General features: G+C 71.1%; 56 protein-coding genes and 1 pseudogene (2 of these 57 only partly in view). 28 read left to right on the top strand and 29 right to left on the bottom strand.

What is annotated here, in order from left to right:
* A protein-coding gene (locus OHT57_RS15795; RefSeq protein WP_328747048.1) for an ANTAR domain-containing response regulator crosses the window boundary here: on the bottom strand, positions 1-392 show its 5' portion. 280 nt of this gene lie to the left of the window's left edge; 392 of the gene's 672 nt are visible here — the first part of the coding sequence; its start codon is at positions 390-392; its stop codon lies off the left edge, out of view.
* 332 nt (positions 393-724) lie between these two features.
* On the opposite strand from OHT57_RS15795, the gene OHT57_RS15790 reads away from it, so the two are divergent.
* Together OHT57_RS15790 and OHT57_RS15785 are read left to right on the top strand one after the other, a co-directional pair.
* Positions 725-1663 (top strand): anti-sigma factor RsbA family regulatory protein, encoded by a 939-nt coding sequence (locus tag OHT57_RS15790; RefSeq protein WP_443053449.1) that lies wholly within the window; start codon positions 725-727, stop codon positions 1661-1663.
* A 180-nt stretch (positions 1664-1843) separates the two neighbouring features.
* Positions 1844-2467, top strand: coding sequence for a ScbR family autoregulator-binding transcription factor (locus tag OHT57_RS15785; RefSeq protein ID WP_328747047.1), 624 nt, complete (start codon positions 1844-1846; stop codon positions 2465-2467).
* A 7-nt stretch (positions 2468-2474) separates the two neighbouring features.
* Here OHT57_RS15785 and OHT57_RS15780 read toward each other — a convergent pair whose 3' ends face one another.
* From OHT57_RS15780 to OHT57_RS15760, 5 genes are all read right to left on the bottom strand, one after another.
* Positions 2475-3893: a sensor histidine kinase gene (locus OHT57_RS15780; RefSeq protein WP_328747046.1), complete on the bottom strand. Its 1419-nt coding sequence runs from the start codon at positions 3891-3893 to the stop codon at positions 2475-2477.
* Between the two features lie 10 nt (positions 3894-3903).
* Positions 3904-4941 carry a rod shape-determining protein gene (locus OHT57_RS15775; RefSeq protein ID WP_328747044.1) on the bottom strand — a complete coding sequence of 346 codons (1038 nt, stop codon included), beginning with the start codon at positions 4939-4941 and terminating at the stop codon, positions 3904-3906.
* A gap of 175 nt (positions 4942-5116) precedes the next feature.
* Positions 5117-6460 carry a carboxyl transferase domain-containing protein gene (locus OHT57_RS15770; protein WP_328747043.1) on the bottom strand — a complete coding sequence of 448 codons (1344 nt, stop codon included), beginning with the start codon at positions 6458-6460 and terminating at the stop codon, positions 5117-5119.
* Positions 6453-7901, bottom strand: a complete 1449-nt coding sequence (locus tag OHT57_RS15765) for an acyl-CoA synthetase (RefSeq protein WP_328747042.1) — start codon at positions 7899-7901, stop codon at positions 6453-6455. The genes OHT57_RS15770 and OHT57_RS15765 overlap by 8 nt, the downstream gene beginning before the upstream one ends.
* A gap of 63 nt (positions 7902-7964) precedes the next feature.
* Entirely contained in the window at positions 7965-8843 is an 879-nt protein-coding gene (locus tag OHT57_RS15760) for an ATP-grasp domain-containing protein (protein WP_328747041.1), read from the bottom strand.
* 124 nt (positions 8844-8967) lie between these two features.
* Here OHT57_RS15760 and OHT57_RS15755 point away from each other — a divergent pair, with 124 nt between their 5' ends.
* Positions 8968-10020, top strand: a complete 1053-nt coding sequence (locus OHT57_RS15755) for a MerR family transcriptional regulator (RefSeq protein ID WP_328747040.1) — start codon at positions 8968-8970, stop codon at positions 10018-10020.
* 29 nt (positions 10021-10049) lie between these two features.
* Positions 10050-10679 (top strand): O-methyltransferase, encoded by a 630-nt coding sequence (locus OHT57_RS15750; protein WP_328747039.1) that lies wholly within the window; start codon positions 10050-10052, stop codon positions 10677-10679.
* Positions 10680-10683: 4 nt separating this feature from the next.
* On the opposite strand, the gene OHT57_RS15745 is transcribed toward OHT57_RS15750, so the two are convergent.
* From OHT57_RS15745 to OHT57_RS15700, 10 genes are all read right to left on the bottom strand, one after another.
* Complete coding sequence (locus tag OHT57_RS15745; protein ID WP_328747037.1) at positions 10684-11280, bottom strand: hypothetical protein; 597 nt, start codon at positions 11278-11280, stop codon at positions 10684-10686.
* Positions 11246-12070, bottom strand: coding sequence for an FkbM family methyltransferase (locus OHT57_RS15740; protein WP_328747036.1), 825 nt, complete (start codon positions 12068-12070; stop codon positions 11246-11248). The genes OHT57_RS15745 and OHT57_RS15740 overlap by 35 nt, the downstream gene beginning before the upstream one ends.
* Positions 12071-12103: 33 nt before the next feature.
* Entirely contained in the window at positions 12104-12331 is a 228-nt protein-coding gene (locus tag OHT57_RS15735) for a Trm112 family protein (protein WP_328747035.1), read from the bottom strand.
* Positions 12328-13233: a hypothetical protein gene (locus OHT57_RS15730; protein ID WP_328753212.1), complete on the bottom strand. Its 906-nt coding sequence runs from the start codon at positions 13231-13233 to the stop codon at positions 12328-12330. The genes OHT57_RS15735 and OHT57_RS15730 overlap by 4 nt, the downstream gene beginning before the upstream one ends.
* Before the next feature lie 24 nt (positions 13234-13257).
* Entirely contained in the window at positions 13258-13995 is a 738-nt protein-coding gene (locus tag OHT57_RS15725; protein WP_328747034.1) for a class I SAM-dependent methyltransferase, read from the bottom strand.
* A complete protein-coding gene (locus tag OHT57_RS15720) occupies positions 13992-15383 on the bottom strand; it encodes a condensation protein (protein WP_328747032.1) in 1392 nt (463 codons plus the stop codon). Before OHT57_RS15720 ends, OHT57_RS15725 begins: the two co-directional genes overlap by 4 nt.
* A complete protein-coding gene (locus OHT57_RS15715) occupies positions 15380-19576 on the bottom strand; it encodes a DUF3367 domain-containing protein (protein WP_328753211.1) in 4197 nt (1398 codons plus the stop codon). Before OHT57_RS15715 ends, OHT57_RS15720 begins: the two co-directional genes overlap by 4 nt.
* Positions 19573-20313, bottom strand: a complete 741-nt coding sequence (locus tag OHT57_RS15710; protein WP_328747031.1) for a class I SAM-dependent methyltransferase — start codon at positions 20311-20313, stop codon at positions 19573-19575. The genes OHT57_RS15715 and OHT57_RS15710 overlap by 4 nt, the downstream gene beginning before the upstream one ends.
* The gene (locus tag OHT57_RS15705) at positions 20310-21494 is read right to left on the bottom strand and encodes a glycosyltransferase family 4 protein (protein ID WP_328747030.1); all 1185 of its coding nucleotides are present in this window, start codon (positions 21492-21494) and stop codon (positions 20310-20312) included. The genes OHT57_RS15710 and OHT57_RS15705 overlap by 4 nt, the downstream gene beginning before the upstream one ends.
* 193 nt (positions 21495-21687) lie before the next feature.
* Positions 21688-22677: a DUF3068 domain-containing protein gene (locus OHT57_RS15700; RefSeq protein WP_328747029.1), complete on the bottom strand. Its 990-nt coding sequence runs from the start codon at positions 22675-22677 to the stop codon at positions 21688-21690.
* A gap of 216 nt (positions 22678-22893) precedes the next feature.
* On the opposite strand from OHT57_RS15700, the gene OHT57_RS15695 reads away from it, so the two are divergent.
* Together OHT57_RS15695 and OHT57_RS15690 are read left to right on the top strand one after the other, a co-directional pair.
* Complete coding sequence (locus tag OHT57_RS15695) at positions 22894-23046, top strand: hypothetical protein (protein WP_020136392.1); 153 nt, start codon at positions 22894-22896, stop codon at positions 23044-23046.
* Between the two features lie 3 nt (positions 23047-23049).
* Complete coding sequence (locus OHT57_RS15690; RefSeq protein WP_328747028.1) at positions 23050-24273, top strand: PucR family transcriptional regulator; 1224 nt, start codon at positions 23050-23052, stop codon at positions 24271-24273.
* A 21-nt stretch (positions 24274-24294) separates the two neighbouring features.
* On the opposite strand, the gene OHT57_RS15685 is transcribed toward OHT57_RS15690, so the two are convergent.
* Positions 24295-26346, bottom strand: a complete 2052-nt coding sequence (locus OHT57_RS15685) for a TerD family protein (protein ID WP_328747027.1) — start codon at positions 26344-26346, stop codon at positions 24295-24297.
* 262 nt (positions 26347-26608) lie between these two features.
* Between OHT57_RS15685 and OHT57_RS15680 the strand changes: the two genes are divergently transcribed.
* Positions 26609-27382 (top strand): IclR family transcriptional regulator, encoded by a 774-nt coding sequence (locus OHT57_RS15680; protein WP_328747026.1) that lies wholly within the window; start codon positions 26609-26611, stop codon positions 27380-27382.
* The gene (locus tag OHT57_RS15675; RefSeq protein ID WP_328747025.1) at positions 27379-28221 is read left to right on the top strand and encodes an SMP-30/gluconolactonase/LRE family protein; all 843 of its coding nucleotides are present in this window, start codon (positions 27379-27381) and stop codon (positions 28219-28221) included. The genes OHT57_RS15680 and OHT57_RS15675 overlap by 4 nt, the downstream gene beginning before the upstream one ends.
* Here the strand turns inward: OHT57_RS15675 and OHT57_RS15670 are convergent, their stop codons facing one another.
* Genes OHT57_RS15670 through OHT57_RS15660 form a run of 3 tightly spaced genes read right to left on the bottom strand, consistent with a single transcriptional unit; the run spans position 28222 to position 31437 of the window.
* A complete protein-coding gene (locus OHT57_RS15670; RefSeq protein WP_328747024.1) occupies positions 28222-29625 on the bottom strand; it encodes an NAD(P)/FAD-dependent oxidoreductase in 1404 nt (467 codons plus the stop codon). It lies immediately after the preceding gene.
* On the bottom strand, positions 29618-30850 hold the full coding sequence (locus OHT57_RS15665) for an MAB_1171c family putative transporter (RefSeq protein ID WP_328747023.1): 1233 nt from the start codon (positions 30848-30850) through the stop codon (positions 29618-29620). Before OHT57_RS15665 ends, OHT57_RS15670 begins: the two co-directional genes overlap by 8 nt.
* Positions 30847-31437 (bottom strand): toxin-antitoxin system, toxin component family protein, encoded by a 591-nt coding sequence (locus tag OHT57_RS15660; RefSeq protein ID WP_328747022.1) that lies wholly within the window; start codon positions 31435-31437, stop codon positions 30847-30849. Before OHT57_RS15660 ends, OHT57_RS15665 begins: the two co-directional genes overlap by 4 nt.
* A gap of 179 nt (positions 31438-31616) precedes the next feature.
* Here OHT57_RS15660 and OHT57_RS15655 point away from each other — a divergent pair, with 179 nt between their 5' ends.
* The 5 genes from OHT57_RS15655 to arfA all read left to right on the top strand — a co-directional run bounded on the left by OHT57_RS15655 (position 31617) and on the right by arfA (position 37364).
* A complete protein-coding gene (locus OHT57_RS15655) occupies positions 31617-32966 on the top strand; it encodes an extracellular solute-binding protein (RefSeq protein WP_328747021.1) in 1350 nt (449 codons plus the stop codon).
* The gene (locus OHT57_RS15650; RefSeq protein WP_328747020.1) at positions 32963-33913 is read left to right on the top strand and encodes a carbohydrate ABC transporter permease; all 951 of its coding nucleotides are present in this window, start codon (positions 32963-32965) and stop codon (positions 33911-33913) included. Before OHT57_RS15655 ends, OHT57_RS15650 begins: the two co-directional genes overlap by 4 nt.
* Positions 33910-34767 (top strand): carbohydrate ABC transporter permease, encoded by an 858-nt coding sequence (locus OHT57_RS15645; RefSeq protein ID WP_328747019.1) that lies wholly within the window; start codon positions 33910-33912, stop codon positions 34765-34767. Before OHT57_RS15650 ends, OHT57_RS15645 begins: the two co-directional genes overlap by 4 nt.
* A gap of 11 nt (positions 34768-34778) precedes the next feature.
* A complete protein-coding gene (locus OHT57_RS15640) occupies positions 34779-35747 on the top strand; it encodes an arabinan endo-1,5-alpha-L-arabinosidase (RefSeq protein ID WP_328747018.1) in 969 nt (322 codons plus the stop codon).
* A 105-nt stretch (positions 35748-35852) separates the two neighbouring features.
* Positions 35853-37364, top strand: a complete 1512-nt coding sequence (gene arfA, locus OHT57_RS15635) for an arabinosylfuranosidase ArfA (RefSeq protein WP_328747017.1) — start codon at positions 35853-35855, stop codon at positions 37362-37364.
* On the opposite strand, the gene OHT57_RS15630 is transcribed toward arfA, so the two are convergent.
* Positions 37361-40354, bottom strand: a complete 2994-nt coding sequence (locus OHT57_RS15630) for a glycoside hydrolase family 35 protein (RefSeq protein WP_328747016.1) — start codon at positions 40352-40354, stop codon at positions 37361-37363. The genes arfA and OHT57_RS15630 overlap by 4 nt on opposite strands.
* 134 nt (positions 40355-40488) lie before the next feature.
* Between OHT57_RS15630 and OHT57_RS15625 the strand changes: the two genes are divergently transcribed.
* Positions 40489-40947, top strand: a complete 459-nt coding sequence (locus tag OHT57_RS15625; RefSeq protein WP_328747015.1) for an RrF2 family transcriptional regulator — start codon at positions 40489-40491, stop codon at positions 40945-40947.
* Between the two features lie 10 nt (positions 40948-40957).
* Here the strand turns inward: OHT57_RS15625 and OHT57_RS47455 are convergent, their stop codons facing one another.
* Positions 40958-41176: an alpha/beta fold hydrolase gene (locus OHT57_RS47455; RefSeq protein WP_443053657.1), complete on the bottom strand. Its 219-nt coding sequence runs from the start codon at positions 41174-41176 to the stop codon at positions 40958-40960.
* On the opposite strand from OHT57_RS47455, the pseudogene OHT57_RS15615 reads away from it, so the two are divergent.
* Positions 41079-41387 (top strand): annotated as a pseudogene (locus tag OHT57_RS15615) (MarR family winged helix-turn-helix transcriptional regulator); the annotation flags it as partial. The gene OHT57_RS47455 and the pseudogene OHT57_RS15615 overlap by 98 nt on opposite strands.
* 67 nt (positions 41388-41454) lie before the next feature.
* Here OHT57_RS15615 and OHT57_RS15610 read toward each other — a convergent pair.
* Entirely contained in the window at positions 41455-42315 is an 861-nt protein-coding gene (locus tag OHT57_RS15610) for an intradiol ring-cleavage dioxygenase (RefSeq protein WP_328747014.1), read from the bottom strand.
* A gap of 274 nt (positions 42316-42589) precedes the next feature.
* Here OHT57_RS15610 and OHT57_RS15605 point away from each other — a divergent pair, with 274 nt between their 5' ends.
* Complete coding sequence (locus OHT57_RS15605; protein WP_328747013.1) at positions 42590-43240, top strand: DUF4360 domain-containing protein; 651 nt, start codon at positions 42590-42592, stop codon at positions 43238-43240.
* A 125-nt stretch (positions 43241-43365) separates the two neighbouring features.
* Here OHT57_RS15605 and OHT57_RS15600 read toward each other — a convergent pair whose 3' ends face one another.
* On the bottom strand, positions 43366-44853 hold the full coding sequence (locus OHT57_RS15600; protein ID WP_328747012.1) for an MDR family MFS transporter: 1488 nt from the start codon (positions 44851-44853) through the stop codon (positions 43366-43368).
* Between the two features lie 96 nt (positions 44854-44949).
* On the opposite strand from OHT57_RS15600, the gene OHT57_RS15595 reads away from it, so the two are divergent.
* Positions 44950-45519 carry a TetR/AcrR family transcriptional regulator gene (locus OHT57_RS15595; protein WP_328747011.1) on the top strand — a complete coding sequence of 190 codons (570 nt, stop codon included), beginning with the start codon at positions 44950-44952 and terminating at the stop codon, positions 45517-45519.
* Between the two features lie 206 nt (positions 45520-45725).
* Here the strand turns inward: OHT57_RS15595 and OHT57_RS15590 are convergent, their stop codons facing one another.
* Positions 45726-46538: an intradiol ring-cleavage dioxygenase gene (locus OHT57_RS15590; RefSeq protein WP_443053614.1), complete on the bottom strand. Its 813-nt coding sequence runs from the start codon at positions 46536-46538 to the stop codon at positions 45726-45728.
* 161 nt (positions 46539-46699) lie between these two features.
* Here OHT57_RS15590 and OHT57_RS15585 point away from each other — a divergent pair, with 161 nt between their 5' ends.
* A complete protein-coding gene (locus OHT57_RS15585) occupies positions 46700-47005 on the top strand; it encodes a hypothetical protein (protein WP_328747009.1) in 306 nt (101 codons plus the stop codon).
* 82 nt (positions 47006-47087) lie between these two features.
* Here the strand turns inward: OHT57_RS15585 and OHT57_RS15580 are convergent, their stop codons facing one another.
* On the bottom strand, positions 47088-47516 hold the full coding sequence (locus tag OHT57_RS15580) for a hypothetical protein (protein WP_443053448.1): 429 nt from the start codon (positions 47514-47516) through the stop codon (positions 47088-47090).
* Between the two features lie 90 nt (positions 47517-47606).
* Between OHT57_RS15580 and OHT57_RS15575 the strand changes: the two genes are divergently transcribed.
* Entirely contained in the window at positions 47607-47951 is a 345-nt protein-coding gene (locus tag OHT57_RS15575) for a DUF1330 domain-containing protein (RefSeq protein WP_328747008.1), read from the top strand.
* Here the strand turns inward: OHT57_RS15575 and OHT57_RS15570 are convergent.
* Together OHT57_RS15570 and OHT57_RS15565 are read right to left on the bottom strand one after the other, a co-directional pair.
* Positions 47941-48183, bottom strand: a complete 243-nt coding sequence (locus tag OHT57_RS15570; RefSeq protein WP_328747007.1) for a DUF397 domain-containing protein — start codon at positions 48181-48183, stop codon at positions 47941-47943. The genes OHT57_RS15575 and OHT57_RS15570 overlap by 11 nt on opposite strands.
* Positions 48180-48965, bottom strand: coding sequence for a helix-turn-helix domain-containing protein (locus OHT57_RS15565; RefSeq protein ID WP_328747006.1), 786 nt, complete (start codon positions 48963-48965; stop codon positions 48180-48182). Before OHT57_RS15565 ends, OHT57_RS15570 begins: the two co-directional genes overlap by 4 nt.
* 168 nt (positions 48966-49133) lie before the next feature.
* Here OHT57_RS15565 and OHT57_RS15560 point away from each other — a divergent pair, with 168 nt between their 5' ends.
* The 7 genes from OHT57_RS15560 to OHT57_RS15530 all read left to right on the top strand — a co-directional run bounded on the left by OHT57_RS15560 (position 49134) and on the right by OHT57_RS15530 (position 53975).
* On the top strand, positions 49134-49586 hold the full coding sequence (locus tag OHT57_RS15560) for an ATP-binding protein (RefSeq protein ID WP_328747005.1): 453 nt from the start codon (positions 49134-49136) through the stop codon (positions 49584-49586).
* A 42-nt stretch (positions 49587-49628) separates the two neighbouring features.
* A complete protein-coding gene (locus OHT57_RS15555; RefSeq protein WP_328747004.1) occupies positions 49629-50117 on the top strand; it encodes a hypothetical protein in 489 nt (162 codons plus the stop codon).
* A 128-nt stretch (positions 50118-50245) separates the two neighbouring features.
* Positions 50246-50944, top strand: coding sequence for a WXG100-like domain-containing protein (locus OHT57_RS15550; RefSeq protein WP_328747003.1), 699 nt, complete (start codon positions 50246-50248; stop codon positions 50942-50944).
* A complete protein-coding gene (locus OHT57_RS15545; RefSeq protein ID WP_328747002.1) occupies positions 50941-51750 on the top strand; it encodes a hypothetical protein in 810 nt (269 codons plus the stop codon). The genes OHT57_RS15550 and OHT57_RS15545 overlap by 4 nt, the downstream gene beginning before the upstream one ends.
* The gene (locus tag OHT57_RS15540) at positions 51743-52297 is read left to right on the top strand and encodes a hypothetical protein (RefSeq protein WP_328747001.1); all 555 of its coding nucleotides are present in this window, start codon (positions 51743-51745) and stop codon (positions 52295-52297) included. Before OHT57_RS15545 ends, OHT57_RS15540 begins: the two co-directional genes overlap by 8 nt.
* A 32-nt stretch (positions 52298-52329) precedes the next feature.
* Positions 52330-52860, top strand: coding sequence for an SUKH-4 family immunity protein (locus tag OHT57_RS15535; protein WP_328747000.1), 531 nt, complete (start codon positions 52330-52332; stop codon positions 52858-52860).
* A gap of 158 nt (positions 52861-53018) precedes the next feature.
* Positions 53019-53975 carry an arabinan endo-1,5-alpha-L-arabinosidase gene (locus OHT57_RS15530; RefSeq protein WP_328746999.1) on the top strand — a complete coding sequence of 319 codons (957 nt, stop codon included), beginning with the start codon at positions 53019-53021 and terminating at the stop codon, positions 53973-53975.
* 92 nt (positions 53976-54067) lie between these two features.
* On the opposite strand, the gene OHT57_RS15525 is transcribed toward OHT57_RS15530, so the two are convergent.
* Complete coding sequence (locus OHT57_RS15525; protein WP_328746998.1) at positions 54068-54556, bottom strand: MarR family winged helix-turn-helix transcriptional regulator; 489 nt, start codon at positions 54554-54556, stop codon at positions 54068-54070.
* Positions 54557-54672: 116 nt separating this feature from the next.
* Between OHT57_RS15525 and OHT57_RS15520 the strand changes: the two genes are divergently transcribed.
* Positions 54673-55329, top strand: coding sequence for a nitroreductase family protein (locus OHT57_RS15520; protein ID WP_328746997.1), 657 nt, complete (start codon positions 54673-54675; stop codon positions 55327-55329).
* A 54-nt stretch (positions 55330-55383) separates the two neighbouring features.
* On the top strand, positions 55384-55389 hold the start of the coding sequence (locus tag OHT57_RS15515) for a phosphoribosylanthranilate isomerase (RefSeq protein ID WP_328746996.1). It continues 678 nt past the right edge of the window; 6 of the gene's 684 nt are visible here — the first part of the coding sequence; its start codon is at positions 55384-55386; its stop codon lies off the right edge, out of view.

Below are 55389 nucleotides of genomic sequence, written 5' to 3'. Positions count from 1 at the left end.
CGCTCCGCGACCACCACGGACGGCACGGGCTCCCGGTGTGTCCCGGGGCCGTGCAGCGGATCCCCGGGATCCAGGCCGGCCATCTCCAGGGCGCTGCGCGGCTGGCCGGTCCAGCCGGTCGCCGACACCGGCACGCCGTGGCGGCGGGCGTAGGTGTCGAGCACCTCCAGGAACCGGAGTCCCCCCGTGTCCATGAAGAAGACGCCGCCCATGTCCAGGTCGATCCGGCGGGTGCCGTCCGGAAGCTCCTTCAAGGCTGCGGCCAGGATGTCCGCGCAGCCGTGGACCAGCTCACCGCGTAGGACGAGCACGGCCCGGTCGTCGTCCGGGCGGCTCTCGACGGTCACGGTGTTCCGTCGCCCTGCGAGCGAAGTGTGTGCCGCTGAGCTCATGTCCGCCTCGCTGCTCCCCACAGTCGTCACGAAGTCGAGTCACCGATCGCCGCCGGAACCCGGCCCTGACCGTGGATGTGGCCGCGCGGGGTCCGACGGTGTCGGGGTTCGCCTGCCCGGAGCCCGGAAGACTACACCCGGCCCGGCGGGGCATGGCGGACGCCCGCCGGGGGTAGACGCGCTCTCGTCCAGGGTTACGGGCAGAGACGTTTCCGGAGGGGAGACGTATCGGAGGAGAGGCAGTCCGGCCAGCAGTGAGGAGTCGGTGTGGACATCCGGCACGAAGCGCCACAACACCGCCTTCCGGTGAGCGGGAGCGCGGTGACGCCCCGGTGAACGCAGTGACAGGGGCCGCGGATCAGTTTGTGCATCCCGCGCTCTTCTACCGCGACCAGCGCGAGTACCTCGCCGGGGTCGTGCCCTTCGTGCGCACGGCGCTCGCCGCCGGGGAGGCGGTGGCCGTGGCCGTGCCCACCGAGAACCTCCGGCTGCTGAAGGAGGAGATCGGCGCCGGGGCCGCCGTGCGGTTCCTCGACATGCGGGAGGCCGGGCGCAACCCGGGCCGGATCATCCCCAACGTGCTGCGCGCCTTCGCCGACGCCCAGCCGCCCGGCACCCGGGTGTCGATCGTCGGCGAACCCATCTGGGCGGGACGTACGGCCACCGAATACCCCGCCTGCGTCCAGCACGAGGCGCTGATCAACGCCGCCTTCCGGGGCCGTGACGCCACCATCCTGTGCCCGTACGACACCCGGCGGCTCGATCCGCAGGTCGTCGCCGACGCCTACGCCACCCACCCCGTGGTCGTCGACGCGGACTCCGGCCGGGAACGGCCGAGCGCACGGTACGACTTCGAGGCCGTGCACTCCCGCTACAACGAACCGCTGCCGCCGGCACCGGACGTGCCGGCCCACGCCTTCGTCGCCGATGTGCTCGGCGAGGCCCGGCACCTCGCCAAGGACGCGGGCGCGCGGCTCGGGCTCGTGCGGCCACGGCTCGACGACCTTGCGCTGGCCGTCGCCGAGCTGACGACCAACAGCGTGCTGCACGGCGGGGGTGCGGGCGTGCTCCGGGTGTGGGCCGAGGACGGGTACGTGGTGTGCGAGGTCCGCGACAAGGGGCAGCTCACCGACCTGCTGGCCGGGCGCCGGCCGCCCTCCCGGGACCAGCGCGGCGGCCGCGGGCTGCTCATCGTCAACCTCGTCGCCGACCTCGTCCGCGTCCACGCCGGACCCGACGGCACCACGGTCCGCTGCTGGTTCGCCTGCTGACGGGGACCCGGAGCTGTTGAGACGTGCGCGTTCGCCCCAGCCGCACGCCCGCCCGCCCGGGCGGCTTCCCCGGTCCCTTCTCCGAACCACCGTGAAAAGTACCAGTCGGTTGGTTTTTGCGGGTGTGGGGAAGGCAGACTGATCACGAGAGTCGTCGCGACACAGGCAGGGGTTGGTCGCATGGTCAGGCAGGAACGCGCGGAGGCCACCCGGTCGGCCATTCTCGACGGGGCGGCCCGCGCTTTCGACGCCGAGGGCTTCCACGGCACGTCACTCGCCGACATCGTCAAGGAGGCCGGGGTGACCAAGGGCGCGCTCTACTTCCACTTCGGTTCGAAGGAGGAGCTCGCCCAGGCCCTCATCGCCGAGCAGTTCAACGCACTGGAGCCGGTCGCGGAGGCCGGGAAGCCCGGCGTGCAGACCGTCATCGACACCGTGCACTCCATGGCCCGGCGGCTGGTGGCGGACGTCCGGGTGCGGGCCGGCATCCGACTGGTCGTCGACCGGAGCTCCAGGACGGGCATCGTCCACGAGCCCTACACACGGTGGATCGAACTCTTCCGGGAGTGCCTGGTGCAGGCACAGCGGCGCGGGGACGTGAAGGCGGACCTCGACCCCGGCCGGGTGGCCCGGCTCATCGTCGGTTCCTGGACCGGGCTGCAGCTCAGTTCCCAGGTCCTCAGCGGTCGGGCCGACCTGTCCGAGGAGACCACCCTGATGTGGGAGATGCTGCTGCCGAGCATCGTGCCGCCGCGGCGGCTGGAGCGGTTCCGCCCGGAGGGCAGCGCACTGGAGATGGCCTGAGCCGCCTTCACAGGGGCGACTGCCAGGTGACGGTCGTACCGGAGCCGGGCGAGGCGGCGGCCGTACCGGAGCGGGGTGCGGTGCCGTCGTCATGCACGGTCAGGCGTACGCCGCCGCGTCCGTCGGGCAGTCTCACCGTCGCGTCTACGCCGACGTCGACACGGGAGACGCCGGGGCGGCGGGAGGCTTCCGCGAGGGCCCGGCGCAGGGTGGCGAGGAGACGGGCGGCGACCTGCTCGGGGACGAGGGCCTCCACGGCGCCGGTGAAGACGGCGGACGGCTTGAACCCGAGCAGGGCGGCCGCTCCCGCCGTCTCCCTGAGCACCTTGCCCCGGAAGCTGGTCGGGGCGTCGGCGGGTGGCTGCTGGAGCGTGAAGATCGCCGTGCGGACCTCCTGGATCGTCGACTGGAGCTCGTCCACCGCTAGGCCGAGGCCGTCCTGGACGTCGGCGGCGGGGCAGCGCCGCTGGGTCGACTCCAGCATCATGCCGGTGGCGAACAGCCGTTGGACGACCAGGTCGTGCAGATCGCGGGCGATGCGGTCGCGGTCCTCGTACACCGCGAGCCGCTCGCGCTGGTGCCTGGCGTCGGCGAGGACCAGGGCGAGGGCGGCCTGGGAGGCGAACTGCACGGCCAGCAGCCGCTCGACGGGCGTGTACGGCCGGTCGCCGCGCCGCCGGGGGAGCGCGAGGGTGCCGATCAGTGTGCCGTCGGCCTGCAGCGGCAGCATCATGCTGGGCCCGAACCGGTGCCGTACGTGCGTGGTCATGCGGGGGTCGGTCGCCGAGTCCTCGATGAACACCGGTTCCCCGCCGAGCAGTTGCTCCAGTACCGCGCTGCCGGGCTCGATGGTCGTGCCGACGACGCCGCCGGGATCGTCGTACGTCGACGCCGTCACGATCTCCATGCCGCCCTCGGGGGTGCGCTGGAGGATGACGCCCGCGGCGGCGTCGGCGAGGATGCGGGCCTGCTCGGCGACCGTCATGAGGGCGTCGGCGGCGCTCTCCCCGGTGAGCAGCGCGGTGGTGACGGCTGCCGCGCCCTCGATCCAGCGCTCACGCCGGCAGGCGGCCTCGTAGAGCCGGGCGTTGCCGATCGCGCTGCCGGCCCGGTCGGCCAGGACGTGCAGGAGCTGTTCGTCCTCCGCCGTGAAGGCGTCCTCGCCGGCGAGGTGCAGGGTGCCGAAGACGCCGTCGTGGACCCGGATCGGCACGCTGATCCCGGCCGGCGGCGGTGGCACGGGCACCGGAGTGCGGATCGCGCTGAGCCCGTCCTGCCCGGGATCCGTCGTGTCCAGTGCCGCGCACCGGGCGCCGGTCAGCTCGGCGGCGCTGTCCACGATGTGCTGGAGGGTGGTGCGCAGGTCGAGGTCGGTACCGACGCCGAGGATCGCTTCGAGCAGGGGTGGGAGGGGGGTGTCGGGCACCGGGGGTGTCTCAGGTGGCCAGCGGGTCGAGCGACAGCGGCTCGATCCGGCCCTCCAGCATGTATCCGAGTCCCTGTACGGCGCAGACGTCGGGCCGTTCGGCGATGTGCACCGGCATCCCGGTGGCGTGCCGCAGCATCTGGTCGAGCCCGGGGAGCAGCGCGGAACCGCCGACCATCATGATCCCGCGGTCGGCGAGGTCGGCCACCAGGTCGGGCGGGCAGTTGCGCAGCACCCGGCCGATGCCGTCCAGGACGGCGGTCAGAGGGGTCTCGATCGCGTCCCGTACGGCCGCGGTGTCGACCTGCACGGAACGGGCGAGGCCGGTGGCCACGTCCCTGCCGTGGATCTCGGTGGAGGCGGGGCCCTGCGAGGTGAGACCGTTGCCGGACAGGGCGAGCTGCAGCGGTCGTACGGACTGGCTGGGCAGCATCAGCTCGTGCTCGTGACGCAGGTGCTGGACGATCGCGTGATCGACGGCCTCACCGCCGACGGGGATGCGCTCGGCGGTCACGATGGAGCCGAGCGAGAGCACGGCGACCTGGGTGGCGGCGGCCCCGCACACCATGATCATGGTGGCCTCGGGCCGCTCCACGGGCAGCCCGCAGCCGACGGCGGCGGCGATGAGGGTGTCCACGAGCTCCACGCGCCGTGCCCCGAGCCCGACGAGGGTCTCGATCGCCGCGCGCTGGGCCAGCGGGTCGGCGTCGTGCGGGGTGCAGGCGGCCGCCCGCAGGCGGGGCTTGCGGCGCAGGGCGCGGCGGACCTTGTCGCCGAGCAGGTGGCGCAGCATGCGCTGGGCCATCTCGATGTCGACGACGGTCCCGCCGGAGACGGGCCGTACGACGCGGATGTAGTCGGGGGTGCGGCCCGTCATCTTCTCGGCGAACTCACCGACCGCGATCAGCGCGCCGGTACGGGTGTTCACGGCGGCGGCCGACGGCTGGTCGACGACGAGCCCGGCCCCCTTCACGTACACCCGGGTCCTCGCCGCGCCCAGGTCGACAGCGAAATGGCAGCGGCGCAGCTGCTCCAGACTGGCGGTCATGGAGGTCCTCCCGAGAGCACAGACCGTGGGCCGCGCCGGGTGGCGGGGCTTAGTGGCATCGTGCGGGGACGGGGAAGGGGGCGCCTTTTCTGGGGGGCCGGGCGGGGTGCCGCTGAATGGGGGTTTTTGTCCTTTATGTCGGAAATAAGGCTGGCGTAAAGGTCGTGATGAAGGGTCAGCCACCCGTCTCCGACGGTCCGCTTCCCCCGCGGATCACCCCCAGCTCCGCCAGATCCTGCGGCCGGACCCGGAGTTGATCCGCCGTCGCCTCCGTCTCCTGCGGCGGCCGCTTCAGGATCGCGGCGGCGAGCTCCGGGGCGATGACGGAGAAGTAGCTGTCCGCGGTGGCGTACGTGTTCCCGGGCGCGGCCAGGGCGAGCGCGCCGCCGGAACCGCCCTCGCCGATGAGGAGGGTGGTGATCGGAGTGCGGGCGGCGGCCACCGCGGTGAACAGGTCGGCGATCGCGGCGCCCGCGCACTGCCGTTCGGCCTCGGCGTCGTTGGCGGCACCCGGGGTGTCCACCAGGGTGAGCACAGGGATGCCGAGGCGGTCCGCGAGCCGGATCAGGCGGGTGGCGGTGCGGTAGCCGGCCGGCCGGGTCGCCGTGCCGGCCTGCGCGGCGTACGCCACCGTACGGCCCTCGTGCTCGCCGAACCCGCACAGCATGCCCGGATCGGTGCCGCCGCAGCGGTCGCCGGACAGTGCCGTGCGGCGGGTGAAATAGGCGTCCAGATACGCCCCCGCGCGCGGACGCTCCGGGGAACGCGCCCGCAGCACCGCGGCCCAGCCGGTGGCCGGGAGCCCGGTGGCGCCGAGGGACGGGGGCACGGGGGCCGCCTCGGACGACGAGGACGTCAGCAGCCGCAGCCACACCCCGAGAGTCCCCCGCAGATCCTCCTGCCGTACGACCGCGTCCGCCGCCCCCGCCGCGACCTGCGCCTCCGCCGTGTACGCCGACGGGTCCGCGTCCGCAGGGCGGACCCGGGAACCGGCGAAACCGACCTGCGCGCCGGGCAGGGCCAGGATCACGTCGGCACCGGCCCCCAGGGTGGCCCAGCCGCCGCCCGTGGTGGGGTCGCGGAGCACCGCGACCTGAGGGAGCCCGGCCTCCCGGGTCAGCGCCGACTGGCGTGCCACCCGCTGGAGTTGGGTCAGCGCGAGCATGCCCTCCTGCATACGGCTGCCGCCGGTGGCCACCAACGGGACGACCGGGAGGCGGTGTTCACGGGCGAAGACGTACGCCGCCTCCAGCCGGTCACCGGTGCCCTCGCCCAGCGAACCGCCGAGGAAGCCGAACTCGAAGGCGATCAGGACGGCCCGGGTGCCCTCGATGTGCGCGGTACCGCACACGACCGACTCGGACTCGCCGGTGCGCTCGGCGGCGCGGGCGCGCGAGACGTCGTAGCCCTGCCAGGCGAGGGGGCCGTCGGGCTTCGACTGCCGTGCGGGGTAAGGGATTTCGGAGAAGTCGTCGGCGACCAGGGCGATCACCTCGCGGGCGGACAGCCGCTCAGACATGCAGCGCCCGCTTCATGATCTTCCCCATGTCGTTGCGGGGGAGGGCGGTCAGCAGGTGGACGACCCGGGGGCGCTTGTGCGGGGCGAGACGGCCCGCCACATGCTCCGCCAACTCCCGCAGGGACGGCGGCGATCGGTGATCCGCCGGGACGATCCACGCCACGATCCGCTCACCCAGGTCCGGATCCGGCTCCCCGGTCACGGCCGCCTCCCGCACCCCCGGGTGCTCAAGGAGCGCGTTCTCGATCTCGCCCGCCCCGATCTTGTACCCCCCGCTCTTGATCAGGTCGGTGGCCTTCCGGCCGACGATACGCACGTACCCGTCCGGATCCCGCACGGCCATGTCCCCGGTACGGAACCAGCCGTCCGCCGTGAACGCCCCCGCCGTCGCGTCCGGCCGGTTGAGGTACCCGGTGAACAGGTTCGCGCCGCGCACCTGGATCTCGCCCACCGTCTCGCCGTCGTACGACGTGATCGGCGCCCCGTCCTCCTCCACGAGCCGCAGCTCCACCCCCGGCAGCGGCAGGCCCACGGTCCCGGCACGCGGTTCACCGTCCACGCGCACACTTGTGTTCATCAGAGTCTCTGTCATGCCGTAGCGCTCCACGACCCGGCGGCCGGTCGCGGCCGCGATGCGCTCGTGGTCGTGCACGGGGAGCGCCGCCGAGCCGGAGACCAGCAGCCGGGCCGCGCTCAGCGCTTTCACCAACTCCCGGTCCTCCGCCAGGGTTTCGGCGATCCGGTGGTACATCGTCGGCACGCCGAACAGCATGGTCGCGCCGTCGTTCAGCTCCCGGGCCACACCCTCCGTGCTGAACCGGCCGAGGTGACGGACCGAGCCGCCGCGGCGGAGCGGGCCGAGGATGCCGAGGACCAGACCGTGCACATGGAACAGCGGGAGCCCGTGCACCAGGACGTCGTCCGACGTCCACTGCCAGGCGTCCGCGAGCGCGTCCAGGGTGGCGGCGACGGCCCGGCGGGGGAGCACGGCGCCCTTCGGCGGGCCGGTGGTGCCGGAGGTGTAGACGACCAGGGCGGGGTCCTCGCCGTCCTGCGCGCGGGGCTCGGAGGCCGTGCCGCCGGTGCCGTGCACGTCGATGTCGATGCGCTCCAACCCCCTTGCGGCTGAAGGGAGTTCGGCGCCAGGTGCGGCGAGCAGCAGACCGGGCGCGCTGTCGCTCAGGATGTGCCCGAGCTCCTTCTCCCCCGACTTCGGGTTGAGCGGCACGGCGGCGACACCGGCCTCCAGCGCCGCCACCACGGCGACCGCGGTCTCCAGCTCCGGTGTCGCCCAGACGGCCACCCGGTCGTACCGCGCGAGACGGGCCGCCAGCGCGCCGCTCGCCGTGGCGAGTTCCGCGTACGTCAGGGAACGGTCGCCGAACCGCAGGGCTACCCGCCCCGCCGAGTCGCCGGTCAGGGCCGGGAAGAGAGAGGGCACGCGTCGTACTCCTTCAACTGTCGTTGCTCCACTGCCTACCACGCATGCCGCGCCGGACGGGCCCTACCGCCTCGCAGCCGCCAGGAGGATGTCCACCACCGGCCCCACCGACTCCGGGTGCAGGAACAGGAAAAGGTTCGGCTCGACCAACTCCAGTTCCATCACCCGCGGCTGCCCGTCGTCCCCGTCGACGAGGTCCACGCGCGCGTACAGCAACTCCGACGCGTTCGGCACGGCGGCCAGGGCGCGCTCGGCGACCTCGCGTTCGGCCGGGGTCGGCGTCCACGGCTCAAGGCCCGGGTGGGCGACCTTGTCCGCGTCGAAGGCCGTGTCAGGACTGAGGACGGCCCGCTTACGGCTGGCGTGCAGGAGCCGGCCCCCGAAGAACTGGAGCGCCCGCTCACCGCCCGCGTCGATGCCCCGCATGTACGGCTGCACCATCGCCGTGAGCCCCTCCGCGTGCATCCGCTCCAGATGCCGTACGGCGGTCTTGTGCTGTCCGGGTCCGGGCGCGTACCGCGCGGCATACCGCGCCCCCGCCCCCGAGGTGGGCTTGACGACGTACTCCTGCCCCTCGGGCAGCGACACCGGATCGCCGGGCGCGAGATAGCGCGTCGGCACCACCGGCACCCCCGCCTCCGCGAGCTCTCCGAGGTACCGCTTGTCGGTGTTCCAGCGCACGACCTCCGCCGGGTTGGCGAGCCGTGTCACCTTGCCGCACCGCCGCGCCCACGCCACGAACTCGTCCGCCCGCCAGCTGTAGTCCCAGGTGGACCGGATGACGGCAAGGTCGTACCCGCCCCAGTCGACGTCGCCGTCGTCCCAGAACACGGCGTCCGCCTCGGCGCCGGCCTCGCGCAGGGCGGCCACCAGCACCGGCAGGTCGGCGTCCTTGCTGGGCTGCGGTCGGGGGTCGTAGGTGACCAGGGCGACTCGGGGCACGGCGGATTCCTTTCCCATACGGCTGGACCTGCAGGCTAACCGCCGCGGAGGAAACCACGGGCCTCCCTTTACCTTCCCCCTCGGTGAACCCCCACCATCGAGGACGAGGAACGGAGGAGACCGTATGGAGTGGCTGACGATCGGGGTCTTCGCGCGGGCGTGCCGCCTGTCACCGAAGGCGTTGCGGCTCTACGACGAGCTGGAGCTGCTGCGTCCGGCCCGCGTCGACCCGGAGACGGGCTACCGCTACTACACCCCGGCCCAGCTGGAGCAGGCCCGCCTGGTGGCGTGGCTGCGGCGACTCGGCATGCCGCTGGCCCGGATCCGCACGGTGTGCGCCCTCCCGCCCGCTGCCGCCGCCGTCGAGATCCGCGCGTACTGGGCGCAGGTGGAGACGGACACGGCCGTACGCCGGGACCTCGCCGCGTTCCTCGTCGAAGAGCTGACGGCGGCACCGAGGAAGGACACCACCGTGCTCGAACTGCGTTACTCCGCCCACTCGGACCCCGGCCTGGTCCGGCCCGCCAACCAGGACACCGCCTACGCGGGTGCCCGCCTCCTCGCGGTCGCCGACGGATACGGCCCGGCCGGCGCCCCCGCCAGCAGTGCGGCGGTGGCGGCACTGCGGTTCCTGGACACCGGCGAGCTCCCCGGCGGCAACGTCCTCAACCTCCTGGCCGACGCCGTGCACGGGGCGACCGAGGCGGTACGGGACGTGGCCGCGGGCAACGACGAGAACGGCACCACCCTGACCGCCCTGCTGTGGACCGGCTCCCGCCTCGCCCTGGTCCACATCGGCGACTCCCGGGCCTACCTGCTGCGCGGCGGTGCCCTCTTCCGCATCACCCACGACCACACGGTGGTCCAGTCACTGATCGACGAGGGCCGTCTGACCGCGGAGGAGGCCGTCACCCATCCCCGGCGGGCGCTGCTCCTCAAGGCCCTCACCACCGGCACCCCGGACCTGCGACTGCACGACGCCGAACCCGGCGACCGCTACCTCCTGTGCTCCGACGGCCTCTGCGCCGTCGTCCCCGACGCCACCATCCGCGACCTCCTCACCGCCTCGCCCGCCCCCGAAGCGGCTGTCCACTCCCTGGTCGCCGGCGCGAACGCCGCCGGCGGCCCGGACAACGTCAGTTGCGTGGTGGCGGACGTGGTGGAGACAGCGCCCTGACGCCCTCGCCGCGAGGCACAATCACGGCCATGTCGATCTCCGGAACGGACGCGTACGACAACGAACCCCACCTGCCCCCGCTGGTCGGCCGAGCCCTCGCTGCGGCCCGCGCCCACGGCTTCCCCTACTCCTGCCGTCCCGAACAGGGCCGCCTGCTGCACGCGTTGGCGGGCGGGGCCCGGGGCCGGGTGGGGGAGACGGGCACCGGCTGCGGGGTGGGCCTCGCGTGGCTGGCCTCGGGAGCGCGTGCGGGCGTACGGCTGATCGGTGTCGAGCGGGACCCGGGCCGGGCGCGGGTGGCCGCGGAGGTCTTCGCCGACCGTCCCGACGTGCGGATCCTCCACGACGACTGGCGCCGCATCGAGGACCACGGCCCCTACGACGTCCTGGTCCTCGACGGCGGCGGCACCGGCAAGACCCCCGACGACCCCCCGGCCGACCCGGCCCGTCTCCTCACCCCCGGCGGCAGGATCGTGATCGACGACTTCACCCCGGCGACGGACTGGCCGCCCAGACACGAAGGTTCGGTGGACCGGCCCCGCATGGAGTGGCTGCGGCACCCCGCCCTGGACACGATCGAGATCCCCCTGGCCGCCGACCTGGCCACCCTCGTGGGCACCCGACACCGAACCACCGGGCCGGCCCGGGACGACCGGTAGGCGCTCAGCGCACCGTCAGTCGTTGCAGCAGGCCCCAGGTGAACTCGGCCACCACCTCGTGCCGTACGCCCTCCGCGTCCGGTGCCGTGAACGTCAGGCCCCAGCGGGTCGGGGCCGTGCCCTCCAGGGGTCGGGCCGGGGCGAAGGCGCGGGCCGCCTCGTCGACCGTGCAGGACCAGGGGGTGAGGTCGGCGAGGGTGCGCAGGTCGGGGCCCTCGGCTCCCGGCGCGCGGATCAGCCACTCGTTCCAGACTGCGCCGGTCGGCGAGAGGAGCACCTCGAAGCGGAGGTCGGCCCAGAGCGGAACGGGCCAGAGCCATGCCTCGCACTCCAGGTCGCCGATCTTCCGGGTCAGGACGGTCTCGGGGGTGCCGAGGACCGAGCGGTACCGGGAGGTGGCGGCGCGGGACCGCGGAGAGCGGACCATGGCCTGCCATCGCCTGTTGGCCTCCCGCATGTCCGCGACCGAGACGCCCAGGAGGTGCCGGGCGTCCTCCACCGGGCCCGGGTTGTGGTCGGCCATGCGGCGCAGCAGGACCAGCTGGAAGTCGTGGACGGTGAAGGGACTAGCCGGGGGCTTTCCGGAGGGCATGCTCCCCATCGTCCCCCACGGCACTGACACCGGGGCGGCGGCCGTCGGGCAGGAAGAGGACCGAGTTGACGTACCGAGGGCGGTGCAGGAAGGGCAGGACCCGGCGCAGGAGGCCCTGGGCGACCACGTACGAGGCTGTCTCCTGGTGCGCCTCCAGCGGGAAGCCGGCCAGCGGCACCCAGGTGGCGCGGGGCAGCACCCAGCCGTCGTAGCCGAGCAGGGACAGATAGGTCACCACCGGGCCGATCGGCTGGATGCGGGACTCCAGCTCGACGAAGAGCGCGGGCCGGTCACGCGCGAGGATGCCGGTCGCCCCGCGCAGCACCGCCAGCTCGCTGCCGTCCACGTCGATCTTGATGAAGCCGACGTCCTTCAGGACCAGTTCGTCCAGCGTGACGCAGCGGACGTCCAGTGCCCGGCCGTGGATGTCGCGCCGGACCAGGGAGGACACCCCGCGGTCGCCCGCGTCGTCCGGCGGCAGCCACAGCCGGGCGGTGCCGGGCCGGTCCGTGGCGGCGGCCTGGACGACCCGGACGTTCGCCGGGGCCGCCGAGGTCAGCAGCCGGGCCAGATGGGGCACCGGCTCGACCGTCACCACCTGCCGCGCCCGGCCGGCCAGCCGGCGTGTCCACGGCCCGTACCAGCCGCCCACGTCGACCGCCGTCCCGCAGTCCGCCGGGCACAGCTCGTCGAGCCGCGCGAGCTCCGGCTCGAAGCGCGGGTAGACGGCCCGGGCGGCCGCCGCGACCAGACGGGTGGGCAGGAAGGGCGCTAACCGTGCCGCCAGCGTGGTCGTCATGTAGTCGTCCCTCTCACGGGGTTCCTCCGGGGCTCACGGAGCCATCCTCTTCAGGAGCTCTTCGTGTTCGTCGTCCGAGACCTGCTCCCCGGAGGACGGCAGCAGCTGCGGGATGCCGTCGACGACCGGGTAGCGGCGGTGCAGCCGCGGGTTGTACAGGGCTTCCTCGGCGGACGCCGACCCGTTCGGCGGTACGAGGTGCAGGGGGCCCTTGTCGAGCGGGCAGGCCAGGATCTCCAGCAGCGGGTCGTCGGGATTCATGGGGGTGTCAACTCCTTGGCACCTACGGGAGGTTTGGGCGCCGGATCGTGCTTGGGCATGGCCAGCAGTACGGCGACGGCGAGTACCGTCCCCGCGAGGCGCAGCGCGAGCCGCACCGGGTCGTGGGGCAGGGACTCGCCGAACGAGAGCGTGCCGAGCACCGCTGTGTACAGGCAGGTCACCGTCGTGCACACCGGCACGATCAGCGAGGCCCGGCAGCGCTGCAGCGCCGCCTGTGACATCACCAGACCGAACGCTCCGGTGAACAACAGGAGATACGGATACGGGGACCTCAAAAGTTCAAGTACCGCTCCACCCAATCCAGTTGACGACAGATAACTCGACACGCCCTTGATCGCGAGCGAGCTGACCCCGTACAGCAGGCCCACCGCCACGCCGTACTCGACGCCGGTCGTCGGCATCCGGTGCCGGTGCCGGGTACGCCGCTCGGCGGACCCGTACAGCCACACGCCCGCCGCCAGCGACGGCACGCACACCAGCAGGATCAGCGGATACGGGGCGTCCCGGCTGACGTGGTCCGAACCCTCCTTCAGGGAGAGGACGACCATGAGCAGCGCGGCGAGGATGGCACCCAGCGCGTACCGCTCCCGCCCACTCGTCTCCTCGCCCAGCAGCCGCGACGACAGCAGGACCAGCAGCACCAGACCGGAGACGAAGATGCCCTGCGCGGCCGCGATCGGCAGCGTCCGGTAGACCGCGAGCTGCGCCCCGAACCCGGCGGCCAGCGACAGCGAACCGCCGATCCAGAGCGGGCTCCTGAGGACGAGCCCCAGCAGCTTGGCGGGGTGCCGGATCGACACCTCGGGCAGGGCGGTGAGAGCCCTTTTCTCCAGGACGAAGCCGACGCTGTACAGGGTGTTCGCCAACAGGGCCGCCGCCACTCCCCACCACATGGCCCGGGCCCCCTAGGTCTTCCGTGCGTGCAGCAGCAGGATCGACGCGAGCGACGGTCTGGCACACGCCAGCCGGTCCAGGCCCCGCAGCACCCGCGGCACACCGTGGAAGGGCGCCCCTTCCAGCCGTACGACGTCGAAGCCGGCCGCGGCCACGAACTCCCGCAGCGCGCGTGCCGTGTAGAGCCGCAGATGCCCCACGACCTCCCGTCCCGGCCTGCCGTGGATCGCCCGCAGGCTGACCTCCGAGAACACCGGCTGGACACCGGCCAGCAGGAGTCCGCGGTTGTACCAGGCCGCCAAGTTCGGGGTGGACAGCATGAGATGGCCTCCGGGGCGCAGGATGCGGCGGATCTCGTCCAGCGCGGCGTCCGGGTCGACGAGATGCTCGACGACCTCGCTGAACAGCACGGCGTCGACGGACGAGGACGCGAACGGCAGCCCGGAGCCGGTGAGTTCGCCCCGGACGGCGTACGGCAGCCGGGTGCGGGCACGTTTGAGGGCGTCCTGGGACCAGTCGACGCCGACGATCCGGTGGCCGGTGAGCAGGGGGGCCGCGGTGGCGGCCGCGGTGCCGTCGCCGCAGCCGATGTCGAGGACGGTGCGCCGGTTCCTGCCGGGGGTTCCGAGGGCCGCGGCCAGCATGCGGGCCTGGCGCAGGGAGCGGGGGGTGCCGGAGGCGACGGGGACGGCAGGATCCTCGTAGAAGTCGCGCAGGCCGCTGCGGCGCGGGGGTGCGGTGGTGTTCACGGGGCCACCTCCGTGGCGTGCAGACAGTGCTCGAACAGGTCCCTGAGGTGGGCGCCGTCACCGTGGCCGAGCAGGGACCGTGACCAGCGCAGGGCGAGATGCAGCCGGCCCGCGGTCGAGGCGGTCGTGACGGTGAGGCCGCGGGGCATCCGGGCGGGCGCCGAGAACCACACGGCGTGCGCGCGACCGGCCTCCTCGCCGAAGTCCAGCGGGTACGGGACGCGGCCGATGTTGCTGAGCAGGGTGGTCGAGGTCCAGGGTGCCGCCGCGCTTCGCAGGCCCCTGGTGAGCGCCGCCCGCCAGGCCACCGGGGTGACCGGGGCGGTGAGCAGGTGCGCGCCGTGCCCGAGTTGCGGGCGGGGGAGGGACTTGAGGGCTCGGGTGCGTTGCGCCGTGCGGCGCAGAAGCGCGGGCATGCCGGCGGGGGCGTGTGCCAACTCATCGGGTGAGAAGGGGACTTCGACCAGCCGGGTGCCGTTTCCTATCGGCATTGTCGCGTCCCTGGGGCGGTCGTCCACGGGCATGGTGATGCGCAGGGGGCGGGGAGCCGCGCCGTGTTCCCTGTTCCAGTGGGTGAGGGTCAGGGCCGTGGTGACCATGAGCTGGTCGTTGACCGTGTAGGGGGAGCCCTTGGGGCGGTGGGGGAGGGGGAGTTCGGTGACGAGGAGACCGTTGCCGGGGGACGGTTCGGGACTGCCCTGTGCCACGCGGGCGGGGCGGGCCCAGTTGGAGGGGGTGTCCTCAGGGGGTGCCGGGGGGTCGGGGGCGCGGGTGGGGGCCGGGGTGGGGGAGTTGTCCCGGCCGCCGTAGATCTCGGCGGCTGTGGCGAGGATGCGGAGACAGGCGGGGCCGTCGAGGGCGGTGTGGTTGATGGTGAGGAAGAGGACGGTTGTGTTTTGGGTGCGGCTGAGTGGGGGCTGCTCGCGCCCCGCGGCGGAGCCGCTTGTCGATACCGCCCCGCGCCCCTGAAAAGGTGGGTGCAGGCCGACTGCGTCCGACGCTTCGCTGCCCTCCACCGGTCCGGCCCCTTCCACCACCTCCAGCCGTATCGGCGGCGACAGCGACAGGGGTGGAGCCTCCTCCAGGGCGCGTGTCCGCGCGTCCCGCAGGGCGTTGCGGCCCGGGGCCGGGAAACTCACCACCTCCACATCCGGCTCCGCCGTCAGCTCCCACTCGTACCGTCGCCGGTACCAGCCCCCCGCCACCTCCCGCATCAGGATCCGCGGATGCCGGTGCAGGGCCTCCACGAACGCCTTCCGGAGCCGCGCCTGGTCCAGCCGGCCCGGCAGGTGCACCTCGATGTGGACCGTCTCCGGTTCCTCCTCCTGAAGGCAGTGCCGGGAGATCTCGTCCACCACGGGGAACGGGATGCGCCTCGGTGGGGTCATGTCGGTTCCGCCCTCCCCTTGCTCACCTCGACCGGCGGCAGTTGCTGCGTCGGCGCCTCGGGACCGGCGGCCTCCGCGGACTCCCGCACACTCACCAGTCCCGCGAACAGACCGATCAGCGCCAGCAGTTGGGCCACATGCCCGAACGCCCCGTGCCCCGCGCCCACCGGCTCGCCCGCCCCTGTCGCAGCGGCGATCCCCGCCCCCGCGAGGGCGACGAAGGCGATCGGCACCAGCAGTGCGTGCCGTCGGTACGCGAGCAGCGCCAACGCCGGGACCAGCAGGGCGAACCAGCCCGCGATCACCACGCCCACCAGCGTGAGCGCCACCGTCCCGAGCCACAGCCCGGGCGCCGGAGGCATCCGCTGCGGCTCGTCGGGGTTCGGGGACCGCCTGCGCCACAGCACGAGCCCCACCAGCACGGCCAACGCGACCCCGCTGCCGATCAGCGCCCCGTCGTACGTCGTCGCGGGCTCGTACGACAGCTTCAGCGTGCCGCCCGCCCCGGCGGGGACCCGCCAGCCCTGCTGCCAGCCGTCGAGGCGTACCGGCGACAGGGACTTGCCGTTCAGCGTGGCCTTCCAGCCGTCGTTGTAGTTCTCGTACGTCGTGAGGTACGAGGCCGCCCCCGAGCCCACGCTCACCTCGCGCCTGTCGCCCAGCCAGTCCTTGATCTGCAACTCACGGGTGAGCGAGGTGGGTTCGGCGATCGTGCCGCGGGTCAGCGTGACGGCGGTCAGGGTGAGCGGCCCGGCGTCCCCGCCCTCGACCACGTGCTCCCCGGAGGCCAGGGACAACTCGGCCCCGGACCTGGGTCCCTGACAGAGCGTCACCTTCACCGGCCGCCGTTCCGTCAGGTCCCGGATCAGGCCCGACACGCCGGTCTGGAACAGCTTCCCGTCGACCGCCACCACCGGTCCCCGGCCGCACGGCAACGAGAACGTCCGGGTGGCCTTCGGCTGCGGGGTCCGGTACTGGTCGAGAGCCGGGAGGTACGCCTCCGTGAGCCCCACCGGCAGTTGCAGATCCTCGTCGGCGACCGGGTTGTGCAGGACCAGCGGGGCCGTCTCGGTGATCGTGATGTCGAGGCGGTCGGTGGTGATCGCGGGGAAGCGCACCACCCCGTTCTCGTCGACCCCGGCGACCGTCGAGCCGTCGGGCGAGCTGATGTCCACCTCGGTGGGCCGGGTGGACAGCCCGCCGGCGGGTGCCAGCACCAACTCCGAGATGGGCTGTTTGCCGTCCCAGCTGAGGTGGATGGTGGGGCGGTCGCCGGCGATCCAGGCCGTCGTGAGGTCGCCGTCGGTGAGGTTGCGGGCGGACAGACCCGCACCGAGGGCCGCCGTGGAGTCGGCCGTCGCCGTGATGCGGTTGCGCTGGTCCGGGGCGACCTCGTACAGCAGTTTGTCGAGTTCCTCCCCGCTCACCGGCACCGCGCTCGCCTGCACCGCGTACGTTCCCGCGGTCGCCGTCGCGAAGCGGCGGTGCAGGCCCGCCTCGGTGCCGGTCGGGGAGATCCCGGCCGGGTCGGGCACCCGGTGCAGGGAGACGATCTCGGCGGCCGAGTCCGAGGTGTCCGCGTCGGTCGGCAGCCGCAGCAGCCGGGTCACCTGCACCTGCGGCAGGGTGATCTCGGAGAACCCGGCACCGGCGAGACCGGTCCGCCGCGCCACCGAGTCGACGATCGTCAGCTTCATCCAACCCGTCGCCCCCGCAGGGGCTTTGATGCGCTGTGCGGAGCCGTCGGCCCGCAGGAAGCTGGTCGCCGACCCCTTCTCCGTCTCCACCCGCACCTTCGTCGGGGCCGACCGCACGCTCTCCTGCGGCAACGGCGTCACCTTGAACGACGAGGGCATGTCGTAGGCGGGATCCGAGAACCCGATCCGCAGCCACTGCCCGTCCGGCGAGCCCGCCACGCCCTCCGTCCACGCGGTGTCCGGGTTGCCGTCGAAGGCGTTGACCGGGTCGAACTGCGGGAGATGGAACAGCCAGTTGCCGTACGACGACGCGCTCACCGAGTCGGCGCCGCGCAGTTCGGCCACCGTCTGGTGGTCGAGGCCCTTCTCCGGCAGGATCTGGTGCGGTTTCTCCCCGGCGTCCTGGGCGGCCCCGGGCGCGTTGCGCTCGTCGCTCGTGTACGTGTACGACGTGTTCGCGTTGACGAGCCCGAACCGGGTGTCCGCGCGCCGCAGTCCGTCGCCGACGATCTGGAGCGACGGGGTGCCGAGCCCCGGATGGTTGTCGCCCGTCAACACCGTTGCCCGGCCCCGCAGTTCGGTGGCCAGCGGAAGCAGGGACTCGGGTCCGCCGGACACCTGGGCGGTGTCGGCGACCGGCAGCAGCCCGGCCTGTCCGGGCCGTGGTACCCCCGAGGACTCCACCGGCCGGTAGATCTCCACCGCGCGCTGCCTCGGATACAGCCCCTCGATCTGGAGCGGGGTGTCGTGCGCGATCACACCGCCCGTCATGAGGGGCCCGAGGCCCGTCACCCGCTCGTAGCCGGACTGCTCCAGGGACCGCTTGACGACCGAGGACGACACGGCGCCGATCTGGTCGGGGTCGAGGTCGTTGCGGACGACGACGTAGTAGACGCCGGCCCGGCTCAGGTAGTCGGCCAGCCCCGGGATGTCGCCGCCCGTCATCAGCGCCTGCTCGACCGCGTCCGTCGTGCGCCGGTTGCCCGGGGTGCCGAAGGGGACGTAGTCGCGTTGCGCCCAGCGGGACTCGGCGAGCACGTCGAGGGGCTGGTCGATGGGGGAGCCCCAGGTGTAGATGCCGTGCGCGGTCGCCGGGACGACGAGGGCACGTGAGTCCGGGGAGTACCTGTCCAGCCAGTCGGCCGTGGTGTGCCAGTACTTGGGCAGCTCCTGGAAGGAACCCGGGTTCAGGATCGAGCCGTTGAGGTAGGGCCACATCAGCCCGGGCAGGACCAGGACGGCCGCGACCAGCGGGGCGTACCGGCGGCCTCTGAACTCACGTGCCCCGCGCGGCTCGGCGGCCACCCCCACCAGGTGGGCGAGGCCCAGCACCAGTGCGAGCGCCAGCCCCGGCTGGAACTTGTAGATGTTGCGGAAGGGGGCGAGGGAGCCGTTCAGCCAGTCCTGCACGAGCCCGTGGAAGGGGGCGCCGAACGCGCCGCCGTACCCCGCGAGCAGCACCAGGACGGCCGTCAGCGCGGTCAGCACCAGCCATCGCCGCTCCGGCATGTCCCGGCGCGCCAGGCCCGCGAGACCGAGGCCGGCGGCGAACGCCGAACACACGATGACGATCACGGAGGACGCCACGGTCCAGCCGGCCGGCAGCCACGCCTGTCCCAGGTGCAGATAGGCGACCCAGTTCCCGCCGCCGCGCAGGGCCTCCGTCGCCGACATGGTCTCGGTGGTGGTCCGCGCGTTCTCGACGTAGGGCAGGAAGTTCTCGCCGTAGAACCCGAGCAGCAGCAGCGGGATGACCCACCAGGCGGTCGCCAGGATCACGCCCGGCACCCACCAGGCGATCAGTTTGCGCTGCCGTGGGCCGGGCGGCCGGGAGAGGAGGTACAGCCCGACGGGGAGCAGACAGGCCAGGGTGGAGGCCCCGTTCACCCCGCCCATGAACGGGATGACCAGTGCCGAGCGCAGGGCGGCGATCCGGGCGCTGTGGCGCTCGTTCGTCAGCGGCAGCAGCACCCAGGGCAGGAAGGCGCCGGGCAGCGCGGCCGCGGACGTCGAGCCGACGACGATGGTGAAGGTCGGCCACAGCGCGTACGCGGCGGCGGCGATCAGCCGGGACGTGCCGTTGCCCACGCGCAGCCGCTCGGCCAGTCGGAGCGCGCCCCAGAAGGCCACCGACACGACCAGTGACAGCCACAGCCGTTCCACCAGCCACACCGGCAGCTGCACGGCGTGGCCCAGCCAGTAGAACGGCAGCATCGGCCACAGATAGCCGACGTACTGGTCCTGGATCCCGCCGAAGGACCCCTGGTCGTGCCACAGCTGTCCGAGATCGGCGAGGAACCGGCCCGGATCGACGCTCACACCCAGCTTGGTGTCGAAGGTCTGCCGCCCCGGATGCACCGCGAGGAACAGCACGAGGACCACGGCCCAGAACCCCAGCAGCCAGCGCCGCGACCGCGGGCCCTCCGGCGGGCCCGACCTGGTCGCGGTGGTGGGAACGGCCGCCGGAGGAGGGGCCTGGACCGTGGACGTCGTCATGGTGGACACCGCCGGAGGATGAGGAGGAGGTTCCAGGTGGCCACCTCACGGATGCCGGGAGCCCGGACGACGGTCTCCGCGAGGAAGGGCCAGTAGCGGGAGCGCGCCGAGACGACCGTGACGTCGTCGCGGGCGCGCACCTGCCGCAGGGTCGGGCCGATGTGCACGGCGAACAGGTTCTCGCCGAGGGTGTGCTTGGCGGCCTTTCCGGTACGGCGCCGATAGCGGGACCGGGCCCGTTCGGCACCCAGGTAGTGCCAGGGCGCCCACTCGTGACCGCCCCACGGGGACAGCCAGTTGGTGAACGACACGTAGATCAGCCCGCCGGGTCGGGTGACGCGGATGAGTTCGCTGAGGAAGGTCTGCGGATCGGCCACGTGCTCAAGGACGTTGGAGGAGAAGGTGACGTCCGCGGCCGCGTCCCGCAGGGGGAGCAGATAGCCGTCGGCGATCACGGTGGAGTCGGGTGGTTTCTCTCCCAGTTCCCTCGCGTCGGGCTCGAAGAGATGGGCCAGGGCGCCGCGTCTGCGGAACTCCTCGGTGAAGTACCCGCTCCCGCCGCCGACGTCGACGACGGTACGACCGGCGACGGGCCCGTCGTAGGCCTCGACCTGGTCGACGGCGTCCCGGGCCAGGAGCGCGTAGCAGGACTCGGGATCGTCCTGCTCATGGAGAAAGGCCCGGAAGAGCGTGAGGGAACGCCGCAGGGAGGGGTCCTTCGCCCGAGGTCGCGTCACGGTCCCCAGCCCCTCACCGCCTCGGCGGCCACGGCCCGGAACTGTCTGACGGTCCGATGCCACCGGAACCGGGCAGCCTGGTCGCGGGCGGCCTTGCCCATCGCCGCACGGCGGTTCCCCGACAGGGCGAGCGTGCACCAGGCGGCGGCGAACGAGGACTCGCCCTGCGCGAGCACGCCGGTCTCCCCGTCCACGACGGAGTCCCGCAGTCCGGGCACGTCGAAGGCGATGGTCGGCGTCCGGCGGGTCGCGGCCTCGGTGACGACCAGCCCCCAGCCCTCCACGGCGGACGGATGCAGCAGCAGCCAGGCCGCACAGAGCAGCCGGTGCTTCTCCGCCTCCGACACATGCCCGGTGAACTCCACGCCGGGGCCCGCGAGTTGCTGCAGGCGCTGCCGTTCGGGTCCGTCCCCGACGATCACCAGCCGGCCGCCGGTCACGGGTCGCACCCGCTCCCACAGTCTCAGCAGCAGATCGATCCGTTTGTACTCGACGAGTCTGCCCACGGCCACGAACAGCGGCTCGGGCGAGCGCTCGGTGAGGGGGCCCGGCTCCTCGACCCCGTTGTGCACGACGCGGATACGGTCCCGTTCGACACCGATCGCCCGCAGCGCATGGGCGGTCGACGGGGAGACGGCGACCAGCAGGCCCCGGTCCCGGACCGCCGCACCGGCCAGCGCCCAGTGTTCGAGTCTTCGGCCGATCCGGGCGGCCGGGGCCAGGGGCCCGCCGAACCGCATCGACCACAGGTCGGTGTGCACATGGTTGACCAGGCACAGGGTGGGGCCGCGATGCCACAGGGGCGCGAGGTACGGCATGCCGTTGCACACCTCCACCAGCAGGTCGGTCTCGCCGACCTGGCGGGCGAAGGCCGTACGGGCGCGCAGGTAGTGGCCGAACTCGCCGCCCGCCGACACGACGCGGTAGTCCCGGTAGGAGGCCGGGCCGCCGCACAGCAGGGTCACCTGGTGGCCGAGCCGGGTCAGTCCGTCGGCGAGACGGTCGACGAGCAGCTCCGAGCCGCCGGCGGCCGGGTTGCCGAGGTCACGGTGGGCGAGAAAAACGATTCGGCGCGGAGGTGGGGGAAGCGCCGAGGGATGCTGTGCGCTGTGCGGTGAGGGTTGCCGCTGCGACGCCTGGGGTGGCGACGTGTGCAGCAGATGGGGCACGTGCTGGGGCATGGGTGCTCCAACTCGTCTCAGGGTGCGGAACTCAGCGGTGGCTTTCAGGCTGGTTGTGGGGGGACTGAGTGCTTCCTAGGAGGATGGTGTGGGTGGGTTGTGCTCGGGTGGGGTGGCACAGTTTTCGCCCACCCGTTCGCCGTGGCTACTCACCTGCGTGACAATTTCCGGCGTTATTAGAGCTGACGTCCAGTCACATCGTGAGAACGGGCTCGGGCGTATCGCTCATTTCGGTGGACTCGGGACGCCTGCGCCCCCGTACCACCAAAACGCCCCCCACGGCAGCCAGTACGAATCCGGCCACAGCCGCCCCGACCGGCAACGTCTCGCCCACCGCGCGCAGTTGGTCACTGTCCCGCTTCGCCAGCCGCACCGCCTCCTTCTGGGTTGCGGTGGTGAACTCGATCTTCCGGCTGTCCAGCAGGACCACGGCGTCCTTCTTCGCGCCGGGAGCCCGCAGGGTGCGCTTCGGACCCACCTGCGCGTAGACGACCCGGCCGGTGCGCTGGTCGACGACCAGCTCGATGCCGTGGTTGGAGTACCACTCCTCGGCCAGCACCTGCGGCCGGCCCGGCTCGTCCACGATCGTGCCCGGCACCAGCCGCGTCCCGACCTTCGCCGGGGCGACCGTGCCGGTGAACCGGTAACCCGTGTACCCCTGAACCTTCTTCGTACCCTGGTATCGCAACGTCACTGTGGAACCGAGGGAGTTGTCCCACCACTGGTAGGAGCGTCGCTGCACGTCGAAGGGGAACTTCAGATAGGCCTCGCCCTCGAAGTACGGCTTCTCCCCGCAGCAGTGCACCGGCTTGGTCGTCTTACGGTCCATGACCCACCGGTGCGGGACGAACTCCAGCGCGTCGTGCGGATCGGCGGCCGGCAGCGACTTGTCGGTGTCGACGGTGGTGGTCACGTCCCACACCGCGGCCCCGTCGCTGTTCTCACTGTCCTCGACGTTGCCGCGCACCCGCTGGGTGACGGTGATGCGCTGGTCGGGGACGGTCTTCACCTGCTCGGTGTCGAAGACGCTGCCCGTGCCGCGGTACACGGCGGTCTGGTCGATGTTGATCGGGTTCAGGGCCGCCCGCGGAGTCACGTACCACGCAAGCAGTGGCGCCAGTACCAGCAGAAACGTGCCGAGTCCCAGCAGAATCAGGGAGATTGGAGAGGCTGTACGGCGCATCCGGACACTCCTGGGGCGTGGGTTGACGGAGTTCGGGTCGCTCTTAGGGCCGGGAACCGTAGGCGTCTCTTGACGGAGTGTCAATGTCTTGACGGGGCATCGGTGTCTTGCCGACACTGGCTCGACAGGCAGCGTGGGTACCGGATGGGATTCCGGGTCGGGCTCCGGGTGGGGATGTACGCCGGACCGAGCCGCTCGAGAGAGGCTGCCCCTGCGATGTCCAGACTGCTCGCCGCCGCACTGACCGTCGTCGCCGCCGCACTGCTCGCCCTCGGTGCCGCGCTCGGCATCGTCGCGCTTCTGGAGGCGACGCCCGAGCAGCCCAACACGCCACTGATCACCTACGAGCAGCCGGACCAGGGGAGTTGACACATGGCCGCCCGCCCGGCAGCCGTGAACGCCCGCTCGGCCTGGCACGACGTGCCCCGCCTCCAGGTCCGCCGTTTCGCGGCGATCGCGCTTGCCGAGGCACCGGCGCTCGCGGAGGAGATCCTCCGCGAGATCCGCCGCGAGTACCCCCATCTGCCGGTCGTCCTCGACGAGTCGGGGGAACCGATGGCCCTGGTCGGCATCCGGCGTGCGATCGAGGTCTTCGTCCAGCACTTGGAGACGGCGGAGGGCCGCCCCACCGTCCCACCGGGCGTCTTCCAGGAGTTCGGCAGGGGCGAGGGACTGAACGGCCGCAGCCTGGACTCCCTCCAGGCGATCTACCGGATGGGCGTACGCCTTGCCTGGCGCCGGTTCGCCGACATCGGACAGCGCGTGGAGATCCCGCCGCCGGCGATGTACGAACTCGTCGACGCGGGCTACGAGTACCTGGACGGCCTCGTCGACCAGTCGGTCCGCGGCTACGCCGAGGCCGCCGCACGCCAGGCGGGCGAACGCCTGCGCCTGCAGCGCCGCCTGATGGAGTTACTGCTGGCCGAACGCCACCGGGGCGACCCCGCGGACGCCCTCACGGAACGCGCGGCCCGCATCGGCTGGCCCCTGCCCGAGAAGGTGGCGGTGGGTGTCCTGATCCGCCCGGCCCGGGAGGCGGTGGCCCCCGCGGTGGGCCAGGGAGTCCTCCTGGACATGGACTACGAACAGCCCCGCATGGTCGTACCGGAGCCGGACGCGGCGGGCCGCCACGAACTCCTGCACCGGGCCCTGACCGGCTGGGCCGGCGCGATCGGCCCCCCGGTCCCCCTCGCCGACGCGGCGAAGTCCCTGCGCTGGGCCGAGGCGGCCGTACGCCTGATGGAACGCGCCCTGCTTCCCGCCGGTGAGGTCCTCTACTGCACGGAACACACGGAGGCCCTGGTCCTGCTGCAGCCCGAGGAGCTGATGGACGACCTGGCCCTGCGCTGCCTGGCCCCCCTCAGACACTGCGGCCCCACCCACGGCCGCCGCCTCGCCCAGACCCTGCTCGCCTGGCTGGAGACCCGGGGCGGCGCACCGGAAGTGGCGGCCCGGCTGGGAGTGCACCCACAGACGGTCCGCTATCGCCTCCGCCAGATCCGCGAACTGTGGGGCGACGAGATCGACGACCCGGACCGCCGCTTCGAACTGGAACTGGTGTTACGGGCACGACGCCTACGCGGAGAACTGACATGAGGGGCGAACCGTCGCGGGAGGTCAGACGCCGGCCCGGTCCTGCACCCCCGTCCGCCGGGCCACGGGCCCGTCCAGGTGGACCATCACCGTCGTGTAGAAGCGCTGCACGGCATCGTCGACGCTGCGGATGAAGCCGGCCTCGGCGTTGCCACGACTGCTCCCCATGTTCTTGAGCAGGGACAGCCGGAACCCGGTGATCCTCGCGGCGCCTTTCGGCAGCATGTCCGCCGGTTCGGGGCGCAGCCGCTCCAAGGTGCCCCGGGGGCCGCCCGGCGCGCCTTCTACCAGGGTTTCGACATGCAGGTCCGCCGGGGCTTCGGCGAGGCGCCGGATCAGGCGCTTGGCCCAGGTGAGGGGGTAACCCTGCTCGGGTGCCGGAATCTCGATGGAGGTGCGCAGTCTGCCGGTGCGCAGATCGGCGCCGATCGTGAGCAGGCCGGGTGCCTGCTCGACGCGCAGCTCCGCCTGGAGCCTGCCTTCGCTGCACAACCGGTCGGCGAGCTGCACCCGGCGGGTCCCGGGGTCGGTGCCGCGTCTGGCGCGCTGGGCCGGCAGCACCTTCTGCCCGAGTTCGCCGCCCAGCCTGAGGCACACCTGGCGCACGAGGCGCTCCCAGCTCTCGATGACTTCGAGGGCCCGGGGGTCACCCTGGCACAGGGTCTCGTCGCTGATGCCGTTGCGTACCGGCACCCAGGCCGCGCCCATGTTCTGGAAACCGTGACACCCGGAGTTCTCGTGCTGGAGATAGTGCAGCAGCTCCTGGAGCAGCCAGGTGCGCGCGGCATTGCCGACGCCCTCGTGCCGGATCAACATCTGCGCCTGATGCGCCACTTCGGCCCACGACAGATGCCAGAGCGCCACCTGGTGCTTGCGCCGCCGGTCGATCTTGACGTCGACCAGTGGGCTGCCCTCCAGCGCCACGTCGTTCGACAGTGTGATCACGGCCTCGTAGCCGCGCCGGGCGGCGATGTCCATATAGGCCTGCACCTGGTCGGCCTTGAGGGCGTTGCCGTTGGTCTTGGTCTCGACGAGGGCCGTCCACAGCTTGCCGGCCCGCTCGATGCGGATCACTCCGTCGGGCCGCCGGGGTGTGTCGCCGTGCGGCAGGGAGACCTCGGTGAACGTCTCCATACGACCGGATGGTGCCCCGAACGCGGCGGTGAGGCGCCTGCCGAACCGCGGTACCTGGGTCATCACCGACAACAGCACCGAGGTCGCGCGCATCTCCCGGTCCCGGTCGTTCTTGAGCGCGGAGACAGGGAAGAGCCTCGCGGGTCTCCAGGAGTCGTTCTCCGCCAGGGACTTCGGTGGCGTGCCGGGCGGGCTTGCCTTCTTCTTGGCCGTGCGGGGCCGGGCGGCCACTCTTGGTGCGGCTTCGTCGGTGGACCGGCGGGGAGCCGGGACGGCAGCCAGCGAGCCGGAGTCATGCGGCTCGGGAGTCGAGCCCGGGGGCGGGTCGGCCGGCTCGCCGTTCCCGGCCGGTTCCGGCGCCGCAGCGAGGGCCGTGCCGTCCACGTCCTCTTCGGCGGCCTCCGCGTCGTCGTCGATGTCGACGCCGAAGTCCGTCGCCAGCCCCGCCAGACCTGAGTCGTAGCCCTGGCCGACGGCCCGGAACTTCCAGTTGTCGTCCCGGCGGTAGAGCTCACCGAAGATGATCGCGCTCACCGTTCCGGCGTCGCCGATGCTGAACTGGAGGAGGCTGTCGCCGACCGCGTCGGACAGGGTCACCCGCAGGTCGTCCAGTTCGCCGAAGTGGGCGCCGCCGTAGCGGCTGGCGGCCACGACGAGGCGTGTCACCTCGGGCGGAACCGCGGTCAGGTCGAAGCCGATCCGGTCCTCGTTCCCGTCCTCCGTGGGTGTCTTGTCCAGCAGCTGCACGCTTCCGTCGGCCGCCACCGGGTTGTTGTAGAAGTAGAAGTCCGTGTCGCCGCGTACCTTGCCGTCCGGGCCCAGCAATAAGACGGAGACGTCCGCGTCGCCGTCACCGGCCGGGCTGCTCCAGCCCAGGCTCACGATCACCGAACCGGTGTTCTCACTCAGGGCCGACAGGGCAGTGTTCGACCCCTTGGTCATTTCGTGCACGAGATCCCCCCTGGAACCACATCCCCCAGGACACACCACGCAGTGTGATGTGCCGCACACGCACACAGTAGTCCCGGCAGCTCGTGCCCGTGTCCTCCCCGTGGGAACGGGGCGATGGGGCGTTCGTGACCTGCCTTGACCTGTCTCCCCATTGCCCGGGGAAACCGCATGTCGCTAGCCTGTGTTCGTCATGCCGATCGTCTGTTGAAATCTCGAACGCAGACGCCTTAGACGCAAAGGGAGGGTGCTGGTCGTGGGACGCCTCGTACCTGCCGTCACCCGGGCTCTCGACATTCTCGAGCTCTTCCTCGAAGGGGACGGGACGCTCTCCGCCCCCGACATCGTGCGCAGGCTCCAGCTGCCACGCACCACCGTGCACGAACTGGTGACCACACTGGCCGCCCGGTCGTACATCGTCCAGGTGCCCGGCCAGCCGGGACGCTACCGGCTCGGAGTGCGGCCGTACCAGCTCGGCAGCCGGTACGCCGAGCAGCTCGACCTCGCCGCCGAGGGCCAGCAGGTCGCCCGGTCCGTCGCCGAGACCTGCGACGAGACCGTGCACGTGGCGATCCTGGAGGGCACTGACGTCATCTACATCGCCAAGGTCGACTCGACCCACGCGGTGCGGATGGTGTCGGCCGCCGGGCGCCGGCTGCCCGCCCACTGCACCTCCGTCGGCAAGATGCTCCTCGCCTCCCTCCCCGCGCCGCAGCTCGCCTCCCGCATCCAGGGCGACGTGCCGCTCGTCGGCATGACCCCCAACAGCATCACCGACCCGGCCGCCCTGCGCGAGGCCCTCGACGAGATCCGGCAGCGCGGGATCGCCGTCGAGAACCGGGAGTCCAACCCGGACGTCTCCTGCGTGGCCGCCCCGGTCCGCGACCGCACCGGGCAGGTCGTCGCCGCGCTCTCCATCTCCGTCCCGATGATCCGCTGGAGCGAGGAGCGCCGCGTCGAACTGGAGCAGCTCGCCGCCAAGGGCGCCGCCGAACTCTCCGAGCGCCTCGGTCACCGGGGTGTGGGATGACCTACGAGATCGCGGTACGGGCCGAGGCCACCCTCGGTGAGGGCCCCACCTGGGACCCCGTCGGCGACAGGCTCCTGTGGATCGACATCCTCGGAGCCCGCCTGCACACCTACGACCCCGTCTCCGGCCGTCGCACGGTCCGTACCCTCGACCAGCACATCGGCGCCGTCAAGCCGCGCGCGGCCGGCGGCCTCGTCCTCAACCTGCGGGACGGCGTGGCCCTGCTGGACCCGGACGGCACCTTCCGCTGGCTCCACCACGAGCCGGTCCCCGGCCGCCGCGCCAACGATGCCGCCGTCGCCCCCGACGGTTCGCTGTGGGCCGGCACCATGCGCTACGACGAGGCACCGGGCGGCGGCTCCCTGTCCCGGATCGGCGGCGACGGCTCGGTGGACGTCGTCCTCGACGACGTGGCCGTCAGCAACGGCACTGGCTGGAGCCCGGACGGCCGGCTCATGTACTACGTCGACTCGCCCACCCGTCGCGTCGACGTCTTCGACCACGACGGCGGCCGTATCGGCAACCGCCGGGCCTTCGCCGGGATCGAGGACGGCGCCGGTTTTCCCGACGGCCTCACGGTCGACGCCGACGGGTGCGTCTGGGTCGCGTTGTGGGACGGGGGAGCGGTACGGCGGTACACGCCCGCGGGAGAACTCGACCGGGTGATCACCCTCCCGGCCCCGCGCGTCACCGCGTGCGCGTTCGGCGGCCCGGACCTCACCGACCTGTACATCACGACGGCACGGGTGGGCCTGGCCGCCCCGCACCCCGTGGCGGGCTCCCTGCTGGTGGTACCGGGGGCGGGCAAGGGGCTGGCGCAGCCGCTCTTCGCGGGCTGACTACTGCAGCCCCGCCTTCTTCAACTCCTCGGCGGTCAGAGGCGGTTCGGTCAGCGAGGGCTTCAAAGGACCGACCGCCGCCGCGAGCAGGACCGCCGGCGTCAGCAGTACCTCCGCCCGCCGCTCCAGTGACGTCACGTCCGTCACGCGGCGGGCGACACGCCCGTTCCCGGTGGCCGTGGACATGAGCCGGGACACGTACGCGGACACGAGCCGGTCCCGCACCGTGGGTCCGCTCTCCGTCGCCCCGGGATAGAACACGTCCTGCCCGGTGGCCAGGTCCCACGCCGCTCCGACCGGCCTGGCCACCGCCTTCTGGACCCGCCGGGACAGTCCGGCCGCGCCGAGCCCGTGGCGCCGCGTCAGGTCCCGCAGGGCCAGCGCGCTCTGCGCACCCACCGCCAGTCCGTGCCCGTAGACCGGGTTGTACGCGGCCATCGCGTCACCGAGCACCGTGAAGTTCTCCGGCCAGCGGGCCATCCGCTCGTAGAAGTACCGCCGGTTGACGGTCGTGCGGGTGAAGGAGACGCCGGACAGCGGCTCCGCCCGGGCGATCAGGTCGCCGATCAGCGGATGCCTCAGCTCCTCACGGGCGAACCGTACGAAGTCGTCGTCGGCGGGAGACGGCTCGCCGCCACGGGTGCCGTTGAGGGTGACGATCCACCGGCCGTCCTCGATCGGCAGCAGGAAACCCGCCCGCCCCGGCCCCTGCGCCTGTGTGTCGGGCTGGACGCTGATGACGGGGAAGCCGCCGCGGGCGGCCTCGGGGGCGAGGTAGAGGCGGCTCGCGTACGCCAGGCCGGAGTCGACCTCCCGACGCTCCGGTGCGGGCAGCCCGAGCTCGGCCAGCCAGCGCGGCGCTCCGGAACTCCGCCCGGTCGCGTCCACGACCAGGTCCGCCTCCAGGGTCCGTTCGCCGCCGTCGCGCTCCCGCACCCGGACCCCGGTGACGGCCTCCGCGCCGCCGGTCAGCCCCAGCACCTCGGTGCCGCCGAGCACCTCGACCCGCCCGTCCGCGAGGACCCGCGTCCGGACCGTCGCGTCCAGCAGGTCACGGCCGGCCAGGATCACATGGTGGGACTCGGGCCAGCGCCTGAACCAGCCGAACGCGGAAAGGACGACCATGTCGGTGGTGACGGGCGCCCTGCGCGCCCCCGCGTCCACGAACATCCCGGTGAGGCCGGGCAGCAGCTCCTCCATGGCCCGTACGCCGCCCGACCACAGCATGTGGGCGTGCCGGGCCTGCGGCAGGCCTCTGCGGGGCGCGGGCTCCTCGGGCAGGTCGTCCCGCTCGACCACGACGACCCGGTCGGCGAGGCCGGCCAGCGCGGCCGCCGCGAGCATGCCCGTATGGGATCCCCCGAGGACTACGGCTACCGAGGCGGGGGAGGGGCGTTCACTCATGCGTGGACATGCTCTCTGCCGGGACGGCCGCTGCGGCGCGGACCGCCTTGATCTCGTCGGTTCGGTGCAGGGCCTCGGACACGGCCTGGATCTCCTGCAACAGGTAGAGGGTGTCGGTGTCGCCCGTGCCGGGAGCGTCCGGGTCGCTGCGCCTGGTCTCGACGGCGTCCAGGATCGTCACGGCGGCGGCGAGGGCCTGGGCCCGGCCACGGTCGAGGCCGAGATCGAGGGCTGCCCGGTGGGCGCGGACGCGCAGCCCCTCGTCGAGGAAGCGCGCCAGCTGGAGGAGGGCGTCGCGGATGAACGTCTCGCGGCGGATCAGCCGCATCTCGGGGGTGGCGCGCAGGGCGAGCGGTTCGCGGCTGCCCGCGACGGTCCGCACCAGCCGGGCCAGGGGCCTGAGCGTGCGGTGGCGGCGGCGCACCAGCCAGCGCTCGTGAAGGTACTGGCCGGAGTGCGGGACGATGAAGCCGACCGCGACGAGCGTGGCGGCGATGCAGGCGGCCGACGGCGCGATGTTGGTGTTCAGCCAGTCCAGGTCGTGCCCGGTCCAGCGGGCTCCGACCGCCGTGAGCTTGGCGAGGCTGAACAGCAGGTTCGTCGCGAAGCCCGCCCCGAGGAACCGCAGCCCCCAGCGCAGCCAGGCGTCGAGACCGTCGGTGCGGATCCAGTTCCACACCAGGCGCGAGGTGACCAGGCTGGCCACCATGTGCCCGAGCAGGTAGAGAAGGATCATCTCCCGCATGTACGGCGTGTTGGCGTAGTACGTGTCCAGGTTCCGGATCTGCTCCACGGGCACGTCGGCGAGCGCGAACAGCACCCACAGCAGGACGACCACACCCGCGTACGCGCAGATCACCCAGCGGGTCGCCCGCCGGGTCCGGGCGTTGCGCTCGGTGCGGCCGTTGCGCCAGTGCACGACCAGCAGCAGCCAGGACGCGCAGAGCGCGGTGAGCAGCGAGTACACCCAGGGTGCGGCGATGTTGGGGACGCCGGTGACGCGGTTCGTCCAGGCGATGGTGCTGGGGGCCGCGAAGACGAACACCGCGCAGGCGAACAGCAGCAGGCCGGCCACGGCGCGCAGCAGCGGGTCCCGCCACAGCTTGAGGATGCTGGGCAGTTTGATCACCAGGGCGGCGGTGAGGACCAGGCCGGGGAGCCAGAAGGAGACGTACAGGCCGGTGATGGAGGCGGCCGTGTGCTGCGCCAGGGCTGGGTGGGTCACCGGGCTCGGCCTCCGCGGTAGCCGAGGGATCTCTGGACGGTGTCGGGCCGCACCGCGGAGCCCGGCGAGGGTACCGACAGCCGGAACGCCGCCGCCAGCCGGTGACCGAAGTCGTCGGCCTCGGCCTCGTCCGCCTCGCGGGAGCCGTTGCGGGCGGCCACGGTCAGGGCGACGGAGTCCCAGCCGGGCCGGCCGGCGAGCGCGTGGGCCGCGGCCGTGTGATGGTGGGCGTGCCTGGCGTGCAGATGCCACAACTCATGGCCCAATATGACCAGTTGCTGCATCTCTTCGGCTCGTTCCTCCACGATGACGAGGTCGAAGTCCTGGAACTCCACCCACAGTCCGGTGACCGCGATCTCGTCGGGGATCCGCTCGAAGCGCAGCTCGACGGGCCGCCCTCCGCGGCGGGCGCTCATCTCCTGGCACAGGGCCCGGCACAGCTCCGGCACGCCGGCCGGGGGACGGGGTCTCGCACGGATCGCGGTGGTGAGGTGGGTGACCAGATCGCGCATGGCCGAGGTCGCACGGGTGCGCCGTAGCGCCGAGGCGATCCGGGCCGCACTTCTGCGCGCGCCCGCGATGTCCATCCCACCCCCTGAGCTCTCCCGCCGCCGTAGGACGGGCCGTTCGAGAGTACGCGCCCTGAACTGTCCCCGTCATGCGATCCGATTTTGCTGTGGGCCCCATTGACTAGAAAGCGCTTCCTGCTTAGCGTCCGTTCGAAGTTACGGGCGCAATTCGATATCTCGAACAGATAGGGCAGGGAATGGGACGACCTGACCTGAATCGCAGACACCTTCTCGCCGCGGCCGGCGGTCTGACCGTCGCCGCGAGCTTCGGCTTCGCGGCCCTCGGTACCGGCGCCGACGCGCTCGCCTCCGGCGCGGACACCCGAGTGCGCTACTGGAACCTCTTCAGCGGCGGCGACGGCTCCAACATGATCGCGATGCTGGACGCCTTCCGTGAGGCCAACCCGGACATCGATGTCAAGGACTCCACCCTCCAGTGGGGCAACCCCTTCTACACCAAGCTCGCCATGGCCGCGGCCGGCAACCGCGCACCCGACCTCGGCGTCATGCACATGGGCCGGGTCACCGGCTTCTCACCCGGCCGCCTCCTGGACCCCTGGGACGTCGACCTGCTCGCCAAGTACGGAGTGCGCGAGCAGGACTACAACCCGGCCCTGTGGAAGCGCGGCGTCATCGACGGCAAGCTCTACGCGCTCCCGCTCGACATCCACGTCCAGCTCTGCTTCTACCGCAAGGACGTGCTGAAGAAGGCGGACCTCCTCGGCGACGACGGCCGGATGATCCCGGTCACCTCCACCGACGAGTGGTTCGACGTCCTCAAGAAGGCCAGGGCCGTCCAGAAGAAGGGGCTCCAGACGATCGGCCTGTGGACCAACGACCAGAACTTCCAGTGGTGGTTCTTCGTCGCCTTCTACACCCAGCTCGGCGGCAGGTGGTTCGACGACGGCAACACCGAGGTCCTCTTCGACACCGACAAGGCCACCCAGGTCCTGGAGTTCCTCCGCCAACACGTCACCGACGGATACGTCATCCCCGGCGCCCCCACCGGTGAACAGTTCATCAACGGCGCCCCCTTCACCTGGGAGGGCAACTGGTCCGTGCCCGTCTTCTCCGGGGCGAAGCTGGACTACGGCGCGACCCCGCTGCCACCCGTCTTCGGCAGACAGGCCACCCACGCCGAGTCGCACGCCTTCGTCCTGCCCCACCAGGCGGGCCGCGGCGGCGCCACCAACGAGGGCGCCCACGAACTCGCCGCCTACGTCGTCACGCACGCCCTGCAGTGGGCGGCCGGCGGCCACATCCCCGCGTACACGCCGACGCTGTCCACCGCCGCGTACAAGAAGCTCACCCCGCAGAACGAGTACGCGAGCGCCATGGACCACCAGGCCACCGAGCCGAAGGTGTGGTTCGCGGGCTCCACAGGCGTCCTCGCCCAGGACCTCGGCCCGGTCGTCGTCTCCTCCACCATGGGCTCCGCCAAGCCGGACAAGGTCGCACAGACGATGAAGAGCCACCTCACCAAGCTCCTCGCCTCGAAGAACCCCATGGACGGCAGGACCGCAGCGCAGGGAGGTGCGGTCGCATGACGACCAGCGCTCACATGACGACCGGAGCCGTCGCCGCACCGGCACGGGCCAGGACCGTGACCGCCACGGCGACCGTCCGCCGCAAGCAGGGCTTCCAGCACGGCGGTTGGTTCGTCGCCCCCTTCCTGGCGCTCTTCGCGCTGTTCGTGATCTGGCCGCTGCTGCGCGGGGTCTACCTCAGCTTCACGGACGCCAACATCTCCGGCGACAGCGCGGGTTTCGTCGGCCTCGACAACTACCGCGAGGCCCTGCACGACCAGGCGATGTGGGACGCGCTCGGCCACAGCGCCTGGTTCACGCTGATGGTCGTCCCGTGCATCACGGCCCTCGCCTTCCTGCTGGCGATGCTCGCCCACCACATCGAGCACGCCAAGTGGCTGTGGCGGCTGTGCTTCTTCGTGCCGTTCCTGCTGCCCTCGACCGTCGCCGCCAACATGTTCCAGTGGCTGTTCACCCAGGGCATCGGCCTGATCAACGAGACCTTCGGACTCGACACGCCCTGGCTGACCGACAAGTCGTACGCCATGCCCGCCATCGTCATCGAGACCCTGTGGTGGACGGTCGGCTTCAGCTTCCTGCTGTACCTCGCCGCCCTCCAGGGCATCCCCGGCCACCTGTACGAGGCCGCGAAGCTGGACGGCGCCAACGCCTGGCACCGCATGGTCCACATCACGCTGCCGATGCTCCGCAACATCACCGGCCTGGTGATCGCGCTCCAGATTCTGGCCTCACTGCAACTGTTCGACCAGGCCGTCGTGATGATGGACTTCAGTCCCGGACCGGAGCTCAGCACCCGCTCCTTCGTCCAGTACACCCTCGAACAGGGCTTCACCAGCTACCGCGTGGGCTACGCCTCAGCGATGTCCATCATCTTCTTCGTGATCATCGCATTCGTCGCCCTGGCGCGGATGTGGCTGCTGCGCAACCGTGAGGAGGGCACCCGATGAGCGGCACCGAGATACGGCTCAAGCCCCGCAGTACCTGGACCCCCGGCCAGATCGTGCTCACCCTGATCGGCGTCGCCGTCTCCGCCGTCTTCGTGGCGCCGATCGCCGCGTCCCTGTTCACCTCGCTGAAGTCCGAGGCGGAGGCCGCCGAGATCCCGCCGCACTGGCTGCCTCAGGTCTGGACGGTCCAGGCGTGGCAGGCACTGTGGGAGACCGGCAACGTCAGCAACTGGTTCGTCAACTCCCTGGTCGTGTCGGTCTGCGTCACTTCCGTCGTCCTGACGGTCAGCGCCCTCGCCGGATACGGCTTCGCCCGCACCGAGTTCCGCGGCAAGAACGCGCTCATGGGTCTCGTCATGTCGGGCCTGATGGTCTCCCCGGCCGTGCTGGGCGTCCCCCTGTTCACCACGGTCCAGCAGATGGGGATGGTCGACACCTACTGGGGCATGATCCTTCCCCAGTGCGCCCCCGCCGCGATGGTCTACATCCTGTACAAGTTCTTCCAGGGCGTCCCGCGCGAACTGGAGGAGGCCGCCTTCATCGACGGCGCCGGCCGCTGGCGGGTCTTCTTCACCATCGTCCTGCCGCTCTCCCGGCCCTCCCTGGCGGCGGTCGGCATCTTCACCTTCATCGCCTCCTGGAACAACTTCCTGTGGCCCTACATGGTGACCAACAACCCCGACCTGATGACCATGCCGAACGGTATCGCGACCGTCATGAACTCCTACGGCATCCAGTGGGCCCAACTCATGGCCGGCGGCCTCATGGCGGGCCTCCCGCTGATCATCGTGTTCGTCTTCTTCCAGCGTCAGATCGTGGCGGGCGTGGCCCACACGGGTCTGGCCGGACAGTAAAGGAAGCCGAGTTGAAGCGCCTGAGATTCGCGACCCTCCTGACCGCCGCCCTCATCGCCCTGCTGCCCACGATGGCGCAGGCCAACGTCGCCTACCCCGACCCGCTCCCCCTCACCGGTCAGCAGATCATCCACGACCCGACGGTCATCCATCTCAAGTCCGGCGGCTACGTGGCCTATTCGACCGGCGGCGTGATCGGTGCCCGGCTGTCCAAGGACCTCAGGCACTGGACCGACGCGGGCAACGCCTTCGCCGAGCCACCGAGTTGGTGGTACGAGTACAACAACACCGGCGACCCCTGGGCCCCGGACATCTCCTACCGCGCGGGCAGGTACTGGCTGTACTACGCCGTGTCGAGCTGGGGCACCAACCACTCCGCGATCGGCGTGGCGACCTCCCCGAGCGGGCTTCCTGGTACCTGGACCGACAAGGGGAAGGCCTTCACGTCCGGGACGACCGACTCCTTCAACGCCATCGACCCGGCACTCGTCCGGGCGGACGGCAGGCTCTGGATGTCGTTCGGCTCGTACTGGACGGGCATCCGTATGGTCGAGCTGGACCCGCTCACGGGCACGGCCCGCCCGGACACGACCGTCCACCACCTGGCCACCCGCCCGGACGCGCCGTACGCGGTCGAGGGGCCGTACATCGTGAAGCACGGCCGCCACTACTACCTCTTCGCGTCCTACGACACCTGTTGTGCGGGAGCGGACTCGACGTACAGGATCAGGGTGGGCAGGTCGACGTCGGTGACCGGTCCGTACACCGACAGCACGGGCAAGCCGCTCCTGGAGGGCGGCGGAGACCTGCTGCTGGCAGGACACGGCCGTTACGTCGGCACGGGAGGCGAGTCGGTGTTCAGGGCAAGGGGCCAGGACTGGCTGGCCTACCACTACTACGACGCAGAGGACAACGGCACCCCGAAGCTGGGCCTCAACCGGCTCGGCTGGACAAAGCACGGCTGGCCCAAGGTCTTCTAGGGGCGCGGGGCTGCGTCAATATGCGGCTCCGCCGCGTGTGCGCGACAAGCCCCCACAAGCCTTCAGCCGCCCGCGACACAGAACCACCCCTTTCGAAAGGCGACCATGCACACCGCCCGCTTCACCCTCGACCCCGCCTTCAAGATCGGCGAAGTCAACCCCCGCCTCTTCGGCTCCTTCGTGGAACACCTCGGCCGCTGCGTCTACACCGGCATCTTCGAGCCCGGCCACCCCGCCGCCGACGAGGACGGCATTCGCACCGACGTCCTGGACCTCGTCCGGGAGCTCGGCGTCACCGCCATCCGCTACCCCGGCGGCAACTTCGTCTCGGGCTACAAGTGGGAGGACTCCGTCGGCCCCGCCGAGGACCGCCCCCGCCGCCTCGATCTCGCCTGGCGCTCCACCGAGACCAACCGCTTCGGCCTCTCCGAGTACATCGCCTTCCTGAAGAAGATCGGCCCCCAGGCCGAGCCCATGATGGCCCTCAACCTCGGCACCCGGGGCGTCGCCGAGGCCCTCGAACTCCAGGAGTACGCCAACCACCCCGCCGGCACGGCCCTGTCCGACCTCCGTGCCGCGCACGGCGACAAGGACCCCTTCGGCATCAAGCTGTGGTGCCTGGGCAACGAGATGGACGGCCCCTGGCAGACCGGCCACAAGACCGCCCAGGAGTACGGCCGGACCGCCGCCGAGACCGCTCGCGCGATGCGCCAGATCGATCAGGGCGTCGAACTCGTCGCCTGCGGCTCCTCCAGCCAGTCCATGCCGACCTTCGCCGCCTGGGAGGCGACGGTCCTGGAGGAGACGTACGACCTCGTCGACCACATCTCCCTGCACGCCTACTACCAGCCCGAGGACGGTGACGTCGACTCCTTCCTGGCCTCCGCCGTCGACATGGAGTCCTTCATCGAGAACGTGGTCGCCACCGCCGACCACATCGGCGCGAAGCTGAAGTCGAAGAAGAAGATCAACCTCTCCTTCGACGAGTGGAACGTCTGGTACACCTCCGAGTGGCACGAGATCGAGAACTCCGGCGCGCGGGACTGGGCGGAGGCCCCCCGTCTCCTGGAGAACAACTACAGCGTCCTGGACGCCGTCCTCTTCGGCTCCCTCCTCATCGCCCTGCTGCGGCACGCAGACCGCGTCACCGTCGCCTGCCTCGCCCAGCTCGTCAACGTGATCGCCCCGATCATGACCGAGCCCGGCGGCCCGGCCTGGCGTCAGACGACGTTCTTCCCGTTCGCCCAGGCCTCGCGGTACGGCCGCGGCGAGGTCCTCGACGTGCGGGCCGACTCGCCGACGTACGAGACGAAGAAGTACGGCGAGACGGACCTCCTGCACGCCACGGCGGTCCGCGCCGAGGACGGCTCGGTCACCGTCTTCGCGGTCAACCGCAGCCGGAGCGAGGCCCTGCCGCTCGAAGTCGCCCTCAGCGGCCTCGGCCTGACGAGCGTCGTCGAGCACAGCGTCCTCGCCGACGCCGACCCGGACGCCCGCAACACCCTCGACGCCCCCGAGCGGGTCGCCCCGCACCCGGCCGAGGGCACCGCGCTCCAGGACGGCACCCTCACCGCCGTACTGGAGCCGCTGTCCTGGAACGTGATCCGGCTGGCTTAGGGCCTGCGGCCGGGGGAGTCCACCGGTGTCACCGGCACTCCTCCGGCCGAGGCCCCCATCGCCTTCAGCCGTACGTCCTTCGGCCCTGACTCCGTCGTCCCGTCGGACAGCACCGCCAGGGCCAGGGTGTTGGTGCCGCGCGTGCGCAGGATGCCGTTCGGCAGGACGAAGGTGTGCTGCGGGCCCACGTCGTTGACGTACTGGCCCATGTTCCAGCCGTTGAGGAAGATCTGGACGCGGTAGGCGCGCTTCGGGTCGTCGTCGAGGGTGAGGCCGATCGAGGCGTCGATGCCGGCGTCGACGGCGAGCCGGAACGTCGTCCGGTACCAGGTGACCCCCTGGCGCCGGTCGGTGCGGGGCAGCTCCGTGGCCTCCCAGCCGTCCTCGGCGAAGCCCGGCAGGTGCCAGCCCTTGCGCTCCCCGTACAGCCCGCCGTTGTTGAGCGGCCCGCGCACCGGGTCGGGTGTCGACTCGCCCTGGATGCGCCAACTCGCTTTCGGCGCACCGCCCTTGAAGGTGACCTCCGTCAACCCCCGGGCCACCTTGTGGGAGTCGGCGGACCTGCCGTCCATGTCGTGCGCCATCCGCCGTACGAGGACGGACAGCACCCGGGGGGACTCCCCGGCAGCCGGCGGCACGTCGAACGTCGCCTTCGCCGCCCAACTCCCCTTCCCCGCCGTGCTGTTGTCCGGCACCGGCATCCGGTGCGTGCCCAGAGGCCTGCCGTCGAGCCACGCCATCAGCAGCCCCTGCGTGCCCGTGCTGTACGCCAGGGACACCGACTCCAGGTCGTCCGCGCCCGTCAATCGCCCCCGGTACCAGACGTCCCCGTAGTGGAAGCCGTAGTCGTCGGCGAAGAGGACAGGACCGTCGTTCGGGACCGGGGTGACGCTGTACGAGCTCGCGCGGTCGGCCGTCGTCCAGCCGGAGTCGTCGTAGTCCGGGGCGGCCTCGAAGTTCTCGACACGGCGCCGCCAGCCGCTCAGCGCGGGCAGCCGCACCTCGCCCACGGCGGGCACCGGGAGCTGCCCCGGCGTGGGCGGCATGTCGGCCCGCAGGCTGCCCATGGGGGTGATGGAGGTGCGCAGCGGGCGCCCGTTCCAGGTGATCCGCCCCATGCCGCGCGGCCCCCACACCTCCATGCCCGTCGCCTCGACGGTGTCGCCGGTCAGATGGGCGGTCATGCCGTCCAGGGTGGCCCCGCGCACCAGCGAGGGGCCGTACACCAGCACCGGCCCGGTCGGGGTGTCCAGCGGGAACAGCCTGAGCGCGGTCGCGTCGTCGGCGAAGACCAGCAGCAGAGGGGTCTCGCTGCCGCCGCCCTCGACGCGCACCCGGGTCAGTCCGCCGACGCCGATCGGCGCGGTGACCCGCAGGACGCCGAGGTCGTAGTTCCACGCGGGTTCCGCGTCGCCCCGGTAGACCAGCGGCTCCTCCGGGCACTCCACCAGGACCTGCGCCATCTCGCCGTACGGGGCCGTGAACACGGCGACGTCCATCCGCCCGACCTTGAGATACATCATGGGCTGCGCGGTGGCGAACCTGAGCGTGCGCACGCCCAACTGCAGGTTGGCGGTGAGCAGTCGGGCGTCATGGGCGGCGACGGTGAACGCCACGTCGATCCCGGCGTCCGGGATGGTGGTCGTGATCGGCGCGTCGGTGTCGTTGCGCACGACGTACACATGGGAGCCGGTGTCCGGGTTGGTCAGGTGGTACACCTTCAGCCGCTCGTCCGCGGCCCGGACCGCGTCCGCCCGGTCGAGCTTGGCGAAGTCCGGCACGGTCCGCAGCAGATGGCCGAGCTCATGGGTCGGGGCGAGCTTCGGGGTCTGCCTGCGCGCCTCGTCGATGGCCGCCCCGTAGTCGTACGACGTGTAGACGGCCGGTGCGGGCAGCCAGCCCCACGAGGTGCCGCCGAAGGTCATGTAGACGTTGTGCACGGTGATGCCGTTGGCGAGGTTGGTGAGCTGGAAGCGCCGCTCGTAGGCCGCGTCCCGGGTCCGCCGCGCCTCGGCGTATCCCTTGCCGTCGAAGGTGGCCCCGCCCCACGGGTCGAACCAGCCGCCGCCGAACTCCGGGACGAACCCGGGCGTCCTGGGGCTGGCCGTGGCCCCGCCCTTGAGCCCGCCCTCGCCGAAGTACCCCCAGTCCGGCGGCACTTCGGCCGGGTTCGGATAGCCGTCGAAGCCGTACAGCCAACCGTGCTCCTGGCCCTCGGTGTTGAAGGTGCCGGGCGTCCAGTAGCCGTTCCTGCCCTTGTCGTTGTGGAACAGCGGTACGTCGATCCCGTCGGCGCGCACCTTCTTGTACAGGTGGGACATGTAGTCACGGCCGAGGGGCTCGTCGACGAAGGCGTCGTACTCGTTCTCGATCTGGTAGAGCAGGACCGTGCCCGTGCCCTTGGTGAACAGGTGCCGGGACGCGATGGCGTTGACCTCGCCCAGCCACTCGTCGACGTACGACAGATAGGTCGGGTCGGAGGTGCGGGCCCGGCCCGCGGTGGCCGTCAGCCAGCCCGGGAAGCCGCCGCCGTCGACCTCCGCGTTGATGTAGGGGCCCGGGCGCAGGATCACGTACAGGCCGGTCTCGGTGGCCGTGCGCAGGAACAGGTCGAGGTCGCGGACGCCCGTGAAGTCGTACTGGCCGGGGCCTGCGGAGTGGTAGTTCCAGGCGACGTACACGCTCACGGCGTTGAAGCCGTGGGCGCGCATCTTCTCCAGGACGTCCCGCCACAGCGACGGGCTGGGCAGCCGGAAGGGGTGCATCTCACCCGACCACAGCACCAGGCGCCGGCCGTCGACCAGCAGCGAGTACTCGTCGAAGCCGACCTTGTGCCGCAGCCGGTCGGCGGCGGGCGCGCCCGGCGCGGGCCCGGTGGGCACGCTGTGGGAGGCATACGCCCGGGTGGTCTCGCCACCGCTGCCGCTCAGCGCGAAGCCGAGCGCCGTGGTGCCGGCGAGGGCGCTGAATGTACGTCTGCTCAGCTCCAAGGGAGCGCCTCCTGGTCGTGCCCGTTCCTTGTGTCCGCCCCCGGCCCGTCGCCCGGCCGATTCGCCCGTGCTGTGAGTGGTGGGGTCATTGTGATGTGGCCATTCTCTATGCCCGGACGCCGCACAATTGTCGTATGAGGATCTCTGCACGGGCGGACTACGCGGTACGGGCGGTGCTGGAGCTTGCCGTGAGGCGGGACGCGGGGCCGGTGAAAGCCGAGGCCATCGCGGCGGTCCAGGACATTCCGCACAAGTTCCTGGAGGGGATTCTCGGCGACCTCAGGCGCGGCGGAATCGTCGACAGCAGGCGGGGCGGGGGCGGTGGATACCGGCTCGCCCGCGAGGCGTCGGCCATCACTGTCGCGGACGTCATCCGGGCCGTCGACGGACCCATCGTGTCGGTGCGCGGCGAGCGGCCCACCGGTCTGGAGTACACGGGCTCCGCGCAGCCGCTGCTTCCCCTGTGGGTCGCCCTGCGGGCCAACGTCCGCAAGATCCTGGAGGGCGTCACCATCGCGGACATCGCGCAGGACGCGCTGCCCGAGCCGGTCCGGCAGCTGGCGGCCGAACCGGCGGCCTGGGAGAACCCCTGAGTCCCCCCGGTCACCGGCTCCCGGTCCGCGCGGCGAAGTCGTCGAGCAGGGCGAAGGTGCGCGCGGGCTGTTCGAGATGGGGCAGGTGGCCGGCTTCCGCCACCACCTCGAAGCGGGCGTCCGGGAAGGACGCGGCGTACTCCGCGCTGCGGGCGATCGGCCGGCGCCCCGGTGCCAGTGCGCGGGAACTGGCGGCGGCGACGTTCCAGACCGAGCAGGCCTTCGGCACGCTCGCCGGACGTCTGGTGGCCCAGGGCCTGCTGGACCGGCGCCCCGGGCGCGGCCGCCGTATCGAGCACCACCTCACCGCCGAGGGGGAACGAGTGCTGAAGGCGGGGCACGAGGTGGCGGACGCGGTGCTCGCGGAGTGCTTCGAGGGCCTGGCGGATGCGGAACGGAAGACCCTGCTGGGGCTGCTGCGCAAGGTCGAGGGCGCCTGAGACGCCGGGCGGGCGCGGCGCCCCCGCCGAGACGCCGCGCCCGTGTGCGTGCGGAACCCGCCGCCGGTCAGGCGGAGTTGACGCCGACGGTCAGCGTGGCCAGGTACCCGTCGGAGACGCTGGAGCCGAGGGCGGTCAGGGTCAGCAGGCCCGAGGAGGCGCCGCCGTCGTCGTAGACGGAGTCGTTCGCGAGCAGGGTCTCCGACGTGGTGTTCGCGGAGTACGGCGAGGTGGCCTGGACCTCGGTGTTGATGTCCGGGTCGAAGAAGAGCTGCCCGGTGTGGACGACCTCGCCACCGGTGTACGAGTCGTCGGTGAGCGTCACCTCCGTGTGCACTCGCATATGGATGTGAACGGCCCGGGAGACGTAGTGACCGGGCCAGATCGAGGTGATGGTGCACTGGCCGTTCGCGTCGGTCATCTGGCCGCCGCGCAGGAAGGTGCCGTTGTCCTCCTCCTGGTGGCCGTTGCCGCCGACGAAGCCCGAGTATTCGCCCAGCACGTCGCAGTGCCAGAGCTCGACGAGCGCGTCGGCCAGCGGCGCGCAGTCGTCGGCCTGGTCGACGACGGTGAAGGTGTACTGAACCTCGAAACCCTCCTTCTCCTCCCTGATGTCCGCCCGGACCAGGGCGCCGTCGAGCGAGTACGGACCCTCGGTGACCTCGGCGGTCAGGGTGCAGACGCTCGAGGACGCGGTGGCGGTGGCGGTTTCGGCCGCCGTGGTGGACCCGGTGGCCGTGGTGGGGGTGTCGGCCGAGGCGATGCCGGCGACCGCCAGCCCGCCCACCGCGGCGACGGCTCCGCCACCGATCAGGATGCGCCGCCGTTTGACGCCGCCGTCCAGCCGGTGCCTGCCGCCCTGCCCGGTACCGCTCACGGTGTCGCTGTCGGTGTTGCTCTCGTGGTCGTGCTCCGTGTTTCCCGTCATGAGGGAGAAGTTAGGAGCGAATCTGAAGAATTCCTTGACTTGCGGCTGTGAACAGCCTGGGAACGCACCGCTCAACGGACCCTGTTTCCAAGCGAGTTCGGACATAGTGCGCCGCCCGTCGTGTGTGGGGTTGTGAACGGGCCGGGGTGAATGGCCGGAGTTCGCACTGGTCGGGTCACAGGGCGCTCCCTACGATTCGATCGCCGCGGTGCTTCACAGAAAACACACAGGTTCTCCACGCTTCAACAGTTCAGCGACAGAGGAGAGACCCCCCATGGCAAGTGGACTGTTCCTGGGCGGCGCGATCGCCGCTCTCGTCACCGCGGCGATGCCCGCGCACAACCCGTCCGGCGGGTTCGTCGACCCGCCCCCGGACAAGATCGTCATCAACGTCGCCACGGTGAATGGTTCCGGCTGTCCCGCGGGAACGGCGGCCGTCGCCGTCTCCGAGGACAACACCGCGTTCACGGTCACCTACAGCGACTACCTCGCGCAGGTCGGCGGCAACTCCGACCCCACGGCGTTCCGCAAGAACTGCCAGCTCAACCTGATCGTCCACGTCCCGTCGGGCTTCACGTACGCCATCGCCCAGGCGGACTACCGCGGCTTCGCCGCACTCCAGTCCGGCGCGAGCGCCGTGCAGAGAGCCTCGTACTACTTCCAGGGCTCCTCGCAGACGGCCTTCAAGACCCACAACTTCACCGGCGTCTACAACGACAACTGGCAGGCGACCGACACCACCGACTGGGCCCAACTGGTCTGGGCCCCCTGTGGAGTTCAGCGCAACTTCAACATCAACACGGAGATCCGCGTCAACGCGGGTTCCTCCTCGCCGTCCAAGGTCAGCTTCATGACGATGGACTCGACGGACGGCGACATCAGCACCGTGTACCACATGGCATGGCAGCCGTGCCCGGGCAAGTGAGCCGGGACAGCTGAACGGGGCCGTCCGTCACCCAGTGGGGTGGCGGACGGTTCCCGGTCCTGGCGGCCGGTTGGCGTCCCGCAGTGTCCTGTTCGAGCACTTCGGCCGGGCGGCGCTCCGATCGTTCAGGCTTCGAGGGGTTCGCCGGCAGGTGCGGGGCTCTGGACCTCCGGTTCCGGGCCGACGCGGCCCGGCAGCAGGAGGCACAGCGGGACGGCCGCGGCGGTGAACGCCGTGGACCACCAGAAGGCTTCACCGAATCCGGAGGCCAGGTCGGCGGGTGTACGGGCGCCGGCTGTGGCCCGTTGCAGGACCATGACCAGGACCGCGATGCCCACGGAACCGCCGACCTGCTGGGCGACTCGGCTGATGCTGGAGGCGGCCGGGATCTCCTCGCGTTCCAGTCCGACGAAGGCCGCGCCCATGATCGCGATCATGGCTCCTCCCAGCCCGAGTCCGCGCACGAACAGCACGGCCATCAGTGCGATGTTGCTCGTGGAGGCGGTGACGAAGCCGAACGGCACGGTGGCCGCGAAGGTGAGGGCGAAGGCGACGACGGCGACAGGGCGCGAGCCGAAGCGGTCCATGGACCGGCCGGCCAACGCACGCGAGAGGAGGGCGCCCACGCCCGTCGGGATGAGCAACAGGGCGGCGTTCAGGGCGGATTCGCCACGTACCTGCTGCCAGTACAGCGGCAGCAGGAGCATGGTCCCGTACAGGGCGGCACCGGTCAGGAACACCAGTGCCGAGGATGAGGCCAGGGCGCGGTGGCGCAGCAGCCTGATGTCGAGCAGGGCGTCCGGTCCGTGCCGCAGTGCCCACAGGACGTATCCGGCGAGCAGGGCCACCCCGGCGAGCAGGGGTCCGGCCACCCTGAGGCCGGCCAGGCCGGCCAGGCCGTCGGATCCGGAGAGCTGTGTCAGGCCGTAGACGACGGCGGCGATGCCGGGTGAGAGCAGGAGCATGCCCACGGTGTCCAGGCGGGGGCGGGTGCCGGGCCGGGGTCCGTCGTCGGGAAGGTTGCGTTGGGCCAGGTAGCCGCCGACGACGCAGAAGGGCACGTTGAAGAGGAAGATCCAGCGCCAGTCGCCCAGGTGCAGGAGGGCACCGCCGATGACCGGGCCGATGACGGGGCCCAGGGCGGTGGGCACGGTGATCAGGGACATCACCTTGCCGATGTTGCGGCCCTTGGCCGCCTGCATGACCAGGGTGAACATCAGCACCATGAGCGTGCCGCCGCCGATGCCCTGGATCACTCGGAAGGCGATCAGGCTCTGGACGTTCCACGCCCCGGCGCACAGCAGTGACCCGGTGAGGAACATGCCCAGGCCGGCGGTCCACAGACGTTTGCCGCCCAGCATCGACTGGGCCCATCCGACGGCCGGCATCGTGGCGGACAGGGCCAGCAGGTAGGCGGTGGTCACCCACTGGGTGGTACTGAGCGACGTGTGGAGCTGCCCGGCGAGGCCGTCGATGGCGACGCTCATGATCGTGGTGTCGAAGATGACGGCGAGTGCGCCGATGATCAAGGTGTAGGTCAGATGCCGCAGGGCCGGGTCGATCCGGTCGGCGTCCGCGCCGGCGGATGGTGGCTTGGCGCCCGTGATGCTCATGAACACTCCTTAGGATAGATGGCTCTATCTTATTGGAGTCAGGCTAGGCCGCTAGGATTAGATAGGCAAGTCTATCTAGCGGAGATGGGGGTTCAGATGGCCGAGCGACGCCGCGGAGCGGCGCTGGAGGAGGCGCTGCTCGACGCGGCCTGGGAAGAACTCGCCGACAACGGCTACGCCCGGTTCACCATGGACGCCGTCGTCAAGCGTGCGGGCACCAGCCCTACGGTCCTCTACCGCCGGTGGTCGGACCGCGACGCACTCGTCCGGGCGACCATCCCCCATGTTCTGCGCAAACACATCCACGACGTTCCCGACACCGGATCCCTGCGGGAGGACGTCCTCACCCTCATGCGGGAGATCAGCGCCACCCGCCTCCAGCTCGTCACCGTCATGAGCGTGAACCTGGCCGGCTACTACCAGAAGACCGGAACCAGCCCCGGCGACCTGGTCGACCCCACCACGACAGGGCGCAAGGAAGCCGTCGACGTCCTCTTCGACCGCGCCGCCGAACGCGGCGAGATCAAACCGGAACTCCTCACCGAACGCATCAAGTCACTCCCCTTCGACCTGCTGCGCAACGAGTTCCTCACGACCTTCGCCCCCGTGCCCGACGACGTCCTCGAAGAGATCGTCGACACGATCTTCCTCCCCCTGGTGCGCTGACCGCGGCAGCACCGTGCTTGAGGAACGGATCAGCGAGGTCCGGCCCGGGATGCGGCACTCGACCGGCCGGTCCCGCTTCTGTCATCGCCCGTCTCCCGCTCCCCGGCGTCATGGAGACGGAGGGTGTCAAGCCGGAAGTACGCGCCCTGGGCCACCGGGATTCCGGCCTACGGTCGCCCAGGGCGCGTGGGGGATGAGCGGTCGCGCTAGTTCTCGACGCCGAGGGTGAGGGTGCCGGTGTAACCGGCGGTGGGCGAACTGCCGAGGGCGGTGAGGGTCAGGAGGCCGGAGGAGGCGCCGGCGTCGTCGTAGATCCCGTCCTGGGCGAGGGTGGTGCGGGTGACCGTGTTGGCCGAGTACGGCGAGAGCGCGCCGACCTTGGCGGTGATCGTCTCGTTGAAGAAGAGCTGGCCGGTGTGGAGTTCGGTGCCGCCGGTGAAGGAGCCGTCGGAGGTGAGGGTGACGCCCACGTGCACCTTCACGTGGATGTGGACGCAGCGGCCCCGGTACCAACCCGGGTAGACCGTCGTGATGTTGGCGACGCCCGCGCTGTTGGTCAGGACCCCGCCGCGCAGGAAGGTGCCGTCGTCGGGCTCGTTGTGGCCGTTGTTGCCCACGTAGCCGGAGTATTCGCCGAGCGCGTCGCAGTGCCAGATCTCGACGAGGGCGTTGCTGATCGTGGCGCAGGTGTCGTCGTTGACGACGGTGAGGGCGAGTTTGAGCGGGAAGCCGGTCTTGCCCTCGGTGATGTCGGAGCGGACGTACTGGCCGTCGAGGTAGTAGGGCCCCTCCGTCATCTCCTTGGTGAGGGTGCAGACGGCCGCGGCGGCGACGGGGGCGGTGTCGGTCGTGTCGGCCGCGGGAGTCCGCGAGGCGGCGGCGCCCACGGCGAGGGTCGCCGCCGTGGCGCCTGTGGCGACCAGGACGGTCCGGCGTCCGATCGGGTTGCGTGACGTGTCGGCCGCGGCTCTCGTGACGGTCTCGTCCACGGCGGTCTCGGTCGTGGGGGTGTCATTCATGGGGGTGTCTGTCATGAACACGGCACCTTAGGGGCGGTGTCTGTTGGTGCGCTGTCAGTTCGGCAAAGTGATGGACCGTCAAGTTTCTTGCAAGACAGGTTGCGGGACGGTTCGGGGCGGGCGCGGTAGCGTATCGGGGCGTATGCCAACAAGGAGGGTGAATGGGGCTTACCGTGCGGGTCGAACGGCGTATCGCCGAGGACTTCCCCGGTCGCGAGGGCGAGGTGGTCGGGGATCTCCTCACCGAACTGGTCAACCACCTGACCGACCGGGGGGATCAGGAGGACAAGGAACGGATCGCTGCCGCGACCCTGCTGTGCGGCCAGGGACGGGTGGACCGGATCCTCGACGCCGTTCAGCTGGCCAAGGAGGACTGGCGGGACGTGCTGGTGGGGGCGGGGCTGGCGGATGCGGGGTGGAGAGAGCGGTTGGAGGCCACGCTGGGACCGGAACGGGCGGTCGGCTGACGCCTGTCTGACGCGCCGCCGCGGGGCCGTCCACGTCCTCCGTCCCGGGAGGGAGGTGGGCGGCCCCGCGGCGGCGGTCAGGTCACGCGGGAAGCTGCGGGTCCCGGCGTTCCAGCACCACGGCCAGGGGAGTCCCCTCCCGGGTCGCCGCGATACGGCGGGCTCGCAACTGGGCTCGCGTCCGGGGACGGAACTTCGGCTCCCGGCCGCAGCCGCAGGGCTCGAAGCCCTCGTAGCGCAGGCCGGCGGCCAGGACCGCGGCCACCACGGACCACGCCTTGACGTCCCGGCGTGCGGGTGCCGCGAAGTCGTGGCCGGCGCAGGTCAGCGGCCCGGAGCAGTTCGGGCAGCGGTGTCCGCCGGGGGCGGTGGCCGGGTGCCTCTTGAACGCGACGCGGCAGGACACGCACGCGTAGTGCAGCTTGTAGGAGGTCTCGGCGTAGTGGCACACGCGGCGAACGTACCCGGTGGCGCGGCGGTCGGCGAGGCGGTTTTTGAGGACGCGGGTCACCTCTGCCGGTTACTTCTGAGGTCATCGACCCCTGTCCGGAAGCCTGCCAGGCTCACCGGCGTACACAGTCGCACCGACCGGGAGGACGCCATGACCGCCTACGCCATAGCCCACCTGCGGAACGCCGCGCCGCACCCGGAGATCGCCGAGTACATCGAGCGGATCCCCGGCACTTTCGAGCCGTACGGCGGCCGCTTCCTGGTGCACGGCACCCTGCACGAGGTGAAGGAGGGCGGCTGGCCGGGGTTCGTGGTCGTGATCGGCTTCCCGGGGATCGCCGAGGCGCGGGCCTGGTGGGACTCCGCCGCGTACCAGGAGATCGCCCCGTTGCGCTCGCGGCACATCGAGGGCGACATCATCCTGGTCGAAGGCGTTCCCGACGGCTACGACCCGGCGGTCACCGCCAAGGGGATGCGGGACGCGCTCACTTCGTGAGGTGGGCGAGGAAGTCGGCCCAGGGGGTGGGGGAGGCGGTGAGGCGGGGGCCGTCCGGGTTCTTGGAGTCGCGGATGTGGATGGTGGCGGGGCAGGTGGCCACTTCTACGCAGTCGCCGGAACCGCTGCTGCTGTAGCTGGACTTGCGCCAGGAGAGGGCGACCTCGACGCAGTCGTCGCCGGAGCCGCTGCTGTAGTTGCTTTTGAACCAGGCCAGTTCGGAGGTGCTCATAGCTCTCCTCGCATCCGTCGCAACAGGCTTGCCGAGTCCCTAATGGTGAGCGCCTGTGAACGCATCCTGGCATACCTGCTCTGGAGCACGCTGATCACTTTGGAGTCGGAGATGAGCTGCCCGCTCTCCGGCGCCTCCGTGTAGGCGAACCACCTGTTTTGCGGGTTCTCCAGCAACTGCATCGGCCCGTGCAGACCTGCGTGTGACCGTTGTACCAACGGCATGACCTGGATCTCGACGTTCCGCAGCTCGGAGACCTCCAGCAGATGTTCCACGAGCTCCCGCGTCGTCTGCGTTCCGCCCGTGCGGCGGAGAAGCAGGTGTTCCTCGATGATGAAGCTGTAGGCGGTGTTCGGCCGGTCCCGCAGCAACTTCTGACGTTCCGCCCGGGCGACCCACTGTGCCTCGATCTGCTCGTCGTCCAACGGCGGGAGTTCGTCGGTGAAAAGCTGCCGCGCATACGCCTCCGTCTGCAACAGCCCCGGAACCAACCGGCATTCATACGTGTACAGCGTGATCGCGGTCGCCTCCAGTCCCGCCCACTGCCGAAACCACGCCGCCAACCCCGGCTGCCGGGCCAGCTTCGGGAACGACTTCCGCAGCGCCCCCGTGTTCCCCGTCGCCTCCTCTCCCCGTTCCACGAGCACCAGGTCCGGCATCCGGCGCCCCAACTCCACCGACGCCACGGTGTGTTTGGAGAAGCCCACCAGGTCGCCGAACTCCTCCCGGCTCAACCCCGAATGCTCCCGCAGGGCTTGCAGCACCGCCCCGAACGTCCGCATGCTGTCCGACGACTCCGGCTCACCGCCACCATCGACCACAGTCGGTCACCTCCCGCGCCCATGGTCACGGTCCGTCACGCGTACTGTCCAGTCCGTGACCGCGTACGCTGCCGCAGCGTACGCGCGCCCCACCTGGTGAAGCACCGTCAGGACCGCCAGATTGGGCCCATGACCGCACCTCACACCCACCAACCCCCGGTTACCGTACGTACGTTCACCCAGCGCCTCAGTCCCACCCCGCGCGGTGCCCGTCTCGCCCGCCACCTCGCCCTGAACCAGCTGCACGCCTGGGGCATCGCGCACGGCACTCCGGTCTCCGACGCCGTCGCGGTGATCGTCGCCGAGCTCGCCGCGAACGCCGTCACCCACGGCCGGGTTCCGGGACGGGACTTCGAGCTGGGGCTGGCCCTCGTCACCGGCAGTGTCCGTATCGAGGTCACCGACACCCGCGAGGAGCCCTTTCCCGCCGTACGGCCGATGCGGCTGCTCGGCGACGGGGGCCGTGGGCTCGTCCTCGTCGACGCGCTCGCCGACCGGTGGGAGGTACGGGACCGGGAGCCCCCGCCGGGGAAGACGGTGCGCGCCGAGGTCGATCTGCCGAGCCGCCGTCGGCGACAGTGACTCCCGCCCCGCGGGCGGCTGTTGGATACTGGAGCGACCGGCGTGAAGAAGGGGGAGGTTCGCGTGGTGGACGGGCGTGAGGTGGATCAGGGGGAGTTGCTGGGTGTCGCAAAGGACGAGGAGCGGGCGCGTAGCCTGCTGCGCGCGTTGCGCACGCTGAGCACCGGGTCCGACCCGAAGCTGCGGGAGATGGCGGGCGGGGTGCTGCGCGGCAGACTCACGGCGGAACAGGCCTTCACCGACCCGGAGTACACGGCCGCCCTGTTCGCGGGGGCGGACAAGGTCCGGCGCGCGGGGGAGCAGCGTTCCGACGCCGAGGCCCGCGAGGCCGGCGAGCGCTTCGGGGAGTGGCAGGAAGCGCGTCGCGCCGAGGACGAGCACGATGAGAGGGACGAGCGGGACGGCCAGGACACGGCACCGCCCGGCGCGGAGAGCCGTACGGATTCAGAGCGTCCCGCGGGCCCTTGGGGGCAGTCCGGCCCCGGCGGTCTGGGCGGCTCCCGCCCGACGCGTCCCTTCGGGAACCGGTGAGCATCCCCCGCCCGACGGACGGACTCCGATCCCTCCCGTAGCGGCAGCAAATCGCGCCCCCCGTAGTACAGTTCGGCCGTCGCACGCGTGACCTGAAATGGTCCTGCCAAGGCGAAGGGGGAACGGGGATGGGAGTCGTGCTGCCCGACGAGGCGGCCTGGGTGCTGGACCTCATCGGAGTCGAGTGGCCCAATGTCGACGAGGACGACTACCGCGACATGGCCGACGGACTGCGTTCGTTCGCCTCGCAGATGCGGCAGGGCAAGGACGCGACGACGAGTGTCGTCCGCGAGTTCCTCGAAGGCAACGAGGGCATCGCGACCGCCGCCTTCCAGCAACACTGGGGCAAGGTCAGCGACGTACACCTGGAACGCCTCGGTGAAGCGGCCGACATCGGGGCGGTGGCCCTGGACGGCGCCGCCGTCGCCGTGGCCGGTGCCAAGGTCGCCGCCGTCGTCCAACTGGGCATCCTGGCCGCCGAGATCATCGCCGCCCAGGCTGCCGCGCCCTTCACGCTCGGGCTGTCCGAGGTCGGCGCGCTCGGCGCCACCCAGGCCACCCGCCTGATCGTGCGGCGGCTGCTGAAGGAGGCCGAGCACCTCCTGGTCGAGGAGCTCATGTCCGTCGCCATGGGCCCCGTCTACTCCGCGCTCGGCAACATGGCCACCGACCTCGTCATCCAGGTCGGCGCCAACGCCGTGGGACTGCAGGACGGTTACAGCCCCGGCAAGACCCTGAACGCGGGCAGCGAGGGCCTCAAGGAGGGGCTGGACGCTGCCACGGGGACCACGGGGACCTTCACCGCGAAGGGGGGAGGCGCCGCGTGAGCGACACCGTACGCAGCGACCAAGAGCTGCACGAACGGCTCGCCGACCGGATCACCTCCCAGGCCGACGAGCACGAGTCCAGCGCCCGCCCCCACCTGCGCCGCAGCCGGGCCGGGCTGAACCGGACGCGCGGCAAGGGCGCCCTCGCGGCGGCCGTCGAGACCGGGGCCGAGAAGATCCTCAAGGCCATCGAGGAGGCCGAGGACCAGCTCCACAAGCACCTCCAGGACGTGTCCAAGGGCGTGCGGGACATGGGCGACAACCATGCGCGCAACGACAAGAACATCGAGACGATGCTGCAGAGCATCGTGAAGCGCTCCGGCGACCAGGACACGGTGCGCGACGGCGGCGGGATCGGCAAGGACCGTCCGGACACCACCAAGGACCCGCACACCGTCACCGTGGAGTGGAAGCCCGGCATGCCCAAGCCGGCCTTCGAACGGAAGGCGCGGGCCCTGCAGCGGCTCGGCGAGGAGGGGAACCTCTTCAAGTTCAAGGGCAGGACCGAGGACTACCGCGACAAGGAGATCACCGCGAAGTACAAGGGCGCCCTGGAAGCGCTCATCCGCAGGAACCACAAGGACGACCCCGAGTTCGCCGAGGAGGCCGCGCAGGCCGCCCGTAAAATGCAGCCCGACCACGTCAACGAGCTCCAGACCGGTGGTCCGGACGCGTGGCGTAACCTGCGGATGCTCGACCGGACGACGAACTACGACATCGGCACACAGCAGATACGCCCGCAGATCAAGGATCTTCCGGACGGCAATCCGATCAACATCGACATCAAGTGGTGGCCAGATGACTAGCGCGAGCCCGGCGTCGTCCCGCCTGATCGCAACCGTGGACGCCCTGCGGACGGCGCTGGCGGAGAGCCCGGACGTGCTCGGGTTCACGCTCGGCGGGACGATCGACGAGGAGACGTCCGCCGCCGCGGATGCCGACGGGGTGCCGCGGGAGTTCCTGGACTTCTGCCGGGTGCTGGACGGCGCGAGCTGCGGACCGTCCGTGCAGCTCTTCGGCCTGGAGGAGGCCGAGGAGCACCAGTTCTACTGCGAGCCGGTCGTCGACTCCCCGCTGGAGCTGTCCCCGGAGAAGCTGTTCTGTGTCGGGATGACCAACGACGCTCCCGTGTTCCTCGACCGCGCGGGCGGCAGTGTCCTCGGGACCCCGGACCAGGGCGCCGACTGGGTCGACGCGGAGCGCTTCGAGCAGCTCGCGCCCGGTCTGGCCGACTTCTTCCTGGAGCGGCTGGCCGACCCCGCCGCGTACGCACGGCTCGCGCTGGTCGACGACGAACTGGTGGAGTACGACGACTGGCTGAAGCTGCTGCGCCGGGCCGGCCTCGCCGGCTGAACACACAGAGGACGAGGGGAAGAAGAGGACGCATGGCCACCCATGACGAGATGACGGAACTGTTCGGCGCGGACCGCGTGGTCACGCTGGACCGTGCCGTCGCCGAGGAGCGCGGACTGTCCGAGGCCGACGCCGAGGTGCTGTGCGACGTCGGTGTGCCCGCCTTCGTCGACGTGCTGTTCACCCTCGACACCGCCGACGACGGGCCCGATCCCTTCACCGTGGTGCCGGTCGCCGCCGGCGGCGACGAGACCCACATCCTCGTCCTCGGCGGCCCCACCGACGACCCGGCGATGCGGTACTGCCTCGACATGGACCGCGGCTACGTCATCCTCATGTCCTTCGACGCGGAACCGCGCGCCGAGATCGTGAACCGCACCCTCGCCGACCTCGTCGAGTTCCTGTACCGCTTCGCACTGCGCACCAAGCACCTGGAACAGGCCGCACCGCAGGACCGCGCGCCGTACACGGACACACTCGTGGAGTACCTCAGGGCCCGCGACCCGTACGCGTTCGCACAGCCGGACAGCTGGTGGTCGATGGTCTTCGAGCAGGTCGGCTGAGTCCTACGACGCCCACGCCGTCCCTGGAGCACGACCACTGAGGCGTGCGCGGGCCATTGACGCGCAAGAGGTTCGATTCTACGGTCCCGTCCGAAGCTCTGATCGGTGATCGACATGTCGAACATCCCCTCACTCGCATCCTGCAAAGGAGCGTCAGCGTGCGCCGCACATCGCTTCTGGCTGTTCCCGTCGCCTTCCTGCTGGCCCTGATTCCGGGCACGGCCTCCGCGTACCCCAACCCCGGGACCGTCACCGGTGCCACCACCGTCCACGACCCCACCATGATCCGCACCTCGGCCGGCCGGTACCTGCTGTACGGCACCGGCGGCGGTCTCGGCTACCGCACCTCCACCGACCGGACCGCGTTCACGGCGGGCGGCGACGCGTTCACCGCCAAGCCCGGCTGGTGGTCGTCGTACGCCACCGAGGCGTGGGCGCCCGACATCTCCTACCAGGGCGGCAAGTACCTGCTGTACTACGCCGTCTCGACGTTCGGCTCCAACAAGTCCGCCATCGGCCTCGCCACTTCGGGCACCGGCCTGCCCGGCTCCTGGGCCGACCAGGGCACCGTCTACACCTCCACCACCGCGAGCGACTACAACGCCATCGACCCGAACCTCTTCGTCGACGGCGACGGCAAGTGGTGGCTGTCCTTCGGGAGTTGGTGGACCGGCCTGAAGATGATCCAGCTCAACCCGAGCACCGGGAAGCAGCTCTCCTCCAACACCACGCGGTACTCGATCGCGGCCCGCCCGACCGGCACCAAGGCCGTCGAGGCGCCGTACATCGTCAAGCGGGGCGGCTACTACTACCTCTTCGCGTCCTACGACACCTGCTGCGCCGGCACGAGTTCGACCTACAAGGTCAAGGTGGGCCGGGCCACCGCCGTCACCGGGCCGTACGTCGACAAGAGCGGCGTCGCGATGACGAACAACGGCGGCACCCCGGTCCTGGAGTCGCACGGCCGGTACATCGGCCCCGGCGGACAGTCGATCATGAACGACTCCGACGGCGACCTGATCGTCTACCACTACTACGACGGCAACGACAACGGCACACCCAAGCTCGGCATCAACCTGCTGAACTGGAGCAGCGGCTGGCCGGTCGCCCACTGACACTGAGCCGCCCCAGTGGGTGACCCCGTGGCCGCCTCGTCGTCCGTGCGGTAACTGCCGGGCGGCGGCGAGGCGTTGTGCGCGCGGTGGGTTCAGCGGGTGTCGCCGAGCGAGACCAGCAGGGTGCGCAGGACGCGGGTGAGGTCCTCGCGGTCGTCCGGAGTCAGGCCCGCGAGGATCTTCAGCTGGTTCTGGACATGTCCCTCCACGGTGCGGTCGACCAGGTCGCGTCCCTCGGCGGTGAGGGCGATGTGCAGGCTGCGCCGGTCGCCGGGCACGGACTCGCGGGTGACCAGGCCGCGGGCGACCAGCCGGTCGATGCGGTTGGTGAGCGCGGCCGAGCCGATCATGATGCTGCCGGCCAGTGCCTTGGCTGTGAGCGGCTGCCCGCTGCGGCGCAGGGTGGCGAGGACGTCGAACTCCCACGTCTCCATGTCGTACTGCGTGAAATAGTCCTTGAGTCGGGCGTTCACCAGTCGTGACAGCCGCAGGATGCGGCCGACCGTGCCCATGGCGTCGAGGTCGAGGTCGGTGCGCTGGGCGGCCCACTGGTCCATGAACTCGTCGACGGAGTCACGCATGAGGTCACCTCCCGTTCAGGTTTAGTTTGACAGCGAAGTGTTTGACGCAAGTGTAGTTCATGGCATAGCTTCTCGACGTCAGATAGTTCGACGTCGAAAAGTCAGGGGGTAAGGTCGTGAACGCATCGAGCGTCGATCACGCCACCGTTTCCCGGGTCATCCGTTCCCGCCGCAGTATTCGCCATTACCGGCCCGATCCGGTACCGGCCGCGCTGCTCACGGAGCTGGTGGAGCTGGCCCTGGAAGCGCCGTCGAGCTTCAATCTGCAGGCCCGTTCGGTCGTGACCGTCACCTCGGAGGAGGGGCGCCGGGCGCTCACCGCGGCCACCGGTGGCCAGCCGCATCCGCAGGAAGCGCCGGTGATGCTCGTGTTCGTCGCCGAGTCCGCCGCCTGGCGCGAGGACCGGGGCGACGTGTGGGACACCGCGACGCAGCGCGGGGCGTGGTCCGAGCGATTCGCCGCCGCTTCGCCCGCCGACACCCGCCACTTCTACGAGGACCTCGCGGGCCGGGGCCTGGAGCGGGAGTACGCGGTCAAGGACGCCATGATCGCCGCGTCCTTCCTCATGATCGCCGCTGAGGCCGCGGGTTTGGCCACCAGTCCGATGAACGGCTGGGACGAGGGGCAGGTCAAGAAGGCCATCGGCATCGACGGCCGCGACGACCTGCACATCGCCCTGCTCATGCCGCTGGGCCACCCGGCCGAGAGCCGGCTTCACCCAGGACGACGGGACCGTGTGCTGACCTGCTTCAGCGAGACGTACGGCCGCTGACACCACATCACAACCAAGCGCGAACACCGCGCACCAACAGGGGGGTTGGTCTTCGTGACC

This window comes from Streptomyces sp. NBC_00285 (assembly GCF_036174265.1).
Classification (GTDB): Bacteria; Actinomycetota; Actinomycetes; order Streptomycetales; family Streptomycetaceae; genus Streptomyces.
The sequence above is the reverse complement of the archived record's forward strand: the minus strand, read 5'-3'. Positions and strand labels throughout refer to the sequence as shown.

Bases quoted from the DNA above. Each gene is read 5' to 3' on its own strand.
- OHT57_RS15715 (WP_328753211.1), bottom strand. From the start codon at position 19,576: ATGACGACGTCCACGGTCCAGGCCCCTCCTCCGGCGGCCGTTCCCACC.
- OHT57_RS15700 (WP_328747029.1), bottom strand. From the start codon at position 22,677: ATGCGCCGTACAGCCTCTCCAATCTCCCTGATTCTGCTGGGACTCGGC.
- OHT57_RS15650 (WP_328747020.1), top strand. From the start codon at position 32,963: ATGACGACCAGCGCTCACATGACGACCGGAGCCGTCGCCGCACCGGCA.
- OHT57_RS15525 (WP_328746998.1), bottom strand. From the start codon at position 54,556: ATGCGTGACTCCGTCGACGAGTTCATGGACCAGTGGGCCGCCCAGCGC.
- OHT57_RS15745 (WP_328747037.1), bottom strand. From the start codon at position 11,280: ATGGGGAGCATGCCCTCCGGAAAGCCCCCGGCTAGTCCCTTCACCGTC.
- OHT57_RS15785 (WP_328747047.1), top strand. From the start codon at position 1,844: ATGGTCAGGCAGGAACGCGCGGAGGCCACCCGGTCGGCCATTCTCGAC.
- OHT57_RS15690 (WP_328747028.1), top strand. From the start codon at position 23,050: ATGGCCGCCCGCCCGGCAGCCGTGAACGCCCGCTCGGCCTGGCACGAC.
- OHT57_RS15740 (WP_328747036.1), bottom strand. From the start codon at position 12,070: ATGACGACCACGCTGGCGGCACGGTTAGCGCCCTTCCTGCCCACCCGT.
- OHT57_RS15605 (WP_328747013.1), top strand. From the start codon at position 42,590: ATGGCAAGTGGACTGTTCCTGGGCGGCGCGATCGCCGCTCTCGTCACC.
- OHT57_RS15575 (WP_328747008.1), top strand. From the start codon at position 47,607: ATGACCGCCTACGCCATAGCCCACCTGCGGAACGCCGCGCCGCACCCG.
- OHT57_RS15655 (WP_328747021.1), top strand. From the start codon at position 31,617: ATGGGACGACCTGACCTGAATCGCAGACACCTTCTCGCCGCGGCCGGC.
- OHT57_RS15600 (WP_328747012.1), bottom strand. From the start codon at position 44,853: ATGAGCATCACGGGCGCCAAGCCACCATCCGCCGGCGCGGACGCCGAC.
- OHT57_RS15550 (WP_328747003.1), top strand. From the start codon at position 50,246: ATGGGAGTCGTGCTGCCCGACGAGGCGGCCTGGGTGCTGGACCTCATC.
- OHT57_RS15770 (WP_328747043.1), bottom strand. From the start codon at position 6,460: ATGTCTGAGCGGCTGTCCGCCCGCGAGGTGATCGCCCTGGTCGCCGAC.
- OHT57_RS15610 (WP_328747014.1), bottom strand. From the start codon at position 42,315: ATGACGGGAAACACGGAGCACGACCACGAGAGCAACACCGACAGCGAC.
- OHT57_RS15660 (WP_328747022.1), bottom strand. From the start codon at position 31,437: ATGGACATCGCGGGCGCGCGCAGAAGTGCGGCCCGGATCGCCTCGGCG.
- arfA (WP_328747017.1), top strand. From the start codon at position 35,853: ATGCACACCGCCCGCTTCACCCTCGACCCCGCCTTCAAGATCGGCGAA.
- OHT57_RS15560 (WP_328747005.1), top strand. From the start codon at position 49,134: ATGACCGCACCTCACACCCACCAACCCCCGGTTACCGTACGTACGTTC.
- OHT57_RS15565 (WP_328747006.1), bottom strand. From the start codon at position 48,965: ATGCGGACGTTCGGGGCGGTGCTGCAAGCCCTGCGGGAGCATTCGGGG.
- OHT57_RS15685 (WP_328747027.1), bottom strand. From the start codon at position 26,346: ATGACCAAGGGGTCGAACACTGCCCTGTCGGCCCTGAGTGAGAACACC.
- OHT57_RS15755 (WP_328747040.1), top strand. From the start codon at position 8,968: ATGGAGTGGCTGACGATCGGGGTCTTCGCGCGGGCGTGCCGCCTGTCA.
- OHT57_RS15625 (WP_328747015.1), top strand. From the start codon at position 40,489: ATGAGGATCTCTGCACGGGCGGACTACGCGGTACGGGCGGTGCTGGAG.
- OHT57_RS15705 (WP_328747030.1), bottom strand. From the start codon at position 21,494: ATGCCCCAGCACGTGCCCCATCTGCTGCACACGTCGCCACCCCAGGCG.
- OHT57_RS15720 (WP_328747032.1), bottom strand. From the start codon at position 15,383: ATGACCCCACCGAGGCGCATCCCGTTCCCCGTGGTGGACGAGATCTCC.
- OHT57_RS15645 (WP_328747019.1), top strand. From the start codon at position 33,910: ATGAGCGGCACCGAGATACGGCTCAAGCCCCGCAGTACCTGGACCCCC.
- OHT57_RS15670 (WP_328747024.1), bottom strand. From the start codon at position 29,625: ATGAGTGAACGCCCCTCCCCCGCCTCGGTAGCCGTAGTCCTCGGGGGA.
- OHT57_RS15775 (WP_328747044.1), bottom strand. From the start codon at position 4,941: ATGACCGCCAGTCTGGAGCAGCTGCGCCGCTGCCATTTCGCTGTCGAC.
- OHT57_RS15750 (WP_328747039.1), top strand. From the start codon at position 10,050: ATGTCGATCTCCGGAACGGACGCGTACGACAACGAACCCCACCTGCCC.
- OHT57_RS15585 (WP_328747009.1), top strand. From the start codon at position 46,700: ATGGGGCTTACCGTGCGGGTCGAACGGCGTATCGCCGAGGACTTCCCC.
- OHT57_RS15535 (WP_328747000.1), top strand. From the start codon at position 52,330: ATGGCCACCCATGACGAGATGACGGAACTGTTCGGCGCGGACCGCGTG.
- OHT57_RS15540 (WP_328747001.1), top strand. From the start codon at position 51,743: ATGACTAGCGCGAGCCCGGCGTCGTCCCGCCTGATCGCAACCGTGGAC.
- OHT57_RS15675 (WP_328747025.1), top strand. From the start codon at position 27,379: ATGACCTACGAGATCGCGGTACGGGCCGAGGCCACCCTCGGTGAGGGC.
- OHT57_RS15695 (WP_020136392.1), top strand. From the start codon at position 22,894: ATGTCCAGACTGCTCGCCGCCGCACTGACCGTCGTCGCCGCCGCACTG.
- OHT57_RS15595 (WP_328747011.1), top strand. From the start codon at position 44,950: ATGGCCGAGCGACGCCGCGGAGCGGCGCTGGAGGAGGCGCTGCTCGAC.
- OHT57_RS15735 (WP_328747035.1), bottom strand. From the start codon at position 12,331: ATGAATCCCGACGACCCGCTGCTGGAGATCCTGGCCTGCCCGCTCGAC.
- OHT57_RS15570 (WP_328747007.1), bottom strand. From the start codon at position 48,183: ATGAGCACCTCCGAACTGGCCTGGTTCAAAAGCAACTACAGCAGCGGC.
- OHT57_RS15590 (WP_443053614.1), bottom strand. From the start codon at position 46,538: ATGAATGACACCCCCACGACCGAGACCGCCGTGGACGAGACCGTCACG.